The 57,671-nt window shown below is 70.6% G+C and carries 52 protein-coding genes (1 of these 52 running past the window's edge); 40 read left to right on the top strand and 12 right to left on the bottom strand.

The genetic code is table 11. The features are described from left to right. Positions 1-403, top strand: the 3' portion of a protein-coding gene (locus tag P2L57_RS26300) for a S1 family serine peptidase (protein WP_275818560.1). It extends 449 nt beyond the left edge of the window; the window shows 403 of its 852 coding nt (coding positions 450-852); its start codon lies off the left edge, out of view; the stop codon is at positions 401-403. Positions 404-655: 252 nt separating this feature from the next. Here P2L57_RS26300 and P2L57_RS26295 read toward each other — a convergent pair whose 3' ends face one another. Then, positions 656-880 carry a DUF7455 domain-containing protein gene (locus P2L57_RS26295; RefSeq protein WP_275818559.1) on the bottom strand — a complete coding sequence of 75 codons (225 nt, stop codon included), beginning with the start codon at positions 878-880 and terminating at the stop codon, positions 656-658. 430 nt (positions 881-1,310) lie between these two features. On the opposite strand from P2L57_RS26295, the gene P2L57_RS26290 reads away from it, so the two are divergent. From P2L57_RS26290 to P2L57_RS26260, 7 genes are all read left to right on the top strand, one after another. Further along, positions 1,311-3,431 carry a DNA gyrase/topoisomerase IV subunit B gene (locus tag P2L57_RS26290; protein WP_275818558.1) on the top strand — a complete coding sequence of 707 codons (2,121 nt, stop codon included), beginning with the start codon at positions 1,311-1,313 and terminating at the stop codon, positions 3,429-3,431. Between the two features lie 62 nt (positions 3,432-3,493). Then, complete coding sequence (locus tag P2L57_RS26285) at positions 3,494-4,474, top strand: GNAT family N-acetyltransferase (RefSeq protein ID WP_275818557.1); 981 nt, start codon at positions 3,494-3,496, stop codon at positions 4,472-4,474. Positions 4,475-4,647: 173 nt separating this feature from the next. Continuing rightward, entirely contained in the window at positions 4,648-5,139 is a 492-nt protein-coding gene (locus tag P2L57_RS26280) for a CcdC protein domain-containing protein (protein WP_275818556.1), read from the top strand. 26 nt (positions 5,140-5,165) lie between these two features. Beyond that, complete coding sequence (locus P2L57_RS26275; protein ID WP_275818555.1) at positions 5,166-6,341, top strand: sensor histidine kinase; 1,176 nt, start codon at positions 5,166-5,168, stop codon at positions 6,339-6,341. Next, complete coding sequence (locus P2L57_RS26270; protein WP_275818554.1) at positions 6,341-7,045, top strand: response regulator transcription factor; 705 nt, start codon at positions 6,341-6,343, stop codon at positions 7,043-7,045. The genes P2L57_RS26275 and P2L57_RS26270 overlap by 1 nt, the downstream gene beginning before the upstream one ends. 169 nt (positions 7,046-7,214) lie before the next feature. After that, the gene (locus P2L57_RS26265) at positions 7,215-7,787 is read left to right on the top strand and encodes a DUF485 domain-containing protein (RefSeq protein ID WP_275818553.1); all 573 of its coding nucleotides are present in this window, start codon (positions 7,215-7,217) and stop codon (positions 7,785-7,787) included. An 83-nt stretch (positions 7,788-7,870) separates the two neighbouring features. Further along, on the top strand, positions 7,871-9,472 hold the full coding sequence (locus P2L57_RS26260; RefSeq protein ID WP_275818628.1) for a monocarboxylic acid transporter: 1,602 nt from the start codon (positions 7,871-7,873) through the stop codon (positions 9,470-9,472). 22 nt (positions 9,473-9,494) lie between these two features. Here the strand turns inward: P2L57_RS26260 and P2L57_RS26255 are convergent, their stop codons facing one another. Together P2L57_RS26255 and P2L57_RS26250 are read right to left on the bottom strand one after the other, a co-directional pair. After that, positions 9,495-10,196 carry a response regulator gene (locus P2L57_RS26255; RefSeq protein WP_275818552.1) on the bottom strand — a complete coding sequence of 234 codons (702 nt, stop codon included), beginning with the start codon at positions 10,194-10,196 and terminating at the stop codon, positions 9,495-9,497. Continuing rightward, positions 10,193-11,869, bottom strand: a complete 1,677-nt coding sequence (locus P2L57_RS26250; RefSeq protein WP_275818551.1) for a sensor histidine kinase — start codon at positions 11,867-11,869, stop codon at positions 10,193-10,195. The genes P2L57_RS26255 and P2L57_RS26250 overlap by 4 nt, the downstream gene beginning before the upstream one ends. A gap of 296 nt (positions 11,870-12,165) precedes the next feature. Here P2L57_RS26250 and P2L57_RS26245 point away from each other — a divergent pair, with 296 nt between their 5' ends. The 3 genes from P2L57_RS26245 to P2L57_RS26235 are packed head-to-tail and all read left to right on the top strand — an operon-like array spanning position 12,166 to position 15,084. Next, positions 12,166-13,119: an ABC transporter ATP-binding protein gene (locus tag P2L57_RS26245; protein WP_275818550.1), complete on the top strand. Its 954-nt coding sequence runs from the start codon at positions 12,166-12,168 to the stop codon at positions 13,117-13,119. Further along, a complete protein-coding gene (locus P2L57_RS26240) occupies positions 13,116-13,994 on the top strand; it encodes an ABC transporter permease (RefSeq protein ID WP_275818549.1) in 879 nt (292 codons plus the stop codon). The genes P2L57_RS26245 and P2L57_RS26240 overlap by 4 nt, the downstream gene beginning before the upstream one ends. Before the next feature lie 37 nt (positions 13,995-14,031). Then, complete coding sequence (locus tag P2L57_RS26235; protein ID WP_275818548.1) at positions 14,032-15,084, top strand: ABC transporter substrate-binding protein; 1,053 nt, start codon at positions 14,032-14,034, stop codon at positions 15,082-15,084. Between the two features lie 34 nt (positions 15,085-15,118). On the opposite strand, the gene P2L57_RS26230 is transcribed toward P2L57_RS26235, so the two are convergent. Further along, a complete protein-coding gene (locus P2L57_RS26230; RefSeq protein WP_275818547.1) occupies positions 15,119-16,042 on the bottom strand; it encodes a ferredoxin family protein in 924 nt (307 codons plus the stop codon). Positions 16,043-16,467: 425 nt separating this feature from the next. Continuing rightward, complete coding sequence (locus tag P2L57_RS26225; RefSeq protein ID WP_275818546.1) at positions 16,468-18,918, bottom strand: DNA gyrase/topoisomerase IV subunit A; 2,451 nt, start codon at positions 18,916-18,918, stop codon at positions 16,468-16,470. A 216-nt stretch (positions 18,919-19,134) separates the two neighbouring features. Here P2L57_RS26225 and P2L57_RS26220 point away from each other — a divergent pair, with 216 nt between their 5' ends. From P2L57_RS26220 to P2L57_RS26210, 3 genes are all read left to right on the top strand, one after another. Further along, complete coding sequence (locus tag P2L57_RS26220) at positions 19,135-20,505, top strand: M16 family metallopeptidase (protein ID WP_275818545.1); 1,371 nt, start codon at positions 19,135-19,137, stop codon at positions 20,503-20,505. Continuing rightward, on the top strand, positions 20,502-21,893 hold the full coding sequence (locus P2L57_RS26215) for a M16 family metallopeptidase (protein ID WP_275818544.1): 1,392 nt from the start codon (positions 20,502-20,504) through the stop codon (positions 21,891-21,893). Before P2L57_RS26220 ends, P2L57_RS26215 begins: the two co-directional genes overlap by 4 nt. Before the next feature lie 148 nt (positions 21,894-22,041). Beyond that, positions 22,042-22,743 carry a GntR family transcriptional regulator gene (locus P2L57_RS26210; RefSeq protein ID WP_275818543.1) on the top strand — a complete coding sequence of 234 codons (702 nt, stop codon included), beginning with the start codon at positions 22,042-22,044 and terminating at the stop codon, positions 22,741-22,743. Positions 22,744-22,870: 127 nt separating this feature from the next. Here the strand turns inward: P2L57_RS26210 and P2L57_RS26205 are convergent, their stop codons facing one another. Next, positions 22,871-23,152 carry an HPr family phosphocarrier protein gene (locus tag P2L57_RS26205; protein ID WP_275818542.1) on the bottom strand — a complete coding sequence of 94 codons (282 nt, stop codon included), beginning with the start codon at positions 23,150-23,152 and terminating at the stop codon, positions 22,871-22,873. A gap of 142 nt (positions 23,153-23,294) precedes the next feature. Here P2L57_RS26205 and P2L57_RS26200 point away from each other — a divergent pair, with 142 nt between their 5' ends. From P2L57_RS26200 to P2L57_RS26185, 4 genes are all read left to right on the top strand, one after another. Beyond that, a complete protein-coding gene (locus P2L57_RS26200) occupies positions 23,295-26,084 on the top strand; it encodes a bifunctional acetate--CoA ligase family protein/GNAT family N-acetyltransferase (protein ID WP_275818541.1) in 2,790 nt (929 codons plus the stop codon). 28 nt (positions 26,085-26,112) lie between these two features. Then, on the top strand, positions 26,113-26,715 hold the full coding sequence (locus P2L57_RS26195; protein WP_275818540.1) for a DUF5998 family protein: 603 nt from the start codon (positions 26,113-26,115) through the stop codon (positions 26,713-26,715). Beyond that, positions 26,715-27,914, top strand: a complete 1,200-nt coding sequence (locus P2L57_RS26190; protein ID WP_275818539.1) for an alkaline phosphatase family protein — start codon at positions 26,715-26,717, stop codon at positions 27,912-27,914. The genes P2L57_RS26195 and P2L57_RS26190 overlap by 1 nt, the downstream gene beginning before the upstream one ends. A 174-nt stretch (positions 27,915-28,088) precedes the next feature. Then, positions 28,089-28,739, top strand: coding sequence for a thymidine kinase (locus P2L57_RS26185; protein WP_275818538.1), 651 nt, complete (start codon positions 28,089-28,091; stop codon positions 28,737-28,739). A gap of 2 nt (positions 28,740-28,741) precedes the next feature. Here the strand turns inward: P2L57_RS26185 and P2L57_RS26180 are convergent, their stop codons facing one another. Next, positions 28,742-29,521, bottom strand: coding sequence for a VOC family protein (locus P2L57_RS26180; RefSeq protein ID WP_275818537.1), 780 nt, complete (start codon positions 29,519-29,521; stop codon positions 28,742-28,744). A 263-nt stretch (positions 29,522-29,784) separates the two neighbouring features. On the opposite strand from P2L57_RS26180, the gene P2L57_RS26175 reads away from it, so the two are divergent. After that, positions 29,785-30,600, top strand: a complete 816-nt coding sequence (locus tag P2L57_RS26175; RefSeq protein ID WP_275818536.1) for a sulfurtransferase — start codon at positions 29,785-29,787, stop codon at positions 30,598-30,600. Positions 30,601-30,706: 106 nt separating this feature from the next. On the opposite strand, the gene sepH is transcribed toward P2L57_RS26175, so the two are convergent. Further along, positions 30,707-31,792, bottom strand: a complete 1,086-nt coding sequence (gene sepH / locus P2L57_RS26170; protein WP_275818535.1) for a septation protein SepH — start codon at positions 31,790-31,792, stop codon at positions 30,707-30,709. A gap of 474 nt (positions 31,793-32,266) precedes the next feature. Here sepH and P2L57_RS26165 point away from each other — a divergent pair, with 474 nt between their 5' ends. Continuing rightward, positions 32,267-33,172: a hypothetical protein gene (locus tag P2L57_RS26165; RefSeq protein WP_275818534.1), complete on the top strand. Its 906-nt coding sequence runs from the start codon at positions 32,267-32,269 to the stop codon at positions 33,170-33,172. Between the two features lie 19 nt (positions 33,173-33,191). Here P2L57_RS26165 and P2L57_RS26160 read toward each other — a convergent pair whose 3' ends face one another. Both P2L57_RS26160 and P2L57_RS26155 read right to left on the bottom strand, forming a co-directional pair. Beyond that, positions 33,192-34,487 (bottom strand): D-arabinono-1,4-lactone oxidase, encoded by a 1,296-nt coding sequence (locus P2L57_RS26160; RefSeq protein ID WP_275818533.1) that lies wholly within the window; start codon positions 34,485-34,487, stop codon positions 33,192-33,194. Next, positions 34,471-35,715 carry an MFS transporter gene (locus P2L57_RS26155; RefSeq protein ID WP_275818532.1) on the bottom strand — a complete coding sequence of 415 codons (1,245 nt, stop codon included), beginning with the start codon at positions 35,713-35,715 and terminating at the stop codon, positions 34,471-34,473. The genes P2L57_RS26160 and P2L57_RS26155 overlap by 17 nt, the downstream gene beginning before the upstream one ends. 157 nt (positions 35,716-35,872) lie before the next feature. Between P2L57_RS26155 and P2L57_RS26150 the strand changes: the two genes are divergently transcribed. Together P2L57_RS26150 and P2L57_RS26145 are read left to right on the top strand one after the other, a co-directional pair. Further along, positions 35,873-36,988: a ferrochelatase gene (locus P2L57_RS26150; RefSeq protein ID WP_275818531.1), complete on the top strand. Its 1,116-nt coding sequence runs from the start codon at positions 35,873-35,875 to the stop codon at positions 36,986-36,988. A gap of 35 nt (positions 36,989-37,023) precedes the next feature. Beyond that, on the top strand, positions 37,024-37,821 hold the full coding sequence (locus P2L57_RS26145) for an inositol monophosphatase family protein (protein WP_275818530.1): 798 nt from the start codon (positions 37,024-37,026) through the stop codon (positions 37,819-37,821). Positions 37,822-37,950: 129 nt separating this feature from the next. Here the strand turns inward: P2L57_RS26145 and P2L57_RS26140 are convergent, their stop codons facing one another. Then, positions 37,951-38,124, bottom strand: a complete 174-nt coding sequence (locus tag P2L57_RS26140; protein WP_275818529.1) for a hypothetical protein — start codon at positions 38,122-38,124, stop codon at positions 37,951-37,953. A gap of 295 nt (positions 38,125-38,419) precedes the next feature. Between P2L57_RS26140 and P2L57_RS26135 the strand changes: the two genes are divergently transcribed. The 4 genes from P2L57_RS26135 to P2L57_RS26120 all read left to right on the top strand — a co-directional run bounded on the left by P2L57_RS26135 (position 38,420) and on the right by P2L57_RS26120 (position 41,869). After that, a complete protein-coding gene (locus P2L57_RS26135) occupies positions 38,420-39,073 on the top strand; it encodes a response regulator transcription factor (RefSeq protein WP_275818528.1) in 654 nt (217 codons plus the stop codon). A gap of 6 nt (positions 39,074-39,079) precedes the next feature. Next, on the top strand, positions 39,080-40,360 hold the full coding sequence (locus tag P2L57_RS26130; protein WP_275818527.1) for a sensor histidine kinase: 1,281 nt from the start codon (positions 39,080-39,082) through the stop codon (positions 40,358-40,360). A gap of 430 nt (positions 40,361-40,790) precedes the next feature. Then, on the top strand, positions 40,791-41,090 hold the full coding sequence (locus P2L57_RS26125) for a DUF4193 domain-containing protein (RefSeq protein WP_255930806.1): 300 nt from the start codon (positions 40,791-40,793) through the stop codon (positions 41,088-41,090). Positions 41,091-41,104: 14 nt separating this feature from the next. Beyond that, entirely contained in the window at positions 41,105-41,869 is a 765-nt protein-coding gene (locus tag P2L57_RS26120) for a hypothetical protein (RefSeq protein ID WP_425574841.1), read from the top strand. Here the strand turns inward: P2L57_RS26120 and P2L57_RS26115 are convergent. Continuing rightward, positions 41,856-42,302: a DUF3093 domain-containing protein gene (locus P2L57_RS26115; protein WP_275818526.1), complete on the bottom strand. Its 447-nt coding sequence runs from the start codon at positions 42,300-42,302 to the stop codon at positions 41,856-41,858. The two genes, P2L57_RS26120 and P2L57_RS26115, sit on opposite strands and share 14 nt — an antisense overlap. 159 nt (positions 42,303-42,461) lie before the next feature. Between P2L57_RS26115 and P2L57_RS26110 the strand changes: the two genes are divergently transcribed. The 14 genes from P2L57_RS26110 (at position 42,462) to P2L57_RS26050 (ending at position 57,489) form a co-directional block, all read left to right on the top strand. Beyond that, positions 42,462-43,067, top strand: coding sequence for a PaaI family thioesterase (locus P2L57_RS26110; RefSeq protein WP_275818525.1), 606 nt, complete (start codon positions 42,462-42,464; stop codon positions 43,065-43,067). Beyond that, positions 43,064-43,639, top strand: a complete 576-nt coding sequence (dut, locus tag P2L57_RS26105; protein ID WP_275818524.1) for a dUTP diphosphatase — start codon at positions 43,064-43,066, stop codon at positions 43,637-43,639. The genes P2L57_RS26110 and dut overlap by 4 nt, the downstream gene beginning before the upstream one ends. 2 nt (positions 43,640-43,641) lie before the next feature. After that, on the top strand, positions 43,642-44,415 hold the full coding sequence (locus P2L57_RS26100; protein ID WP_275818523.1) for a DUF3710 domain-containing protein: 774 nt from the start codon (positions 43,642-43,644) through the stop codon (positions 44,413-44,415). A 410-nt stretch (positions 44,416-44,825) separates the two neighbouring features. Further along, positions 44,826-44,915, top strand: coding sequence for a K(+)-transporting ATPase subunit F (gene kdpF, locus P2L57_RS26095; protein ID WP_275818522.1), 90 nt, complete (start codon positions 44,826-44,828; stop codon positions 44,913-44,915). 8 nt (positions 44,916-44,923) lie between these two features. Then, the gene (kdpA, locus tag P2L57_RS26090) at positions 44,924-46,585 is read left to right on the top strand and encodes a potassium-transporting ATPase subunit KdpA (RefSeq protein ID WP_275818521.1); all 1,662 of its coding nucleotides are present in this window, start codon (positions 44,924-44,926) and stop codon (positions 46,583-46,585) included. 35 nt (positions 46,586-46,620) lie between these two features. Further along, the gene (gene kdpB, locus P2L57_RS26085; protein ID WP_275818520.1) at positions 46,621-48,720 is read left to right on the top strand and encodes a potassium-transporting ATPase subunit KdpB; all 2,100 of its coding nucleotides are present in this window, start codon (positions 46,621-46,623) and stop codon (positions 48,718-48,720) included. Between the two features lie 6 nt (positions 48,721-48,726). Then, complete coding sequence (kdpC, locus tag P2L57_RS26080) at positions 48,727-49,368, top strand: potassium-transporting ATPase subunit KdpC (protein WP_275818519.1); 642 nt, start codon at positions 48,727-48,729, stop codon at positions 49,366-49,368. 409 nt (positions 49,369-49,777) lie between these two features. Beyond that, positions 49,778-50,593, top strand: a complete 816-nt coding sequence (locus P2L57_RS26075) for an SDR family NAD(P)-dependent oxidoreductase (RefSeq protein ID WP_275818518.1) — start codon at positions 49,778-49,780, stop codon at positions 50,591-50,593. Between the two features lie 17 nt (positions 50,594-50,610). Next, the gene (locus tag P2L57_RS40890) at positions 50,611-50,688 is read left to right on the top strand and encodes a 50S ribosomal protein bL37 (RefSeq protein ID WP_372515938.1); all 78 of its coding nucleotides are present in this window, start codon (positions 50,611-50,613) and stop codon (positions 50,686-50,688) included. A 216-nt stretch (positions 50,689-50,904) separates the two neighbouring features. Next, positions 50,905-52,872 carry an APC family permease gene (locus P2L57_RS26070; RefSeq protein ID WP_275818626.1) on the top strand — a complete coding sequence of 656 codons (1,968 nt, stop codon included), beginning with the start codon at positions 50,905-50,907 and terminating at the stop codon, positions 52,870-52,872. A 144-nt stretch (positions 52,873-53,016) separates the two neighbouring features. Next, entirely contained in the window at positions 53,017-55,575 is a 2,559-nt protein-coding gene (locus P2L57_RS26065) for an ATP-binding protein (RefSeq protein WP_275818517.1), read from the top strand. Positions 55,576-55,592: 17 nt separating this feature from the next. Next, entirely contained in the window at positions 55,593-56,309 is a 717-nt protein-coding gene (locus tag P2L57_RS26060) for a response regulator (RefSeq protein ID WP_275818625.1), read from the top strand. Between the two features lie 34 nt (positions 56,310-56,343). Beyond that, a complete protein-coding gene (locus tag P2L57_RS26055; protein WP_275818516.1) occupies positions 56,344-56,742 on the top strand; it encodes an OB-fold nucleic acid binding domain-containing protein in 399 nt (132 codons plus the stop codon). A gap of 3 nt (positions 56,743-56,745) precedes the next feature. Further along, positions 56,746-57,489, top strand: coding sequence for a DUF3159 domain-containing protein (locus tag P2L57_RS26050; protein ID WP_275818515.1), 744 nt, complete (start codon positions 56,746-56,748; stop codon positions 57,487-57,489). Positions 57,490-57,671: the final 182 nt, after the last annotated feature.

Genomic DNA, 57,671 nt, shown 5'->3' with positions numbered 1-57,671 from the left:
GGACCGGGCGGTTCCCGGGCGGGCCATCCGCCTGGCGGGCTCGGGTGACATGGGCCTATACCACGAGGAGCGCGCAACGGTGTACGGCTGGGGCGACACCAGCGGGCATGGCAGCTACTCGCCGATACTGCGGGCCGCACGGGTGCGGCTGATATCGAGCGACCAGTGCGCGCACGCGTATCCGGGCAGCATCGCCGGTACGTACCTCCCCGCGTCCATGGTGTGCGCGGGAGAGTCACAGGGGGGACGGGACGCCTGTCAGGGCGACAGCGGGGGCCCACTCGTCGCCCACGGCCGCCTTGTCGGACTGGTCTCCTGGGGGACAGGCTGCGGTGAGGCAGCGCATCCGGGGGTGTACACCAGGGTTTCCGCTTTCGCTCGCCTTATCGGGCCCTTCCTGTAGCGAACGCTCCATCACGCGCAGGTCGTGCGCCGGCCGGTCGTGTCGAGCGCCCCAAAATGCGCCGTGGGTAATCGCCCGTTACTCGGCGTGCGTCAATCCGCCATGTCGTAACGCGGGGATAGTGGAACGTTTTGCGTTCGTATGCCTACGGACAGTGATCCGGAATAGCCCTGAGCGGCCACCCCGCGACGGGGTGGCCGCTCAACGCACCGGTTGTGCCGGTCCGAGCTCGTCGTATGCGATGTGCGGGGATCAGTCTTCGACGACCGCCGCGGGAGCGGCGTTGAGCCGTCCAGTCTCGTCCTGTATTTCCGCAGCGATCTTCTTCAGTTCCGGCTCGAACTTGCGCCCGTGATGCGCGCAGAACAGGAGCTCGCCACCGCTGATGAGAACGACGCGCAGGTAGGCCTGGGCGCCGCAGCGGTCGCAGCGGTCTGCGGCAGTCAGCGGGCTTGCGGGGGTCAGAACAGTAGTCACGTCGCCTCTTCTCTAGCTCGACGAGCTGTCGTACCAGGGTCAACATCCAACCAGGCCGAAAACGTTCCCGCTCGTGGCTTTTCCTCGAAAGTTGGGCCCGAGGCGGCCGGATGGTACCGGTTGGCGGCGAATAGGAATTAAAGAGTCAGTTGTGATATTTGGGGCATATGTCGGGTTTTCGCCTCCCGGCAGGGTTGCCGGTTGTTGGTGAGGACGTGCCCGGAGCCTAAATGGTTCATGCCTACTTGGGAACGTGATGTGCCTATCACTCGAACGAGGTATCGAACGTGCGATCGAGCTCGGGCTAGCATAAACGGCGAAGCCGGGTCGCGGCGAGGTCGCCCTGTCAGGCATCGGTACCCTCTCATCGGCGAACAACCACAACTGCCAACCCCGGAAACGGTTGCAAGAATTGCGAGGAGCTGCCCGCGTGACCGCCGACACATCAGCGCCGTCCACCGCCCTGCTGAGCGGCGCGGACCGCGACGGCTCGAACTACACCGCGCGGCACCTGCTCGTCCTGGAGGGCCTGGAGGCCGTCCGTAAGAGGCCGGGCATGTACATCGGATCGACCGACAGTCGCGGCCTGATGCACTGCCTGTGGGAGATCATCGACAACTCGGTCGACGAGGCGCTGGGCGGCTACTGCGACCACATCGAGGTGCTACTGCACGACGACGGCTCCGTGGAGGTCCGGGACAACGGCCGGGGCATCCCGGTGGACGTGGAGCCTAAGACGGGCCTGTCCGGCATCGAGGTCGTGATGACCAAGCTGCACGCCGGCGGCAAGTTCGGCGGCGGCTCCTACGCCGCCTCCGGCGGTCTGCACGGCGTCGGCGCCTCGGTGGTCAACGCGCTGAGTGCCCGCCTTGACGTCGAGGTCGACCGCAGCGGCCACACCCACGCCATCAGCTTCCGCCGCGGTGTGCCCGGAATCTTCACCGAGCCCGGACCGGACGCGCCGTTCGACCCGGCCAGCGGGCTGCGCAAGACGAAGAAGATCACGAAGGCCCGCACCGGCACCCGGGTTCGATACTGGGCCGACCGCCAGATCTTCCTCAAGGACGCCAAGCTCTCCCTGGAGCACCTCCACCAGCGCGCCCGCCAGACGGCGTTCCTGGTTCCGGGGCTGACCATCGTCGTCCGGGACGAACGCGGCCTGGACGAGGACACGCCGGCGGAGGAGGTCTTCCACTTCGACGGCGGCATCAGCGAGTTCTGCGAGTACCTGGCGCCCGACAAGGCCATCTGCGACGTGCTGCGGCTGCGCGGCGAGGGCACGTTCAAGGAGACCGTGCCGGTACTCGACGAGCGCGGCCACATGACGCCCACCGAGGTCACCCGCGATCTCGGGGTCGACATCGCGCTGCGTTGGGACGCGGGATACGACACCACCCTGCGCTCGTTCGTGAACATCATCGCCACGCCCAAGGGCGGCACCCATGTGTCGGGCTTCGAGCGGTCCATCACCAGGACCGTCAACGAGGTGCTGCGCTCGACCAAGCTGCTGCGGGTCGCCGAGGACGACGTCGTCAAGGACGACGCGATGGAGGGCCTGACAGCGGTGGTGACCGTACGGCTCGCCGAACCGCAGTTCGAGGGGCAGACCAAGGAGGTCCTGGGCACCTCCGCCGCCTCCCGGATCGTCGCGAACGTCGTGGCCAAGGAGCTCAAGGCCTTCCTGACCTCCACCAAGCGGGACGACAAGCAGCAGGCGCGCGCGGTGCTGGAGAAGGTCGTCGCCGCCGCGCGGACCAGGATCGCGGCCCGTCAGCACAAGGAGGCGCAGCGCAGGAAGACCGCGCTGGAGTCCTCGTCCCTCCCGGCGAAGCTCGCCGACTGCCGCAGTGACGACGTCGACCGCACCGAGCTGTTCATCGTCGAGGGGGACTCGGCGCTCGGCACGGCCAAGGTGGCACGGAACTCCGAGTTCCAGGCGCTCCTGCCGATCCGCGGCAAGATCCTCAACGTACAGAAGTCGTCCGTCTCGGACATGCTGAAGAACGCCGAGTGCGGGGCGATCATCCAGGTCATAGGTGCCGGATCGGGACGCACCTTCGACATCGACCAGGCCCGCTACGGGAAGGTCATCTTCCTGGCGGACGCCGATGTCGACGGCGCGCACATCCGCTGCCTGCTGCTCACCCTCTTCCAGCGGTACATGCGGCCGATGGTGGAGGAGGGGCGGGTCTTCTCCGCGGTGCCCCCGCTGCACCGCATCGAGTTGACCAACCCCAAGAAGGGCCAGGACAAGTACATCTACACGTACTCCGACAGCGAGCTGCGGCAGACGCTGCTGGACCTGCAGCGCAGGAACGTCCGGTTCAAGGAGGGCATCCAGCGGTACAAGGGTCTCGGTGAGATGGACGCCGACCAGCTCGCGGAGACCACGATGGACCCGCGGCACCGCACCCTGCGCCGGATCAACATCAGCGACCTGGAGGCCGCCGAGCAGGCCTTCGACCTCCTGATGGGCAACGAGGTCGCGCCGCGCAAGGAGTTCATCACCAACGCGGCCGCCACGCTGGATCGTTCCCGTATCGACGCGTAGCGGACACCGGGCAGCGGAAAACCGTATGCGGGTGCCCGGCTCAGGGCGTACCGTGCGCCGTCATGGAGCTGATCATCCGTCCCTTCCGGCCCGCTGACGCCGAGGCCGCCGCCGGTGTGCGCGATGTGGTGGCTCCCTACCTCGTCACGACGCCGCAGGTCATGGCGTGGCGCGCCGCTGAGGCTCCCGCCGCCCAGCGGTACCGGATGTTCGTCGCCGAGATCGCGGAGCGGCGAACAGCGGGCTCCTTCGGGCCGGTTGGCGATGCAGGACGATCCAGCCACCGGATCGTCGGGGTCGCCGCCACCGGGTTGATCTACGAAAGCAGCGCGCCCGGCCAGGCGTTCGCGAATCTTCAGGTGCTTCCCGATGTGCGTGGGCAGGGGGTGGGCACCGCGCTGCTCACGGCCGCCGAGGAGTACCTCGCGGGTCTGGGAGCCGTCACCGTGTTCGCCTGGGTGGTCGCAGAGGAGTCCTCGCTCGACTTCGCGCGGCGGCGTGGCTACCGTCCCGGCCGGTCGGCGAGTTTCCAGCGCCTCGACCTGGCGGGCGGCGCGCTGCCCGCGGTTCCCGAAGTGCCTTTCGGGTACGCGCTGCGCACCGGCGCCGACTTCGCGGCCGATCCCCGCCCGCTGTACCAGGCGGACGCGGAGGCGGCGGCGGACGAACCGGGTGACGCCTCCGCCGACGCCATGGGGTACGACGACTGGCTCGCCCAATACTGGGCCGCGCCGGACCTGGACCGGGAGTTGACCACGGCCGTGGTGGCGGACGGGACCGTGGTCGCCTTCAGCCTGGCGCACACCGACGGCCGCAGTCGCTACGCGTCGGGGATGACGGGAACGCGGCGCAGGTGGCGAGGCCGGGGGCTGGCGAAGTTGGCGAAGGCCAGTTCCCTGCACCGCGCCCGGGCGGCGGGATATACCGAGGCGTTCACTGCCAACGACACCGGCAATGGGCCGATGTTGGCCGTCAACGCGTGGTTCGGCTACCGGCAGTGCGCTACCGAGACGAGGTACGCGCTCTCCCTCACCGGTGAGTAGCCGCCGCGGCTGATCGTTTCTCCCCGGCCATCGGCAGGTCTCTCCACCCACGGGTGGAGAGGCGATCTCCACCCGGACTCAACCCTGGATCCGATCTGCGAGGCGCCTCGGCTCCGTACCGTCGTGAGCATCTGGTTTTCCTCGTACTTCCTCGCAGCTCGGAGGCGTTTTCCATGTCCGGTCTTGCCGATGTCGCGGTGATCATCGCGGTTGTCGTGCTGGTGCTGGTACGACAGCTCAAACCGCAGAAGGTGGCGGACGGCTCGCGCTGGTGGGTCCTTCCGGCGGTGCTGGTCTTCCTGTCGGTGCGGCACTCGGGCCTGCTCGACGCGCGCCATGAGGCGCTGTCGGTCGGCCTGCTCGCGGCCGAGATACTGGTGGGAGCCGGAATGGGCGCGGCCTGGGCGTTCACCACCCGGGTGTGGCGGGAGAACGACGGTGCGGTGTGGGCCAAGGGCACCAAGGCGACCGTGGCCGCCTGGACCGGCGGGGTGGTGCTGCGAATAGGTCTGGCGGGTCTGGGCGCGGTGCTGGGCGTGCACCAGGGCAGCGGAGCGACCATGCTGGCGTTGGCGGCGACCTTGCTGGTCCGCACCGGACTGGTCGTGTGGCGGGCCCGTGAACTGGAGCAGCCCGCGTACCGTGTGACCGCCGCCGCACCGTGACACCGAACACGGCGGAGGGAGCCTCCGTGCCGCTGAGCTTCTGGACAGCCTGGCCCTCCCAGGAAGCCCTGTCCTGGGAGAGCCGGACGACCGCGCACCGGGTCCTCGGCTGGGTGATGCGGCTGCTGATCCTGGCCGGAGTGCTGTGGGGGGCCTTCGCCCAGGGGCAGATCACCGGGTGGCGCCCGCTCTGGCTGGCGACCGCGATCGCGGCGGCAGCAGTCCTCATCGTGTGGGGCCTGATGCGGGTCACGCTGCAGCACCGGATCTGGCCCGCGCTGGGGTTGCTGGGTCTGTTGTTCGCGGGAGCGTTCGTCGCGCATGTCCAGCATGCGGGGTACGCCGCGACCGTGCTGTGGTGCGCCTGCGCCGTACTCGCGATGGAGCGGCTGCCGCTCGGGGTGGCGATTCCGTTGACCTGCGCCGCCCTTGGGGCCTATGCGCTGTTGGCGAGCAGGGACAACTGGCTGACCACGGTGTTCACCGCGGCGGGTCTCGGGTTGGTCGGCTATGTGGTGCGGTTGGACAAGGAGGCCCGGGGAAACACCCAGCGGTTGCTGGCCCAGGAACGGGCCGCACGGTCCGCCGAGGCGGAAACGGCGGCGCTGCGTGAACGGGGCAGGATCGCCCGGGAGATCCACGACGTGCTGGCACACAGCCTGTCGGCGCAGATGGTGCATCTGGAGGCGGCGCGGCTGCTGATCGAGCGCGGCGGCGGACAGGAGGAGGTGCTGGAGCGGGTGGTGTCGGCTCGCCGGATGGCCCGCCAGGGACTGGCCGAGACCCGGCAGGCGCTGTCGGCGCTGCGGGGCGAGATGACCCCGGCCGAGGACTTTCTGCGCGAGCTGGTGGAGTCCGAGGGGGCCCGGCTGAGGATCAACGGAGAGCGCAGGGATCTGCCGACGGAGGCGGGGCTCGCCGTGCGGCGGGTGGCTCAGGAGGCCGTGACCAACGCGCGGAAGCACGCGCCCGGGGCGAAGGTCGCGATCCGGCTCGAATATCTGCCGGGGGAGGTGGAGTTGGAGGTCCGCGACTTCGGCGGACGGCCTGTGGACAACCAGCCTGTGGATAACGCACTGGGTGCCTCGGGTGCGGGTTACGGTCTGCTGGGAATGCGTGAACGCGCCGAGTTGCTCGGCGGGACGCTGGAGGCGGGACCGGCCGAGGAGGGGTTCGTGGTGCGACTGCGGGTGCCGGCGTAATGGCAGGGCGAGTGACACGGGTGGTGGTCGCCGATGACCAGACCGTGGTCCGGGAGGGCATCGTGATGCTGCTGGGGCTGCTGCCCGGACTGGAAGTGGTGGGTGCGGCGGCCGATGGGGAGGAGGCGGTGCGACTGGTGGCGGAGAAGGCCCCGGACGTGGTGCTGATGGATCTGCGGATGCCCCGGTGCGATGGGGCTGAGGCCACTCGGAGGATCCGGCGCGACCATCCGGAGACCCAGGTGGTGGTGCTGACGACGTTCGCCGATGACGATTCGCTCTTCCCGGCGCTGGAGGCCGGGGCGCGCGGATATCTGACCAAGGACGCGGGCGGCGAGGAGATCCTGCGGGCCATCGAGGATGTGATGTCGGGCGAGGCGGGACTGTCGCCGAAGGTGCAGCGCCGCCTGCTGGAGCGGTTGGCCCAGGGGCAACCGGCGGTCGAGCGGGGCGGCGGACCCGGGCGCGAGGGCCGCGGGGAACCGGACGAACCCCCGGACGGGCTGACGGCGCGCGAGGCCGAGGTGCTGGTGCTGGTGGCGGAGGGTCTCTCCAATGCCGAGATTGCCGCGAAGCTCTACGTCAGCCCGGCGACGGTGAAGACCCATATCAACAACCTCTTCTCGAAGATCGGGGCACGGGACCGGGCGCAGGCGGTGCGCTATGCGTTCCGGCAGGGGATCGGGCGAGCCGCGCGGGAGTGAGCGGCGCTGGCGGGCGCCGGTGACACAGCGGTCGGAACCGCTCGCGGGGATGGGGCCGAGGCCTCATCACCTGATGGAGTGAACGTTTCGTCTTATCGGTGAGGGATCTTCCGGATCTGTCCATTCTTGGGCGCACGGCCAATTGGCCTGCGGCGCAAGGAGATTCACTGTGGACGAACACGACGGTGGCCGGGCGGTGCGACTCGGGGTCGAGGATCCCTGGACCGATGCCCTGGCCGTCGGCCCGTGGGAGGAGCCGGTGGCAGCTCCCGCTCCCACGCCTTCGCCCGGCCCGCGGCCGGGGCCGCAGCCCGCACCGCGGGCGTATCCGCCGCTGATGCCACCAGCGTTGGGCGGGGTGGAGCCCGGTGTGCGGGGCGGACCGTTGCCGCAGCCGGGAGCCGGTGCGGCGGGGCGGATGGAGCGCGACCGCTCGGCCGTGTACCGGGAGGTGCAGGCGGGGGAGGCGTTCCAGGAGGTGCGGCGGCGGTATCGGCGGTTCGCGTTTCCGGCGGCCGGGGCGTCTCTCGTCTGGTACCTGCTGTATGTGGTCGCCGCGATAACGGCGCCGGGGCTGATGGCCCGCCCGGTGGCGGGGGCGGTCAATGTCGCGATGGCGGCCGGACTTGCCCAGTTCGTCACCACGTTCCTGCTGACCTGGGCCTATGCGCGGCATGCGCGACTGCACCGGGATCGGGCGGCGCTGGATCTGCGCTGGGACACCCAGGAGCGGGTGCGGTGATGGTGGAGGCCGGGTCGGCGGTAGGGCATGTCCGGTTGGCCGTGCGGGAGTTGGCGCACGGCAGGGTGGGAAGCGGGCATTCGGTGACCGGGCACCAGGGGCTGGCACTCGCGCTGTTCACCGCCTTCGTCTCGATCACCTTGGCTATCACCGTGTGGGCGGGGCGCAGGCGTACCTCGTCGGAGGAGTTCTTCTCCGGCGGACGGCTGTTCTCTCCTCTGGAGAACGGTTTCGCCATCACCGGCGACTACTTGTCCGCCGGTTCGTTCCTCGGCGTCTCCGGACTGATCGCGCTCTACGGCTATGACGGGGTGCTGTACCTCGTCGGGTTCCTGGTGGCGTGGCTCGGTGTGCTGATGCTGGTGGCGGAACTGGTGCGCAACTGCGGCCGGTTCACCCTCGCCGATGTGCTGTCCGCCCGGATGAGTGCGCGGCCGGTCCGTATCGCCTCGGGCCTGTCGTCGATCACGGTGGCTGTGCTCTACCTGGTCGCGCAGATGGTCGGCGCGGGCAGCCTGGTGTCGCTGCTGCTCGATGGCGAGGCGGCGCGCGCCAGGACCTGGACGGTCGTCGGCGTGGGCGCCCTGATGGTGTTCTATGTGGTCTGCGGCGGAATGCGTGCCACCACCTGGATCCAGGTGGTCAAGGGCGCGCTGCTGCTGGGCGGTTCGATCGTGCTGACGGCGCTGGTGCTCACCCGCTTCCACGGGAACGTCAGCGATCTGCTGCGCGCCGCGGCGCAGGGCAGCGGGCGCGGCGGGGCGTATCTGCGGCCAGGACTGAGGTACGGCGGATCCGGGGTGGCGCGCCTGGACTTCGTCAGCCTGGGGCTCGCGCTGGTGCTCGGCACCGCGGGGCTGCCGCACATCCTGACCCGCTTCTACACGGTGCCCACCGCGCGCGCCGCACGCCGCTCGGTCGTCTGGGCGGTGGCGCTGATCGGCGCCTTCTACCTGATGACGATGGTGCTGGGACTCGGCGCGGCGGCGTTGGTGGGCTCCGGCGCGGTACGGGCGTCCAACGCGGCGGGAAACACGGCGGTTCCGCTGCTCGCCCTGGACCTTGGCGGGGGCGCGGGCTCCACCGGCGGCACCGTGCTGTTCGCCGTGGTCGGCTCGGTGGCCTTCGCCACGATCCTCGCGGTGGTCGCCGGTCTCACCCTCGCCTCCTCGGCCAGCGTCGCCCACGATCTGTACGGAAGTCTGCGGCGGCGGCGCAGCGGGCCTTCGGCCGCGCCGGACGCCCGGGAGGTGGCGGTGGCCCGGCTGGCCGCGGTGGCCGTCGGGGCGGTGGCGATCGTACTGACGCTGTACGCCCAGGCGTTGAACGTCGCGGTCGTGGTGGGCGTGGCCTTCGCCGTCGCCGCCTCGGCCAATCTGCCCGCCCTGCTGTTCACGCTCTTCTGGCGCCGCTTCACCACCCGGGGCACGGTGTGGTCGATCTACGGCGGCCTGGTGCCGTCCGTCGTCCTCGTGGTCTTCTCCCCGGTGGTCTCCGGCGGCTCCGACGCGATCTTCCCCCGCCTCGACTTCGCATGGTTCCCGTTGCAGAACCCGGGGATCGTCTCCATCCCGCTGGGCTTCCTGGCGGGCTGGCTGGGCACCGTGCTCTCCCGGGCACCGGCCGACCCCGGCCGCTACGCCGAGGTGGAGGTGCGGTCGCTGACCGGCGCGGGCGCGGCGTAGCCGGGCGCCGCGCCCGGCGGCTTCAGGTGCTCGCCCGGTAACGGTGCTCCGGCCGCCCCGTCGCCCCGTACCGCAGTTCCAGCCGCGCCAGCCCCTCCCGTACCAGATAGGACAGATACCGCTGGGCGGTTGCCCGGGAGACCCCCGTCGCCTCAGCGACCTCGGTCGCCGACAGGCCGCGGTGCGCGGACCGCACCGCGTCCCGTACCACGGCCAGGGTCGGCGCCGAGTGGCCCTTGGCCGGGACGGACGGCAGCGCGGTCGGCCGGGCGGCGCTGAACAGCGCGTCCACATCGGCCTGGTCGGTCTCGGCGGCCGGATCCAGTGCGTCCACCCGGTGCCGCAGCGCCCGGTACGCGGTCAACCGCTCGGCGAGCGCGGCGGAGCCGAACGGCTTGACCAGATAGCCGACCGCGCCGAACTTCATCGCCGCGCGGACCGAGCCCACGTCCCGAGCCGCCGTGGTCATGATCGCGTCCGGCCGCGCTCCGCCCGCGTCCTCTGTCAGCCGCCGCAGCACGTCGAGACCGCTGCCGTCCGGCAAGTAGACGTCCAGCAGCAGCAGTTCGGGCCGGGTCTCCCGAACGGCCGCGAGCGAGGCGGCGACGGTCGCCGGCTGCCCGACCACCTCGAAGCCGGCCACCCGCTGGACATACGCGGCGTGGATGCCGCTCACCCGGAAGTCGTCCTCCACCACCAGCGTCCTGATCGGGTTCTGGCTCACCAGCCCGCTCCCTTCGCCGCCACGGCGGGCGCCGGACGGGGCACCGGCAGCGTCACCGTGAACACCGCGCCCGGTCCCTCGCTCACCTCGATCGAACCGCCGTGCCGCTGCACGAGCCGGTGCACCAGGGCAAGTCCCAGACCGCGTCGGGCGGTGCCGCGGTCCGGCCGGGTCGACCAGCCGTCCTCGAAGATCCGCGACCGCGCCTCGGGTGGCACGCCAGAGCCGCTGTCGGCCACCCGCACCGTCACCGACGCCTCCTCCTCGACCAGTGACAGCTGGACCCGTGCGGGGGCCGTGCCACCGGACGCCGCCGCGTCCACCGCGTTGTCCAGCAGATTGCCGACGATGGTCAGCAGCCGGTCCAAGTGCGGTGGCTGCTCGCCGAGTTCGGAATCCTCGGTGAGCGTCAGCCGTACCCCGCGCTCCGCCGCCACCGTGGTCTTCGCCATCACCAGCCCGACCATCAGCGGATTGCCGATCCGGGACCGTATGGACTCGGCCAGTGCCGGTTCGGCGCCGGCCGACTCCACCGCGTACGCGAACGCCGTCTCGTGCTCGCCCAGTTCCAGCAGACCGGCCAGCGTGTGCATGCGGTTGGAGAACTCGTGCTGCTGTGAGCGCAGCGCGTCGGTGAGTCCGCGCACCGAGTCCAACTCCCTGAGCAGACCGACCAGTTCGGTGCGGTCCCGGACCGTGACCACGGCCCCCAGTTCCTGGCCGTGCAGCGTGACCGGCATCCGGTTGACGGCCAGGCAGTGACTGTCGGTGACCACCGTCAGATCGGTGCCGGTCAGCGTGCCGTCGAGGGCGCGCCGCAACCGCCCGTCGGGCAGCATGTCCGCCAAGCGCGAGCCGAGTGCCGTACCCAGGCCGAGCAGCCGCCGTGCCTCGTCGTTGACCACGGTGACGCGGTCCTGCCGGTCGAAGGCGATCACGCCTTCGCGGATCCCGTGCAGCATCGCCTCGCGGTCCTGGAGCAGCCCGGTGATCTCCTCGAGCTCCAGGCCGAAGGTCGACCGCTTCAAGCGGCGGGCCAGAACGTAGGAGGCGCCGACACCGACCGCCAGGGCCAAAGCAGCGAAAAGCCCGAAAACCGGCAGTTCCCGCCAGAGCTGACCCATCACATCCTTCTCTGGCATGCCCACCGACACCTCGCCGATCACATCGCCCGTGGGGCCGCGCAGCGGTGCCTTGCCGTTGGCGGAGCGGCCGGTGGCGCCCTGGTCGATGCCCACGTGGTCCTGCCCGTCGAGCGCCGCGAGCGGCCGCTCCTCCACCGGTGCGCCGACCAGGGCGGCCAGTGGATGCGAGTGCCGGATGCCGTTCCGGTCGATCACCACCACATAGCTGGCGTGCGAGGCGGTCTGGATGCGCTGGGCGATGCTCTGCACGATGTCGCCACCGGTTCCGTAGGCGATGGCATCCCGGATCTGCGGCTCGGCCGCGGTGGTGGAGGCGATGGCAAGCGCCCGCCGCTCGTACTCGCTGTCCAACTGGGCGCGCTGCGCCACGGCGAACAGCAGGAAGCCGATCGTGCTGGTCAGCCCGAGGATGGCCAGCTGGCTCAGGAGTATCCGGCCGGACAGCTTCCGGTTGCCTCGGCCCGGTGCGCCGGTGGATCGGCGCAGGCGGCTCGGCATGCGCGCGGACAGCCCGCTCAGCATGGACATAGGTGCGCCTTTCCACCCCCCCGGGTTGACTTCTCGCTCGGCACGGACACGCGCCCCGATGCCGTGCCCACGCCCGGGGGCGGTCCCTGCCCCGCTCCCGCGATGCGCAGATTGTGCCTGGCAGCGGCCGATCTGCCCACCCCCGGTGCGCTGAGCACAACGAGCAGAACCCCGTACAACGCGGTAAAGCCGCGCAACGCGCGCAAGGCTCGCGGGCGGCTCCCGCACGGCCCTACGGTCTCGGCACCCCAACCGGCCCGAGCGGCCCCGAGCCGCCCCAAGGTGGTGCAACAGCAGTGGCTGCACAAGCGAACCAGACAACGACCGGCACGGCTCCGGCGATCGAACTGCGCACGGTGACCAAACGTTTCCGTACGCCCTCAGGCGGGGTCTACACCGCCCTGCGGGACCTGGACCTGACCGTGGCACCGGGCGAGTTCTGCGCCGTCGTCGGTCCCACCGGCTGCGGCAAGTCGACCACCCTGTCCCTGGTCTCCGGCCTGGAGAGGGCGAGCCGCGGCGAGACGCTGATCCACGGCGAGCCGGTGACCGGCATCGACCGGCGGGTGGGCTTCATGTTCCAGACCGACGCGGTCTTCCCCTGGAAGCCGGTGCTCGACAATGTCGCCGCGGGTCCGCAGTTCCGCGGCGTCGGCAAGCGGGAGGCGATCGAGAAGGCACGCGACTGGCTGCGCCGCGTCGGTCTGTCCGGCTTCGAGGACCGGCTGCCGCACCAGCTCTCCGGCGGCATGCGCAAACGCGTCGCACTCGCCCAGACGTTGATCAACGAGCCGGAGATCCTGCTGATGGACGAGCCGTTCTCGGCGCTGGACGTCCAGACCCGGCAGATCGTCCAGGACGAACTGCTCAGCCTGTGGGAGCTGACCCGCCCCGCCGTCGTCTTCGTCACCCATGACCTGGAGGAGGCCATCGCGCTGGCCGACAAGGTCGTGGTGCTGACCGTCGGCCCCGGGACGGTCAAGGACACCTTCGCCATCGACCTGCCGCGCCCGCGCAAGGTGCAGGACATCCGCTTCCATCCGCGCTTCGTCGAGCTGTACGAGCAGATCTGGACCAGCCTGCGCGACGAGGTGCAGCTGGCGTATGCCCGTACGGCCGGGGAGTCGCCGCGCCCCGAGCAGGCCCCGGAGCCCGGCTCCGGCCCGGTACGTGATCACGAGCCCGCCGTGAACGAGCCCCGTACGAACGAGGCGACCCGTACGAACGACACGATCGGACAGCCGCGATGACCACCACCGACACCCTGATCCCGTCGCTGGACGACCAGGACGCCGCCGAGCTGATGCGGGCCGCCAGGTCGGGCAGGCGCCGCCGCAGGCTGCTGATCCTCAGCGCCCAGATCGCACTCGTCGTCCTCGTGATCGGCGGCTGGCAACTCGCCTCGGCGCAGGGAGTGCTGGACTCCTTCACCTACGGTTCGCCCTCCGGCGTGCTGGATCAGCTGAAGACCTGGTTCACCCAGGGCACCTCCACCGGATCCATCTGGCACAACATCGGCGTGACCATGGAGGAGACGGTCCTCGGCTTCCTCATCGGCACGCTGGCGGGCGTCGTCCTGGGCATCGCGCTGGGGCGGATCCACGCGCTGGCCGAGGTGATGGCGCCGTTCATCAAAGCCGGGAACTCCATCCCGCGGGTCGTGCTGGGCTCGATGTTCATCATCTGGTTCGGCCTCGGGCCGTCCGGCAAGGTGGCGCTCGCCGTGGTGCTGGTCTTCTTCTCCGTCTTCTTCAACGCCTTCCAGGGCACTCGCGAAGTCGACCGCAACCTGATCGCCAACGCCCGCATCCTGGGCGCCTCGGAATGGCGGGTGACCTCGCAGGTCGTGCTGCCCTCGGCGATGACCTGGATCGTCGCCTCCCTGCACGCGGCGTTCGGCTTCGCGCTGATCGGCGCCATCGTCGGCGAGGTGCTCGGCGCCCAGGCCGGGCTCGGGCAGCTCATCCAGCAGGCGCAGGGCAACTTCAACGCCAACGGCGTCTACGCGGGGATCATCATCATCGCCGTCCTCGCCCTGGCCGCCGAGTTTCTGATCACCCGGTTCGAGAAGCGCGTGCTGCGCTGGCGTCCGACCCAACTGTCCGGCGACACGGCCGGTCTGTGAATCCCCTTCCCCTCCCCGTTCCGTAAGGAGACCTGCGATGAAGCCGGTCAAGGTCAAGAACTCCGTACTCGCCGTGGCGAGTTGTACCGCCCTCGCCCTGTCCCTCTCCGCCTGCGGCGGCAACTCCGCGAAGACCGCGCCCAAGAACGCGGCGGGCGAGTCCACCGTACGGATCATGGTGGGTGGCCTGGACAAGCAGATCTACCTGCCGGTGATGCTGGCGCAGAAGCTGGGCTACTTCAAGGCGCAGGGCATCAACGCGGTGCTGTCCGACGAACCCGCGGGAGTGGACGCCGAGACCGACATGCTGGCGGGGCAGCAGGACGCGGTCGTCGGCTTCTACGACCACAACATCGACCTGCAGTCGAAGGGCAAGGCCACCCAGTCCGTGGTCCAGTTGCTGCAGGCGCCCGGTGAGGTGGAGATGGTCCGCACCGACGAGGCGGGTTCGGTGAAGTCGCCCGCCGACTTCAAGGGCAAGAAGCTGGGCGTCACCGGGCTCGGCAGCTCGACCAACTTCCTGACCCAGTACCTGGAGGCCAAGAACGGCCTGAAGACCAGCGACGCCACCTCGGTCGCGGTGGGCGCCGGGTCGACGTTCGTCGCCGCCATGCAGAACAAGCAGATCGACGCGGGGATGACCACCGAGCCGACCATCTCCATCCTCCAGCAGAAGGGCCTGGCCAAGCCGCTCGTCGACATGCGCACGGCGGCCGGTGCCAAGGCCGCGCTCGGCGGCACCTACCCGGCATCCTGCCTGTATCTGACCACCGGCTACATCCAGAAGAACCCCGAGGTCGTCCAGAAGCTGGTCGACGTCTTCGTCGGGACACTGAAGTGGATCAACACGCACAGCGCGGCGCAGATCGCCGACAAGATGCCCGCCGACTACTACGCGGGTGTCGGCAAGGACACTTACACCAAGGCGCTGGAGAACGAGAAGGGCATGTACTCACCGGACGGGTTGATGCCCGGCGACGGTCCGCAGACCGTACTGAACGTCCTGTCCTCCTGGGACCCCACGGTCAAGGGTCACCAGGTGGACCTGTCCAAGACCTACACCAACGACTACGTGAAGAAGGCCCGGTAACCACGACGGCGGTGCGACGGGTGGCTCCCCCTGGTCACGGGGGGAGCCACCCGTGCGGTTCCTCATGGAGCGAGCGGACCTCCATACGCGTCGGGGTACCCGGCTGTGCGCCGCAGCTCTCCGGGCGCGCCGGGGCCACCGCCACCTGTTCCACCAGCGCGCTCCAGGCCCGGCCGTCGGTGTGTGTGACGCGTACCGTCCAACGGCCCTCCGCGCCCTCGGCGGTGGCCACGGTGAGCACTTCGGCCCGGTCCTCGCCGATCAGCGAACGGACCGTCAACTCGGCGGCCTGCCCAGGGCGTTCGAAGGCGGAGCGGCCCCGGCAGTGCCGCGGCACCATGCGGCCGTCGCGGGCCGCCTCCACGATCCCCTTGGCGCTCGCCGCGTCCAGCCGGGCGTAGGCGTATCCGTACGGCAGCACGAGCATCGTCGGCCCGAAGCGATGGCCGCCGAGGTGGGTGACCTCCCAGACCTCGCCGGCTCCGGAGGCCGCCAGTTCGGCGACGAGCGGCCGCCCGAGCAGGGCGCAGCAGCGGTCCCGCTTGGCGTTGGTGCACACCAGAGCGAGCGGTTCGCCCTGGTGGGGCGTGCCGAAATCGCAGGTCTCACCGCGGCCGAGCCGTCCGAAGTCCAGTGCCAGCAACTCGGCAGGGTCCGCCACCTCGGCCGTGCGCAGCCAGCAGGCGCCGGGGACGGTGTGCGCGGCGAACACCCTTCTGCGCTGCGGCTGGTGGCGGTCGGCATGGCGTCCGGGCCTGCGGATCAGCGCGAGCCGTACGCCGGTTCCGGCGGCCGCCGCCTCCAGCGCTCGGCCGATCCGCGGGTCGAGATGGCTGGAGGTGAAGGCCTTGGCACCCCAGGGGCCCGGCTGTTCCAGCAGCAGCCAGGTACGGGCACTGGCCGCCGTCGCGGCCGACGGCTCGGCCAGATCCCTGGAGACGGTCGCGCATGTGGTCACACAGGCGAGCCTAATCTGCGGGTCCGGCGAGGCTCGCCTCGCCCGGCACGGGGACGGTCCGGTCGGCAGGGATCCGGTCCGGCGGGTCTTCGCAGGTGCGGTTCGCCTGGAGCTGCCGGTGCCGGTGCCGGTGCCGGTGCCGGTGCAGGGCGTTTGTGGTTGATCGACGTCGCGGCGGAAGCCGTGCGCCCGCCGCAACGACGAGATGGCCGAGGTCATCGCCCGGCGTTGCCCGGAACTGGCCGAAGCCCGACGAAGATCCGCCGGACAATACGGTTCACCCGGTTCACCGCACCCGCTGAGGACGCGCCGGACAATCCGGTTCACCGCACCCGCCAAGATGCGCCGGGGCGGCTGGGCTGACCCCGTCCGACGAAGATCCGCCGGCCGGGCCCGAGCGCTCGGGCCCGGCCGGTGCCGGACTGCTACGCCGGGCCCGCGGCCGCCGCGATGGGCTTGTTGAGCGGGGTGCCCGAGCCGTCGCGGCGCGGGTCCGGTTCCGGTAGCTCCACCGGGGATCCGTCCGCCGCGCAGGCGCGGACCGGTGCGGGGCCCGCCCAGGCCAGTGCGAGGCCGTCCTCACCTCGCAGGAACCGGTGACAGCGGACGCCGCCGGTGGCCCGGCCCTTGCGCGGGTACTGGTCGAACGCGGTCAGCTTGGCCGTCGTCTGGGCGGCGCCGTCCAGCGTGCCCTCGGCGCGGGCCACCGTGAGCACCGTCGCGTCCGACGCCGGATCCACCGCTGTGAACGAGATCACCTTGGCGCCCGCCGACAGCTTGATACCGGCCATACCGCCCGCCGGACGGCCCTGCGGCCGTACCTGCCCGGCCGGATAGCGCAGCAGCTGTGCGTCATCGGTGATGAAAACCAGATCCTCCTCACCGGTGCGCAGTTCGGCGGCGGCGACGACGCGGTCGCCCTCCTTCAGGGCGATGACCTCGAACTCGTCCTTGTTCGCGGGGAAGTCCGGCACGACCCGCTTGACGACGCCCTGCTCGGTGCCGAGCGCGAGCCCCGGCGAGGACTCGTCCAGCGTCGACAGGCACAGCACCCGTTCGTCCTCCGCCAGTGACACGAACTCGGAGACGGCCGCGCCGCCCGCGAGGTTGGGCGTCGTGGCGGTGTCCGGCAGCGTCGGCAGGTCGATCACGGACAGCCTCAGCAGCCGGCCGTCCGAGGTCACCACACCCACGTCGCCACGCGTGGTGGCCGGCACGGCGGAGACGATCACATCGTGCTTGGTGCGGTTGCCCTCCCCGGTGCCCAACGGCTCTCCGTTGGAGGTGCGGGCCAGCAGCCCGGTGGCGGAGAGCAGTACCCGGCACGGGTCGTCGGAGACCTCCAGCGGCACCGCGGACACCGGCGCCCCCGCCGCCTCCAGCAGCACCGTGCGCCGCTCGGACCCGTACTTCTTGGCGACCGCCGCCAGTTCGCTGGAGACCAGCTTGCGCAGCTCCGTGTCGGACTCCAGGATCCGGGTCAGCTCCGCGATCTCGGTGTTCAGCTTGTCGCGCTCCGCCTCCAGCTCCAGCCGGTCGAACTTGGTCAGGCGGCGCAGCGGGGTGTCCAGGATGTACTGCGTCTGCACCTCGGAGAGCGAGAAGCGCTCCATCAGGCGCTGCTTGGCCTCCGCCGAGTTCTCACTGGAGCGGATGAGCTGGATCACCTCGTCGATGTCGAGCAGCGCGACCAGCAGCCCCTCGACCAGGTGCAGCCGGTCCCTGCGCTTGCTCCGGCGGAACTCGCTGCGCCGCCGCACCACGTCGAAGCGGTGGTCGACATAGACCTCCAGCAGCTCCTTGAGGCCCAGGGTGAGCGGCTGGCCGTCGACCAGCGCCACGTTGTTGATGCCGAAGGACTCCTCCATCGGCGTCAACTTGTAGAGCTGCTCCAGTACCGCTTCCGGGTTGAATCCGTTCTTGACCTCGATGACCAGGCGCAGTCCGTGCTGGCGGCCGGTGAGGTCCTTGACGTCGGCGATGCCCTGCAGCTTCTTCGCGCCGACCAGGTCCTTGATCTTCGCGATCACCTTCTCCGGACCGACGGCGAAGGGCAGTTCGGTGACGACGATGCCCTTGCGGCGCGCCGTGACGTCCTCGATCGTGGCGGTCGAGCGGATCTTGAAGCTGCCGCGCCCGTTCTCGTACGCGTCGCGGATGCCGGACAGGCCAACGATCCGGCCACCGGTCGGCAGGTCGGGACCGGGGACGAACCGCATCAGCGTTTCCAGGTCCGCGTTGGGGTGCCTGATCAGATGGCGGGCGGCGGCGATCACCTCGCCGAGGTTGTGCGGCGGCATGTTGGTGGCCATGCCGACGGCGATCCCGGAGGACCCGTTGACCAGCAGGTTCGGGAACGCGGCGGGCAGCGCGACCGGCTCTTGCTCCTGCCCGTCGTAGTTGGGCGCGAAGTCGACCGTGTCCTCGTCGATGGACTCGGTCATCAGCATCGCGGCGGGGTCCATGCGCGACTCGGTGTACCGCATCGCGGCGGGCGGGTCGTCGTTGCCCAGCGAACCGAAGTTGCCGTGCCCGTCGACCATCGGCATCCGCATCGAGAAGTCTTGCGCCATGCGGACCAGCGCGTCGTAGATCGAGGCGTCACCGTGCGGGTGCAGCTTGCCCATCACCTCGCCGACGACCCGGGCGCACTTGACATACCCGCGGTCGGGGCGCAGGCCCATCTCGTTCATCTGGTAGATGATCCGGCGCTGCACGGGCTTGAGCCCGTCACGGGCGTCGGGCAGCGCACGTGAGTAGATGACCGAGTAGGCGTACTCCAGGTACGAGGCACGCATCTCGTCGACGACGTCGATGTCGAGGATGCGCTCCTCGAAATCGTCCGGAGGCGGGGTCTTCGTGCTGCGGCGGGCCATCGCGCGGCTGCTCCTTGGGCGGACCTGGTCGGGATCTGTCGGCTCCATTGTGGACCGCCCCACTGACAGCCCGGACCACGACCCGTCATGATCGCCCCGGCCCCCGGCCCCGGCCGTGCGACACCCCAGCCGGAATACCGGGAACTTCGCGACCTGTCCGTGCGCTTGCCTAGAGTGGGGCACGATCGACACCGCGACCGGAAGGACAGCTAGCCCATGGCTCACATGGCCTCGTCGGAGGCACAATCCGGCGGCCTGACAGCGACGGAGCACCGCTTGGCCAACGGGCTGCGGGTGGTGCTCTCCGAGGACCACCTCACGCCGGTCGCCGCGATCTGCCTCTGGTACGACGTCGGCTCGCGCCACGAGGTCGCGGGCCGCACCGGACTCGCCCACCTCTTCGAGCACTTGATGTTCCAGGGCTCCGCGCAGGTGAAGGGGAACGGCCACTTCGAGCTCATCCAGGGCGCGGGTGGCTCGCTCAACGGCACCACCAGCTTCGAGCGCACCAACTACTTCGAGACCATGCCCGCCCACCAGGTGGAGCTGGCGCTGTGGCTCGAAGCGGACCGGATGGGCAGCCTGCTCACCGCGCTCGACCTGGAGAGCCTGGACAACCAGCGCGACGTCGTCAAGAACGAGCGCCGCCAGCGGTACGACAACGTCCCGTACGGCACCGCGTTCGAGCGGCTGACCGGCATGGCCTACCCCGAGGGCCACCCGTACCACCACACGCCGATCGGCTCGATGGAGGACCTCGACGCGGCCTCGCTGGAGGACGCCCGGCAGTTCTTCCGCACGTACTACGCGCCGAACAACGCGGTCCTGGCAGTCGTCGGCGACATCGACCCGGAGCGGACGCTGCGCTGGATCGAGAAGTACTTCGGCTCCATCCCCGCGCACGACGGCAAGCCCACGCCGCGCGACGGTTCGCTGTCCGAGGTGATGGGCGGGGAGTTGCGCGAGGTCGTCGAGGAGGACGTGCCCTCCCGCGCCCTGATGGCCGCCTACCGGCTGCCGCCGGACGGCACCCGTGAGGCGGACGCCGCCGACCTCGCGCTGACCGTGCTCGGCGGCGGCGAGTCCTCCCGGCTGCACAACCGGCTGGTCCGGCACGACCGCACCGCGGTCGGCGCGGGCTTCGGTCTGCTGCGGCTGGCCGGTGCGCCCTCGCTGGGCTGGCTGGACGTGAAGGCCTCCAGCGGTGCCGAGGCGGCCGAGATCGAGGCCGCAGTGGACGACGAGCTGGCCCGGTTCGCCAAGGACGGGCCGACGCCGGAGGAGATGGAGCGGGCCCAGGCCCAGCTGGAGCGCGAGTGGCTGGACAGGCTGACCACCGTCGGCGGTCGCGCCGACGAACTGTGCCGGTACGCCGTGCTGTTCGGCGATCCGCAGCTGGCGCTGACCGCCGTCCAGCGGGCACTGGAGGTGACGCCCGAAGAGGTCAAGGCGGTGGCCGCGGCCCGGCTCCGGCCGGACAACCGGGCGGTACTGATCTACGAACCGACCGGGCGCGAGGGTGCCCCGGAAGGACCCGAGGGCCCGACCGTCGGCCCCGTCGAGGAAGACGGCGAGGACGCCCGATGACCAACACCGCGCAGAGCACGATGACGTTCCACCCGCAGCCGCAGGCGGGCCCCGCCAAGCCGTGGGCCTTCCCGGCCCCCGAGCGCGGCACCCTGCCCAACGGCCTGACCCTGCTGCGCTGCCACCGCCCCGGCCAGCAGGTCATCGCGGTGGAGGTGTTGTTGAACGCACCGCTGGACGCCGAGCCCGCCAGTCTCGAGGGCGTCGGCACCATCATGTCCAGAGCGTTCTCCGAGGGCACCGACACCCTGACCGCCGAGGAGTTCGCGGCCGAACTGGAGCGCTGCGGCGCCACGTTGGACGCGCACGCCGATCACCCCGGCGTACGGGTCCAGCTCGAAGTCCCCGCCTCCAGGCTGGAGAAGGCGCTCGGGCTGATGGCCGACGCGCTGCGCGCGCCCGCCTTCCCGGAGAGCGAGGTCAGCCGGCTGGTCAAGAACCGGCTGGACGAGATCCCGCACGAGATGGCCAATCCGGCCCGCCGCGCCGCGGTCGCGCTGTCCGACGAGCTGTTCCCGGCCGAGTCCCGGATGTCCCGGCCCCGGCAGGGCACCGAGGAGACGGTGGCCGACATCGACTCCGACGCGGTGCGCGCCTTCTACACCGAGCACGTACGTCCGTCCACCGCGACCGCCGTCATCGTCGGCGATCTGACCGGAATCGATCTTGACGCGGTGCTCGACCGTACCCTCGGCGCCTGGACCGGCAACACCGCGGCGCCGCGCCGGATGCCGCCGATCACCACGGACGACACCACCCGGGTGGTGATCGTGGACCGGCCGGGCGCGGTGCAGACCCAGTTGCTCATCGGGCGTACCGGACCCGACCGGCACGACATGGTCTGGCCCGCGCAGGTGCTCGGCACGTACTGCCTTGGTGGCACGCTGACTTCGCGGCTGGACCGGGTGCTGCGCGAGGAGAAGGGCTACACCTACGGGGTACGCGCTTTCGGCCAGGTGCTGCGCTCGGCGCCGGACGGCTCGGGGGCCTCGCTGCTGGCGATCAGCGGCTCGGTGGCCACCGATGTCACGGCTCCCGCGCTGGCCGACACCTGGCAGGTGCTGCGCACGCTCGCCGAGGGCGGTCTGACCGACGACGAGCGTGATGTCGCGGTGCAGAACCTGGTCGGTGTCGCACCGCTGAAGTACGAGACGGCCGCCGCGGTCGCCGACACCCTCGCGGACCAGGTCGAGCAGTTCCTTCCCGACGACTTCCAGGCGCGGCTGTACGAGCGGCTGGCCGCGACCGGCACCGTCGAGGCGACGGCGGCCGTGGTCAACGCCTTCGCGCCGGACCGTCTGGTCGTCGTCCTGGTGGGCGACGCCTCGGCTATCGAGCAGCCGGTCAGGGAACTGGGCATCGGCCCGGTCAGCGTGGTCCGCGGCTAGCCGCCCGCTCACCCGCGCACCGGGCCCCGGTACCCCGATGGGGAACCGGGGCCCGGGCACGTTACGGCGCTGCGACGGCCAGCCGCGAGAATGCGCCGAATTCTTCCCGGCCGACGGAACCGCCACCACTTTGGAATACAGTTTGGGAATGGTGACCGGCAAAACGCGATCGGAAGTGGACGGTACCGGCGGAGCGGTGCGGCGTATTTCCGCGCGCACGGTGTGCTCCGCGATCCGGGACGACATCGTCAGTGGATTCTTCGCTCCCGGCGGCCGGCTGACCGAGGAGTTGCTGGCCAAGCGGTACGGGGTGTCCCGGGTTCCGGTGCGGGAGGCCCTGCGCACCCTGGAGTCCGAGGGGTTCGTCCGTACCCGCAGGCACGCGGGCGCCACCGTCGCCGAGCCGACCGAGCAGGAGGCCGGCGACCTGCTGGAAATGCGGGCGCTGCTGGAGCCGTTGGGCGCCGCGCGGGCCGCTCAGCGCCGTACCCAGCAGCAGTTGCGGGTGCTGAGCGGGCTGGTACGGCTGGGTCAGGGGCGGTGCAGGGAAGGGCAGTTGTCGGATCTGCCCGCGCTGGACGGCTGGTTCCACGAGACGCTGGCCCAGGCGTCGGGGAGTCCTGGGCTCGCCTCGCTGCTCACGCAGTTGCGGCGGAAGATCTCGTGGATGTACGCGGTGGAACAGGTCGGCCGGGCCGCCGGGACCTGGGAGGAGCATGCGGCGATCACCGACGCGGTGGCCCGGCGCGACGCGCCGCGGGCACGTGAGATAGCCGCCGCGCATGTCGCCAGGGCGGCAGCGGCGCACCGGCTGAAACATGCTGTAAACACGAGACGCGACCGTATTTAACAACCATGCCGTATACAAACCCGTGGGAAATTATGCGGTCATTTTCCCTGGGGATATGCGAATGGCGGGCCGGGTATCTTCACGGATACCTGGCACCGCCATTCACCGCAATGGATGCGGAGAAGTCTCAGACGGTCTCCGGCAGCTCGTCCAGGCCCTCGGCGACCAGCTTGGACAGGCGGTCGAGCGCCTCTTCCGCGCCTTCGGCGCCGGAGGCCAGCACGATCTCCTCGCCGCCCTGTGCGCCCAGCCCGAGCACGGCGAGCATGGAGGCGGCGTTGACCGGGTTGCCGTCGGCCTTGGCGATCGTGATCGGCACGCCGGCGGCGGTCGCGGCGCGGACGAAGATCGACGCGGGCCGGGCGTGCAGGCCCTCGGCCCAACCGACGTTGACGCGGCGCTCAGCCATGGTTCAACCCTTCTGATGATTCCAGTTGTCTAGACCAGTTAACCATGGTCGTCGGGTGTGCCGGACGCCTCACCAGCGTGCCATGCGCCGATCGCCGCACGCGGCAGCGCCGATCCGTTGCGATCGGCCTACCCTTGCGCCCATGGAGACCTCGCGCACACCGGTGTACCCCGTCCACTGGGAGGCGGACGTGGTGCTGCGTGACGGGGGCATCGCGCATATCCGTCCCATCACAGCCGACGACGCGCGGCGGCTGGTCAGCTTCTACGAGCAGGTTTCCGACGAGTCGAAGTACTACCGCTTCTTCGCCCCGTACCCCCGCCTCTCCGACCGGGACGTGCGCCGCTTCACCCACCACGACTACGTTGACCGGGTGGGCCTGGCGGCCATGGTCGGCGGCGAGTTCATCGCCACCGTCCGCTACGACCGGCTCGACGACGGGGTTGCCGAGGTCGCGTTCCTCGTGCAGGACGCCCACCAGGGCCGGGGCGTCGCCTCCGCACTGCTGGAGCACATCGCCGCCGTCGCCCGCGAGAACGGCATCCGCCGCTTCGACGCCGAAGTGCTGCCCGCTAACCGGAAGATGATCAAAGTCTTCACGGACGTGGGCTACACCGCCCAGCGCAGCTTCACCGACGGCGTGGTGCGGCTCGAACTCGACCTGGAGCCCACCGAGGCCTCGGTCGCCGTGATGCGCGCCCGCGAGCAGCGCGCCGAGGCCCGCTCCGTCCAGCGGCTGCTGGCCCCCCGCTCGGTCGCGGTCATCGGCACCGGCCGCGCCGAGGGTGGAGTCGGCCGCACCATGCTGCGCAACCTGCTCGCCGGCGGATTCACCGGCCGCCTGTACGCGGTCAACCGCAACTTCCCGCAGGGCATGGACGTTCTGGAACCGGAAGGCGTCCCCGGCTACCGCTCGGTCGCGGGCATCGACGAGCCGGTCGACCTGGCGATCCTCGCGGTGCCCGCCGCGGCGGTACCGGACGCCGTCGCCGACTGCGGGGCACACGGCGTCCAGGGCCTGCTGGTGGTCGCCAACGGCTATGCCGAGTCCGGTCCGCAGGGACGCCAGCGCCAGCGCGCCCTGGTCCGCCAGGCCCGGTCCTACGGCATGCGCGTCATCGGGCCCAACGCCTTCGGCCTGCTCAACACGGCCCCGGCAGTGCGGCTGAACGCCTCGCTGTCACCGGAGACCCCGCCTCCGGGGCGGCTCGGACTGTTCACCCAGTCCGGAGCCATCGGCATAGCCCTGCTCTCCGGGCTGCACCGGCGCGGCGCGGGCCTCGGAGGCATCTCGACCTTCGTCTCGGCGGGCAACCGCGCCGATGTGTCCGGAAACGACCTCCTGCAGTACTGGCACGACGATCCCGACACCGACGTGGCGCTGATGTACCTGGAATCCATCGGCAACCCGCGCAAGTTCACCCGCCTGGCGCGGCGCACCGCCGCCGTCAAACCCGTCGTCGTGGTCAAGGGCGCCCGGCACACCGGCAGCCTGCCGCCGGGCCACACGGTTCCCGTCACCCGCATCCCCGACGCCACGGTCTCCGCGCTGCTCCGGCAGGCCGGGATCATCCGGGTCGACACGGTGACCGAACTCCTGGACACCGGCGCGCTGTTGGCGCACCAACCGCTCCCGGCGGGCGAGCGGGTCGCCATCCTCGGCAACTCCGAATCGCTGGGACTGCTCGCGTACGACGCGTGCCTGAGCGCGGGACTGCGCCCGGCGCCGCCGCGCGACCTCACGACGGGGGCGGCGCCCGGCGACTTCCACGACGCGCTGGCCGAGGCGCTGGCCGACGGCGCGGTGGACGCCGTGCTCGTCACCGCGATCCCACGGGTCGGCGCGGTCGACGCCCATGACCCCGACTCCGGCGACGACCCGTCGCTGGCGGCGGCTCTGCGCGCTGCGGCCGCGTCCGCCACCAAGCCGGTGGCCGTGGTCCAGCTCGCCCTGGACCGCCTCGCCGACCGCCTGGGCGGGGCCGACGAGGCGCCCAAGGACATGGCGGCGGCCCCCGCGGACACCGACGGCGCTACCGCCCGCCGGGCGTCCCGGATCCCCGCCTATCCCGCCGCCGAGCGGGCGGTGCGGGCACTGGCCGAGGCGGTGCGCTACGCCCGCTGGCGGCGGGAGGACGCGACGCCGGGACGGGTACCGGAACTGGACGGGATCGACGAGGCGGCGGCCCGGGCGGATGTGGAGCGGCTGCTCGACGCGACCGAGCCCGAGGGCGGGCGGGGCGTCACCCTGGACGACGCGGCGGGGCGGGCGCTGCTCGGACGGTACGGGATCGAGGTACGGGCCGCGCTGCCCGCACCCGGCGCCGAGAGCGCCATCGCGGCGGCCCGGCGACTCGGCTACCCGGTGGCGCTGAAGGCCACCGCCCCGCATCTGCGGCACCGCGCCGACCTCGGCGGCGTACGCCTCGACCTCGCCGGTGAGGGTGAACTTCGGCGCGCATACGAGGAGTTGACCCAGCGGCTCGGCAAGCCCACCGAAGTCCTCCCGGTCGTACAGTCGATGGCTCCGCGGGGTGTCGACACCGTGGTGCGGGCCGCAGTCGACCCGGCCGCGGGCTCCGTGCTCTCCTTCGGCCTGGCGGGCGCCGCCTCGGAGCTGCTCGGTGATCTGGCCCACCACCTGATCCCCGTCACCGACCGCGACGCCGCCCAGCTGGTCCGCACCATCAAGGCGGCGCCGATGCTGTTCGGCTGGCGCGGAGCGGAGCCCGCCGACACCGCCGCCCTCGAGGAGACGCTGCTGCGGGTCTCCCGCCTCGTCGACGACCTGCCCGAGGTGGTCTCCGTCCACCTGGAACCCGTGGTGGTCGCCCGCCGCGGGCTCGGGGTCACCGTGCTCGGCGCGACCGTGCGGCTGGCGCACCCTCCGGCCCGTACCGACCTGGGTCCGCGTGCACTGTCGTCTCTGTGACGGCGCGGCCGACACTAAGATGGTGGCCATGGCGAAGACCGGTACGACGACTCAGGGGCTGCGCGCGGCGATCGAGCGCAGCGGCTACTACCCGGCTCTCGTGGCGGAGGCCGTGGAGGCCTCGGTCGGTGGAGAGCCGGTGGTGGCGTACCTGGTCAACCAGGAGACCACGTTCGACGCCAACGAGGTGCGCCGACACGTCACGGTCCTCGTCCTCACCCCGACCCGTTTCCTGGTCAGCCACACCGACGAGCAGGGCGCGGACGACAGCTCGCCGACCCCGTACGCCACCACCTCGACCGAGTCCGTGAAGATAGGCCGGATCTCGTCGGTGGTCGTGAGCCGGGTCGTCGCCAACCCCGAGTCGTACACCCCGGGCACCCTGCCGCGCGAGGTCGTCCTCACCATAGGGTGGGGCGCCGTCAGCCGACTCGACCTGGAGCCGGCCGCCTGCGGCGACCCCAACTGCGACGCGGATCACGGCTTCACCGGGTCCTCCACCGCCGACGACCTCTCGCTGCGGGTGAGTGAGGCGGGCGACGGGCCGGAGGCGGTGCGCCAGACCCTGGCCTTCGCCCAGGCGCTCTCGGAGGCCACCGCGGGCACCGCCTCAGCTACGGCGCAGCGCTGATGGTGCAGCCGGCCGCGACCGGGCAGCACGGTTACCCCGCCCCGCTCGACATCCGTACCGCCCCCGCGCCTCGTTACGGCACGGCGGCGCTCGCCGACCTGCTGCCCGCGGTGGCGCGGGGCCTGTCGGTGCCGGGTGTGCCGGCCACCGGTCTTGAGCTTGCGCCCGCGGACCGCGTGTGCGTCTTCCTGGTGGACGGCATGGGCTGGGAGCTGCTGAAGGCCCACCCGGACGAGGCGCCCTTCCTCACCTCACTGCTCGGCACCTCGCTGGGCGGCTCGGGCACCGCGCTGACGGCGGGCTTCCCGTCGACCACCGCCACCTCGCTCGCCTCGGTGGGCACCGGACTGCCACCGGGCACGCACGGTCTTGCCGGGTACACGGTCGCGATTCCCGGACAGCACCAGCTGATGAACCAGCTGCGCTGGCAGCCGTGGACCGACCCGTACGTCTGGCAGCCCTACCCCACGGTCTTCCAGCTCACCGACGCGGCGGGGGTGGCCACCTGCCAGGTCTCCGCGCCGGCCTTCCAGCACACCCCGCTGACGCAGATCGCGCTGTCCGGCGGGACGTTCCACGGTCGGCTCACCGGTGAGGAGCGGATGGACCTGGCAGCGGACCGCCTCGCCGCCGCCGACCGCGCGCTGGTCTACACGTACTACAGCGAACTCGACGGCATGGGGCACCGGCACGGTGTCGACTCGGACGCCTGGCGCGGCCAGTTGATGATGGTCGACCGGCTGGCGCAGCGGCTCGCCGAGCAACTCCCGCCGCGCTCGGTGCTGTACATCACCGCCGACCACGGCATGATCGACATCCCGTTCGACCCCGAGTCGCGGATCGACTTCGACGAGGACTGGGAGCTCGGTGCCGGAGTCGAGCTGCTCGGCGGCGAGGCGCGCGCCCGCCATGTGTACGCGGTGCCGGGTGCCGCCGCCGATGTGCACGCGGTGTGGAGTGAGGTGCTGGGCGACCGGATGTGGGTGGCCACCCGCGAACAGGCCATCGCCGCCGGGTGGTTCGGCCCGCACGTCGACGAACGGGTGCACGGCCGGATCGGCGACGTGGTGGCGGTGGCCCAGGACGACATCGCGGTGATCGCGACCCGCAACGAGCCGGGGGAGTCGTCGATGGTCGGCCTCCACGGCTCGCTGGCGCCGGGGGAGCAGTTGGTACCGCTCCTGGAAGTCCGCAGCTGAGCGCCTCCCGCTGCGGGTATGGAGTGTTCCGGGGGCTTCGCCCCCCAGGCCCCTGATTTCGCAGCTGAGGCGCCTTCGGCTGTGGGCGCGGGGAGTTCGGGGGCTTCGCCCCCAGGCCCCCAGGGCCCCTGGCATTCTGTAAACCTCTCCTTCTGAAAGGCTCATGGCTGCTCCATGTCCGAACTGGTGTACTTCTGCGGAACCATGGACTGCGGCAAGAGCACGCTCGCCCTGCAGATCGAGCACAACCGCTCGGCACGCGGCCTGCAGGGGCTGATCTTCACCCGCAACGACCGCGCGGGCGCCGGAGTGCTGTCCTCTCGCCTCGGCCTGTCCACCAAGGCCGTCGAGGCGCCGGACGACTTCGACTTCTACGGCTACGTGGTGGGCCAGCTGTCCGGCGGCGGACGCGCCGACTATGTCATCGCCGACGAGGCGCAGTTCTTCGCCCCCGATCAGGTCGACCAACTCGCCCGGATCGTGGACGACTTGGAGCTGGACGTCTTCGCGTTCGGTATCGCCACCGACTTCCGCACCCGGCTCTTCCCCGGCTCCCAGCGCCTGGTGGAGCTCGCCGACCGCATCGAGGTGCTCCAGGTCGAGGCGCTGTGCTGGTGCGGCGCCCGGGCCACCCACAACGCGCGCACCGTGGACGGCCGGATGGTGGTGGAAGGCGCCCAGGTCGTCGTGGGCGACGTCAACCAGGCCCGGGGCGAGGTGGGTTACGAGGTGCTCTGCCGCCGCCACCACATCCGCCGGATGACCGCCGCCGCGGCCCGCGCGGCGGCGTTGTCACCGGATGTGTTGCCCGTCGAGCAGTCCTGAGACTACGACTCGATGGTCCTGATCACCGTGAACACCGCGCCCTCCGGGTCCTCCACGGTCGCCACCCGCCCGTACGCCGAGTCGTGCGGCCCGCGCAGCACCCGACCGCCCAACTCCACCACGCGGCGCGCCGCCTCGTCGGTGTCCCGCACCGCGAAGTACGTCATCCAGTGCGGTCCGCGATCGCGCGGCAGGGCTTGGCCGACGCCGTGGATCCCGGCCACCGGGCGGCCTTCCAGACGGAGCGTCAGGTGGTCGAAGTCGGCGGAGACCACGGCCTGCGTCTCGTAACCGAAGACCGCCGTGTAGAACTTGCCGACCGTTGACGACTCCCGGGTCACCAACTCGTTCCACACCAGGGTCCCCGGCTCGCCGACCACGCCGACACCCAGATGCGTGTTGGGCTGCCAGACCCCGAACACCGCACCGCTCGGGTCGGCCGCGATCGCCATCCGCCCCGCCTCGTCATCGGCGTCCAACGGCCCCACACCCACGGTCCCTCCGCAGTCGCGGATCAGTTCACAGGTGGCGTCCGCGTCCTGCGAGCACAGGTACGTGGTCCAGGCGACGGGAAGGTCCCGGCCCTTGGGGCCCTCGCCGATCCCGGCGACCAGGCGGCCTTCTCGCACCGCCCGTACGTACGGCCCGAAGTGCTTGGGGCCAGGTTGGAACTCCCAGCCGAACAGCCGGCCGTAGAACTCCTCGGTCACCGGCAGGCTGCGCACCAACAGGCTGACCCAGCAGGGCGTGCCCTGGGGACGCCGGGCCGATACCTCGGTCATCGGATTCTCTCCTCGCGCGACGGTTAGCGGGGGACGAGCCAGGGATGATGTTTTCACCACGGGGCGCGTCGCGCGCCCCGACCGCTCCGCTTCCGGGGCGTCCCGGCAGGAGAATGGCCGATTGCGCATTTCTTGTCCGTGTCACGACCGTTGCTGTCGTATGACGATCAGCCGGACAGCGGGTGTGCCCGCGGGAAACCCCAACGGCCGGACGGCAGCCGGTCAGGCCCGTACGCCGGGTCGCCCGGGGGACAATGGTCGCCATGGATGCCATCATCTCCGCAGCGGAGCTCCTCAGCGCCCCTCAGGACCGGACGATCCTCGATGTGCGCTACCAACTCGGCGGTCCACCCGGACGGCCGCAGTACGAGGCGGGACACATCCCGGGTGCCCGCTACGTCGACCTTGAGGCCGAACTCGCCGGGCCGCCCGGAGCGCACGGCCGCCATCCGCTGCCGGAACTGGACGTCTTCACCACGGCGATGCGCCGGGCCGGGGTGTCGCACGACCGGCCGGTCGTGGTCTACGACGGCGGGCAGGGCTGGGCGGCCGCCCGCGCCTGGTGGATGCTGCGCTGGGCCGGACACCAGGACGTCCGGGTGCTGGACGGAGGTCTCGCCAGCTGGACCGGTCCGCTGGAGACGGGAGCACCGGAGCCCGTCGAGGGCGACTTCACCGCCCGCCCGGGCGCGCTCCCGCTGCTGACCGCCGACGGCGCGGCGGCCCTCGCCCGCACCGGTCTGCTGCTCGACGCCCGGGCTGCGGAGCGCTACCGGGGCGAGGTCGAGCCGATCGACCCGGTGGCCGGACACATCCCCGGCGCCGTCAGCGCCCCCACCACCGAGAACGTCGGCCAGGACGGCCGATTCCACTCGCGCGAGGAGCTCGCCAAGCGCTTCAGTGCCCTCGGCGCGGACCAGGCCACCCAGGTCGGTGTCTATTGCGGCTCCGGTGTCTCGGCCGCCCACCAGGTGCTGGCCCTCGCGGTAGCGGGCATTCCGGCGGCGCTGTACGTCGGTTCCTGGAGCGAGTGGACGCACGACGGCGCCCGCCCGGTGGCCACGGGCGCGACGCCGTAGCGCGCTGGGCGCCCCCGGCGCATCGAGGCGCGTGAGGCGCGCAGAAGGGTTCGGGCGCACTCGGCAGCCGCCGGGCGCGCCCGAACCAACCAGCGCGCTTCGGGCGCTACTCCTGCTTCTTGCGGCGGCTGCCGAAGACGATCTCGTCCCAGCTGGGGACCGTGGCGCGGCGCCCCGGGCGCACCCCGTCGGCCTCCGCCTGGCGGTCGGTGGTGCCGACCAGCCGGTCCCGGTGACCGGCGACCGAACGCGGCATCAGGACGTCCGCGTAGGCGGAACCGGCGCCCGCGCTGGCCGCGGGGGCGGGCGCCTCCTCCTCGGCCGTGGCCTCGTCCTCCTGCCCGGCCGCGGGTGCGGTCTCGGAGCCCGTGGACGTGGCCGGTACGACCATGTCGCCGCGGAAGCTCGGCACCGCCTCCAGCAGGCTGGTCAGCGAGTCCTTGTCGTCCTCGGGGCGGTCGTCCGACTGCTCGGGCCGCTCGGTGCGCTCCGGCCGTTCGATGCGGGGCGTCGCACGGTCCAGCGGACGGTCCCTGGGCAGCCGTGCGATGCGCGGGACGAACGGGAAGCTCGGCTCCGGCTGTTCCGGCACCGTCTCGCCGATCAGCGCACGGGCCTCGTCGTCCACCGCCTGGACCAGCCGGCGGGGCGGGTCGTACGTCCAGGTGGCCGAGTGCGGCTCACCCGCCACCCGGTACACCAGCAGCACTTCCCAGGTGCCGTCGTCGCGCCGCCAGGAGTCCCACTGCGCGCTGTCCTTCTCCGCGCCGCGCAGCAGCAGCCGCTCGGCCACCGCCTCGCCCAGCTGCGGTCCGGTGCTCTCGCCCTGCCGACGTACCGGCGTCTTACGGGCCCGCTCGGCCATGAACGCCCGCTCCGCCAGCACCGGGCCCTCGAAGCGCCGCACCCGTTCGACGGGGATGCCGGCGAGCTGCGCGACCTCTTCCGCAGAGGCGCCCGCTCGTATGCGGGCCTGGATGTCACGGGGCCGCAGATGGCTCTCGACCTCGATCTCGATCTGCCCGAGACGTGCTCGGTCGTTGCGCACGGCGGCGCGCAGTCGCTCATCGATGGGAAGCGTGTACTCAGTGTTGTCCGCAGCTTTGAGCACCAGTCGTGTGCCGTCGTTGCTGACGGCCACGACACGCAGATCGGGCATGGGGACCTCCCGGGTGGTGCCTGCCGACGTCACGTGCGTCGCTGCTCCCGAAGAACGAGTGTGGCCTGCCCGACTCCGGCCTGCCACAACCTTGCCGACTTACCCGGCGTGTCGGGCACCTTCCCCAACGCGCCGTTATGGCACGGTTACCTATTCGCAACTGAAAGTGACGAGCTTCATCACTCCCTGTCACAAACTGTCGCGAATGCCAGTCCTGCTGGGCGGCGCCTGGTCGGCGGCACCTTCGGGACCCCTCCCGCAGGATCCGGGCAGCCGGACGGGAAACCGGTGCACGGGCTGGCAACAGTACTCCATTCGGGCCACTTCGGTGCAGCACCGCGCCGCCGATGTTCCGGGGGAGTGAGGGGAGTTGGGCTTGGGCTCCGGGCGGGTGCCCGGTTTTCCAGGTGGCGATGTTCACACAATCTTCAGAACCGGAACTGACGGCTTTGCCGAACTGTCTTTTCTCTGTGCAAGGTGGCAGAGACCGACAAGCAAGGGACGGGGATGGGTGCCAAGGCAGAAACCGATACGGAACCTGACAAGAAGCGCATCGAACTCAGCCTGACCCAGGTCGCCGGAAGCGGCGCGGCCGCCTTGCTGGCGGCCTATCTCGCGTCCTTTCTGGGCGTCTACGGGACGATCCTCGGCGCGGCCGTGGTCAGCGTGCTCGCCACCACCGGTGGCGCGATCCTCCAGCACATCTTCCGCCGTACCGGTGAACAACTGCGCGATGTGACCGTGCCGCTGGCCCGGCCCCAGGCGCGGCCGCAGGGCACGGAGGCCGACGCCACCAAGGCGCTCCCCGCCTTCGGTGCGACGCGGGCGGCGGACCCTCCGACCACCGTGGTGCCGAGGGCGGAGCCGGACACCGCGCTGCTCATGCCGCGGTTGCCGCGGGACGAGTCGTACAACGAGTCGACCCTGCACGGCACCCGCTGGCGCGGCTGGCGCCGGTCGCTACTGGCGGCCGGTGCGGTGTTCGCGCTGTCCATGGCGGTGTTCACCGGGATCGAACTGGCCGGCGGAAGCCCGCTGTCACACACCGCCATCGGCCAGGCGGTGAACCCTGGCGGCGCCAGGACCGCGCCGTCGAAGCCCGCCCATGACCAGCCGGGCGCGGTGCCCAGCGGCAGTGCGAGCGAGTCCGGTACGGACGGCGGCTCCACACCGTCGCAGGGCCCGGGGACCTCGGACGGCGGTTCCACACCGTCGGCGGGGTCGAGCGACACACCATCGCAGGGCGGCGGTTCGGCCAGCCCGAACACCACGCCGTCGCAGGCTCCCTCACCGGGCCCGTCGAACGGCACCGGCACGGGCTCCGGCGACAGCGGCAGCCAGGGCAGGGGCGGCAGCTCGGCCCGGCCGGGCGCCGTCCAGCAGGCGCCGTCCGCCGGTACGGGCGCCCAGTGAGCCCGTACCGGCCGGACGCTCATTCGCCCAGCACCCTGCGCAGGTAGTCATTGGCGAACAGGCGCTGCGGGTCCAACCGGTCCCGCAGCGCCGTGAACTCGCCGAACCGCGGGTACACCTGCGCGAGGTACTCCGCGTCGCGGGTGTGCAACTTGCCCCAGTGCGGGCGACCTTCGTGCGCGGTCATGATCCGTTCCACGGCCGTGAAGTACTCCCGGTATCGGCTGCCCCGGTACATGTGCACCGCCACATAGGCGGTGTCGCGACCGGAAGCGGTCGACAGCGCGATGTCGTCGGCGGGCGCCACCCGTACTTCCACCGGGAAACTGATCCGCAGCGCGGACCGCTCGACCATGGTCTTCACCTCGCGCAGCACAGTGGTCGCGGCATCTCGCGGAACCGCGTACTCCATTTCCACGAACCGCACCCGGCGCGCACTGGTGAACACCTTGTAGGCGGTGTCGGTGTACGTACGGGCGGACAGCGCGCGGCTGGACACCTTCGCGATGGCCGGAACGGTTGCCGGGACCGCCTTGCCGAGCGCGCAGACGGCCTGGAAGACACCGTTGGAGAGCAACTCGTCGTCCAGCCAGCCGCGCACCGGGTGCAGCGGCGCCGCGGGGCCCAGGCTGCGGTTGTTGCGTTTGGTGTTGCAGTTGTCGGTGTGCGGGAACCAGTAGAACTCGAAGTGCTCGTTCTCGGCCACGAGTTGGTCGAACCGGTCGATCACCGTGGCGAACGGCATGGGCTCCTCGCGCGCGGTGAGCAGGAACGACGGCTCCACGCCGAAGGTGATCGCGCTGACCACGCCGAGCGCGCCAAGGCCGATGCGGGCCGCCGCGAACACGTCCGCGTTCTCCTCGGCCGAGCAGTTCAGCACCGAGCCGTCCGCCAGGACCAGCTCAAGTCCCCTGACCTGGGCGGCGATCGAGCCCGAGTCGCGACCGGTGCCGTGGGTTCCGGTGCTGGTCGCACCGGCGACGGTCTGCTCCTGGATGTCTCCCATGTTGGTCAGTGACAGACCCGCGGAGTCCAGCAGGCGGTTCAGCCGGTGCAGCGGCAGGCCCGCCTCGACGGTGACCGTGCCCGCGTTGGCGTCCACCTCGCGCACCGCGGTCAGCCGTTCCGGGCGGATGAGCAGGCCGTCGGTGGCGGCGGCCGCGGTGAAGGAGTGCCCGGTGCCAACGGCTTTGGCGGTCAGCCCGTCCTGCGCGGCCTGGCGTACGGCGGCGGCCAGTTCGTCCACCGAGGAGGGGGAAACGATCCTGCGCGGTCGCGCGGTCACGTTCCCTGCCCAGTTACGCCACGTAGTCATCTCGCTGGTGGTGCTCGTCGTGCTCGTCACGCTGCGGCCCCTCCCGCTCCGGCGCCGGACGCAGCCGGCGGTGCCCGAGGAACGCCGCCGCCGCGGCGAGCGCCCCGGCGGCCGCCGGTACCGCGTATCCCGCCCCGGCGCCGGACGTGTCCACGACCGACCCCGCGGCGGAGGACCCCAGGGCCACCCCGACCGCGAGCCCGGTGCTCGTCCAGGTCATGCCCTCGGTCAGTTGCGCGCGCGGCACCAACTGCTCGACCAGGGCCATGGTGGTGACCATCGTCGGGGCTACCGACAGTCCGGCGACGAACAGTGCCACGGCCAGGGCGGGCAGGTTCCCGACCAGTTGGAGGGGGATCATACTCACGGCCATCGCACACACCCCCAGCAGAAAGCGCCGCGAAGCGCCGCCCTTCGGCCGCAGCAGTCCGAACACGGCACCGGCGACACAGGAGCCCAGTGCGTACACCGCCAGGACCACGCTGGCCGCGGGCTTGTCCCCGCGCTCCTGCGCGAACGCGACCGTGACCACGTCCACCGCGCCGAAGATCGCCCCGGTGGCGGTGAAGGTGGCCACCAGCACCCGCAGCCCGGCCGAGCCCAGCGCCGAGCCGCCGGTGTGGTGCGCGCGCGGCTGCGGCACCGGCTCGGTGGCCCGCTGTGCGGTGAGCCAGCAGACCCCGACCGCCAGGAAGACCGCGGCCAGCAGCGGCCCGGCCTCCGGGAACCACGCGGTGCTCAGGCCGATGGACAGGATCGGGCCGAGGATGAAGCAGACCTCGTCCACCACGGACTCGAACGAGTAGGCGGCGTGCAGTTGGGAGGAGTCGCTGTGGATGGCCGCCCAGCGCGCCCGCACCATCGAACCGAGGCTCGGAGTGGTGCCCGCCGCCGTCACACAGACGAACAGCGCCCAGTCCGGCGCCCCCAGCCGGACGCAGAGCAGCAGCCCGGCCACCGAGGCCACGGTCACCGCGGCGGTCGGCCGCAGCACCGTGCGCTGGCCGTAGCGGTCGACCAGCCGGGATATCTGCGGGCCGATCACCGCGGCGGCCAGCGCGAGCGTCGCCGTCAGTCCGCCGGCGAGCCCGTACCGGCCGCTGACCTGCGAAATCATCGTCACTATCCCGATGCCGAGCATGGACAACGGCATCCGGCCGAGCAGTCCGGCGGCCGAGAAGCCCTTGGTGCCGGGGGCGGTGAATATCGCGCGGTAGGGGGCGAGCACGGGCGCTCCAGGCAGCGGGACGAGACGAGGGGTAAGGCGCGTAGATGGCCTATACAGCTTACGGTTGGGGCGCAAGGGGTTTTCCGGCACGATCGCGGTCGGCCGTCGCGGCCAGGGGGCGTCGGGACGGTCAGTGACGAGTGGCAGGATCGGACGCATGGCCGATCAGCTGGATCCGACTCCCTACGACGCCCTGCTGCTGCTGTCCTTCGGCGGCCCCGAGGGGCCCGACGAGGTGGTGCCGTTCCTGGAGAACGTCACCGCCGGGCGCGGCATCCCGCGCGAGCGCCTGAGGGAGGTCGGGCAGCACTACTACCTCTTCGGCGGGGTCAGTCCGATCAACGCGCAGAACCGGGAACTCCTCGAAGCGCTGCGCAAGGACTTCGCGGAACACGGCCTCGACCTGCCGGTCTACTGGGGAAACCGCAACTGGGCGCCCTATCTGACCGACACCATGCGGGCGATGGTGGACGACGGACACCGCCGGATCCTGGTGCTGGCCACCAGCGCGTACGCGTCGTACTCGGGCTGCCGCCAGTACCGCGAGAACCTCGCCGACGCGCTCGCCGCGCTGGAGTCCGAGGGGCGTGCGGTGCCGCGGGTGGACAAGCTGCGGCACTACTTCAACCACCCGGGCTTCGTGCAGCCCATGGTCGACGCCGTGCTGACCGCGCTCGCCGAACTGCCCGCGGACGTGACGCGGACGGCACACCTCGCGTTCACCACGCACTCCATTCCGACCGCGGCCGCCGACACTTCCGGCCCGGTGGAGCAGCACGGCGACGGCGGCGCCTATGTCGCCGAGCACCTGGACACGGCGAAGGTGATCGCCGACGCGGTACGGGAGGCGACCGGAGTCGAGCGGCCCTGGAAGCTGGTCTACCAGTCACGCAGCGGAGCCCCGCACATCCCCTGGCTGGAACCGGACATCTGCCACCACCTGGAGGCCGAACAGGCCGCCGGGGCCCCCGCCGTGGTGATGGTGCCGATCGGGTTCGTCTCCGACCACATGGAGGTCAAGTACGACCTCGACACCGAAGCCGCCGCCAAGGCGGCCGAGCTGGGGCTGCCGGTCGCCCGCGCGGCGACCGTGGGCGCCGACCCGCGCTTCGCGGCCGCCGTCCGCGAACTGGTGCTGGAGCGGGCCGCCGTGGAACGCGGCCTGGCCGTCCAGCGCTGCGCGCTGGGCGAGTTGGGGCCGAGCCATGACGTCTGCCCGATCGGCTGCTGCCCCGCCAGGAGCCCGCGCCCGGCCGCCGCGGGCCTCGACTGAAGCCGCCGAGTTCGATCCCGTACGAGAGGACCGCTGTGACAGACCTGAACGGTGAACTTCTGCAGATCGCGCTGGACGCCGCCCAGCGTGCGGGCGCACTGCTGCGCGACGGCAGGCCCCGTGACCTCGACGTGGCCGCCACCAAGTCCAGCCCGATCGACGTCGTGACCGAGATGGATCTCGCGGCGGAGAAGCTGATCACCGGGTTCATCGCGGAACTGCGCCCGGACGACGGTCTGTTGGGGGAGGAGGGCGCGAGCGTCGAGGGCAGCAGCGGGGTGCGCTGGATCATCGACCCGTTGGACGGCACCGTCAACTACCTTTACGGGCTGCCCTGCTGGGCGGTGAGCATCGCGGCGCAGCGGGACGGGCAGACCGTCGTCGGCGTCGTGGAGGCGCCGATGCGCCGGGAGACGTACCAGGCGGTGCTGGGCGGAGGCGCGCGGGTCAACGGTGAGCCGGCCCGCTGCCGTCCGGCGCCCGCGTTCGAGCAGGCCCTGATCGGCACCGGGTTCGGCTATCTCACCGAGCGCCGGGCCGCCCAGGCCGAGGTGGTCCGCGCGCTGCTGCCGCGGGTCCGGGACATCCGCCGGGGCGGCTCCGCGGCCATCGACCTGTGCGATGTGGGCTGCGGCCGGCTGGACGGCTACTACGAGCGGGGGCTGAACCCCTGGGACTACGCGGCGGGTGATCTGTTCGCCCGCGAGGCCGGGGCGCTCACCGGGGGCAGGCCGGCAGATCCGGCGTCCCCCGAGCTGACGGTGGCCGCCCCGCCCGGACTCTTCGAGCCGCTGCAGGGGCTGCTGGACGAACTCGGCGCCTGGCACGACTGAGGCGCGCGCCTCCGGCCGGGCATGCGAACGCCCCGGTCACCTGGGTCAGGGTGTCCGGGGCGCCGGCCCACATCAGCGAATCCGTCCCAAAATGAAAAGGAGCGCCAAGCGCTCCGTCACCGGGCGGATTCAGGCGACCTGGCGCGAGACCACGACTCCGTGCTCGGCGGCGAGGCGGTGCAGGTCGTCCAACTCGGCCTGCTCCACCTCGGCCAGGAATTCGTCCCCCGTCTCCAGGGCACGGTTCAGGTCGGACTCGGCATTCCGTATGCGCTGCATGATTCCGGTGGTGAATGCGTCCATGAGGCGCCCCCTCGTCGTCGTCGGTGGCACAAGGTGGTCTGTCTGCTCTGGGCGATCACTGTGAGCGCGAACGGGTACGCGCGAGGTGTGGGTCGTGACCGCGGGGTTGCAGTCGTCTTCCCCTGCTCCAGCGGAACGGAAACCTCCCTATGCCGGAGAAGTTTGCCGACGGCCTCACCGGAGCCTCGGTCGCCGGGCGCCGCCCGAGGCTCCGCAGGGCCTCTTACCGGTGTTTTATGGGCATCCAAGGCAGGATGGAGGGACACCCAGTCTGTTTTCGTGGAAGGACCTGCCCGTGCGCGTACTCGTCGTCGAGGACGAGCAGCTGCTCGCCGATGCGGTGGCCACCGGCCTGCGCCGGGAGGCCATGGCCGTCGATGTCGTCTACGACGGCGGTGCCGCCCTGGAGCGCATCGGGGTCAACGACTATGACGTGGTGGTACTCGACCGCGACCTTCCGGTGGTGCACGGCGACGAGGTCTGCCGCAAGCTGGTCGGCCTGGGCCTGCCCACCCGCGTCCTGATGCTCACTGCCGCGGGCGACGTCAGCGACCGGGTCGAGGGCCTGGAGCTCGGCGCCGACGACTACCTGCCCAAGCCGTTCGCGTTCAGCGAGCTCACCGCCCGGGTGCGCGCCCTGGGCCGCCGTACCAGTGTGCCGCTGCCGCCGGTGCTGGAGCGGGCCGGGATCAAGCTCGACCCGAACCGGCGCGAGGTCTTCCGCGACGGCAAGGAGGTCCACCTCGCTCCCAAGGAGTTCGCGGTGCTGGAGGTGCTGCTGCGCAGCGAGGGCTCGGTGGTCTCCGCCGAGCAGCTGCTGGAGAAGGCCTGGGACGAGAACACCGACCCCTTCACCAATGTGGTCCGGGTGACCGTGATGACGCTGCGCCGCAAGCTCGGCGAGCCCGCTGTCATCGTGACGGTGCCCGGCTCCGGTTACCGGATCTGATCCGCGATGGCCGTCTCCTCCTCCCCCTCCTCGTCCTCCTCGTCCCCGGTGTCCGGGCCGCCCCCCAAGACCCCGCCCAAGCCGACGTGGGATCCGCGCCCGACCGAGTCCACCGGGCCCTGGCTGCGGCCGACGATCCGGATAAGGCTGACCGTGCTGTACGGCGGCATGTTCCTGATCGCCGGCGTACTGCTGCTGCTGATCATCTACCTGCTCGCGGCGCAGGCCATGCACTCCGGCGACGAGGCGCCGTTCCGGTTGTACAGCGGCAAGGTGCAGATCACCAGCAACGCCTGTCCCGGTCTGTCCGACCCCAACCTGACCACGTCGAACTTCAACGACGCCCTCGACCAGTGCATGAGGGCGCAGCGCGAACGGGCGCTCGGTGATCTGCTGCGCCGCTCGCTGCTGGCGCTGCTGGGTCTCACCGTGGTCGCGTTCGCCTTCGGCTACGTGATGGCCGGACGGGTGCTGGCGCCGCTGGGCCGGATCACCCGCACCGCCCGCGCGGTGGCCGGATCCGATCTGTCCCGGCGGATCGAGCTGGACGGCCCGGACGACGAGCTCAAGGAGCTGGCCGACACCTTCGACGACATGCTCGACCGCCTGGTGCGGTCCTTCGAGTCGCAGCGCCGCTTCGTCGCCAACGCCTCCCATGAGCTGAGAACACCGTTGGCGATCAACCGCACGCTGTTGGAGGTGCAGCTCGCCGACCCCCATGCCTCACCGGATCTGCAGCAGCTGGGCAAGACGCTGCTGGCCACCAATCTGCGCAGCGAGCAGCTGGTGGAGGGGCTGCTGCTGCTCGCCCGCAGCGACAACGAGGTCGTCGAGCGCAAGCCGGTCGACCTCGCCGAGGCGGCGTCCCAGGCGGTCGACCAGAGCCGCTCCGAGGCCACGGCCAAGGGCGTGGACCTGCGCAGCGAGGAACTGGCACCCGCGGTGGTGCGAGGCAGCGGGGTACTGCTGGAGCGGATCGCGCTGAACCTGGTGCAGAACGCGGTGCGCTACAACATGCCGGACGGTTGGGTGGAGGTCACCACGGGCACCGAGAGCGGCCATGCCGTGCTGACGGTTGCGAACACCGGGCCGGTGGTCCCGGCGTACGAGCTGGACAACATCTTTGAGCCGTTCCGCAGACTGCGCACCGAACGCACCAACAGCGACAAGGGCGTCGGCCTGGGCCTGTCGATCGTCCGCTCGGTCGCCCGGGCGCACGGTGGATCGATCACGGCGCAGCCCCGGGACGGCGGTGGCCTGGTGATGCGGGTGGCGATCCCGCTGTGACCTGGTCATTGACCAGCCGGGTAACCCGTTCGGGCGGTAGGTATCAACACGCCCGGGACGAGTTCGCTTCGCGCGGAATTTTCCGGTCTGTCCGGCCGTTTGGTCCCCTGTGACCGATCGCACATGCGATTTCGGCCATGGGTACGCTGAGTGATCAGTTCACTTGCGCAAAAAGCCGAAAAATCCATGTTTCCGCAGGTCATGATCACGGGAAGTACACGTGACGGCGTGAGTGAAGTGCGACATTCGGACCGTGTTCGGTCCAGATAGGCAGCCGACACGATCACCTCTTCGGGGGTGCGGTTGGGTGTCGATTGAGTAACAGGCCTTGATGTGAGGCAAAATCTCCGCCTCGGGTCGGGCACAAGACCGGCCTCCCACGCGTTACGTGCGCTGGAGATACCGCAAACACCCAGAGGGGGAGAGCGCCATGGCAACCGATTACGACACGCCACGTAAGACCGATGACGACGTCAACGAAGACAGCATCGAGGAACTGAAGGCCCGCCGGAACGACAAGTCGACGTCCACCGTGGACATCGACGAGTTCGAGCAGGCCGAGGGCCTTGAGCTGCCCGGCGCTGACCTCTCCAACGAGGAGCTCTCGGTACGGGTGCTGCCCCGCCAGGCGGACGAGTTCACCTGCATGAGCTGCTTCCTGGTGCACCACCGCAGCCAGCTGGCCGAGGAGAAGAACGGTCAGCCGATCTGCCGCGACTGCGCGGCCTGACGGCCGGGGTAGCCGTGGCGGGCCCCGTACCGTTTCGGAAGAAGGGCAAGGTCGGCGCTCCGGCGGCAAATGACGACGAGCGAGGCTCCGCTGACCAGCGGCGCGCAACGCCGCCCAGCGTGGCGGCGGTGAGCACCGGGCGGGCCTCGCTCGTGCGTCGCGTGGGCAGCGGCGCCAAGGCCGGTGCCACGGTGCTCGCCGAGCGGCTGGTCGACGCCGCGCCACGGATCCCGGTCCGCGACCTGGCCACGCTACGAGCGCAGTTTCCCGGCCTCGGCCCGGAGGAGATCGCCGATCGGCTCATCGCCGGGGCGGCCACCGGGACCGCGACCGTCGGCGCGGGCATCGGCGCCGCCGCGATGCTCCCGGTGCCGCCCGCCATGACCGCCGAGCTGGCGGCCGAGACGCTCGCCGTCGCGGCCCTGGAGTTCAAACTGATCGCCGAACTGCACGAGGTCTACGGCGTGCCCGCGACCGGCACGGTCAAGCAGCGCGCCTTCGCCTATCTCGGCGCGTGGACCGAGCAGCGCGGCATAGAGATCACCAAGCCGTCCTCGGTGAACATCGCGCTCAGCGCTCAGATGAAGCGGGAACTGCGCCAGCAGCTCGTCAAGCGCACCGCCCGCCATCTGCCGACGCTGGCGCCCTTCATGATCGGTGCGACCGTCGGCGCCGTGATGAACCGGCGCGACACCCAGCGGCTCGCCCATCGCGTCCGTGACGACCTGCGGCACCGGCAGATCGCCTGGGACGCACTGAACCCGCCTAGCTCGTCCTGACGGTCCGCAGCGCCGCGGCCAGCCGCTCCGGCGACCGCGTCGACAGATACAGGTACGGAGTCGGGTCGTCCGGGTCGGTGACCTCGACCTTCAGCGCGGTCGGCACATAGCTGCGCAGCAGCATGAACGCGCGCATGTCCGCCTTGTAGGAGCGCCACGCACGCGCCTCCTCCGGGTCCAGCGCCACCGCCTCCCCCAGCGCCGCCACCGGGATCTTGGCGTCTCCGGCCACCAGCGAACCGGCCACCACCCGGATCCGCGCGGAGCCGTAGGAGCTCACCAGCGCCAGGAACAGCGCCGTCGCCCCGACGAAGACGCCGAGCAGCGGCAACGTGCCGAACGGCAGCGCCACCAGCGCACAGCCGATTCCGCCGACCACGGCGAGGAACCACCAGGAGCGCGGCACGGTAAGGCGTTCGTCGTAAGGCTGCATGGCAACAGCTTGACATGTGTGACCAAGAGCCCGGTGCGCTGCTCCGCCCGGTGCGGGCGCAAGCACGGGGTCCGGTGGGGATTCGCGGCCGGGCGGGCGATTCGATCCCCTGTGCGCACCGTACGGATTCCGCACCCGCAGGAGGGTAGGGTTCGGGCCGTGAGTGCAGCTACAGGATCCGACAGCGGCGTTGGCGCCGCGCTGACGCCGCCGCCCGACGTGGCTTCGCCGGTGCGCCATCCCGACGCACCCGCGCCCGGCACGCTCCTCGGTGCGCACTACGACCAGTGCTTCGGCTGCGGTGAGGGCCAGCTGCACGGGCTGCACCTCGAGGCACGGGCCGGTGAAGGGGTCACCGTCACCGCCGAGTTCACCGTGCGACCCGCCCACCAGGGCGCACCGGGCCTCGCCCACGGCGGCGTACTGGCCCTGGCGCTGGACGAGACACTGGGCTCGCTGAACTGGCTGCTGCGCGTCATCGCGGTCACCGGCCGCCTGGAGACCGACTTCGTGCGTCCGGTCCCGGTCGGTGCCACGCTGCACCTCGAGGCGCGCTGCACGGGGGTCGCGGGCCGGAAGATCTACGGCTCCGCCGTCGGCCGGATCGGCGGCTCCGACGGCCCGGTGGCGGTGCGCGCCGACTCCGTCTTCATCGAGGTGAAGCTCGAACACTTCACCAAGAACGGGCGCCCACAGGAGATCAAGGCCGCCCTCGCCGACCCCGACCAGGTGAAGGTCGCCCGCGCCTTCGAGGTGAACCCGTGAGTGACCCGCGCAATCCCGTGGATGTGCTGATCCGCCGTATCGACCCCGAAGTGCCGATCCCGGCCTATGGCCACCCGGGCGACGCGGGCGTCGACCTGGTGACCACCGAGGCCGCCGAACTCGCCCCCGGCGAGCGCATGGTGCTGCCGACCGGGATCGCCATCGCGCTGCCCGACGGGTACGCCGCCTTCGTCCACCCGCGTTCCGGCCTGGCCGCCAGGTGTGGTGTCTCCATGGTGAATACGCCCGGGACGGTGGATGCCGGGTACCGTGGGGAGATCAAGGTGATTTTGGTCAACCTGGACCCGCGCGAGAGCGTGCGGTTCGAGCGGTTCGACCGGATCGCCCAGCTGGTCGTCCAGCAGGTCGAGAAGGTCCGCTTCCATGAGGTCGCGGAGCTGCCCGGCTCTGCGAGGGCCGCACGGGGCTTCGGCTCTACTGGGGGGCATGCCGGAGGGGGTGCCTCCGATGTCGTCCAGGCTATGGGGGCGGCTGGCCCGGCGGCTCGTACGACGGGTTCTACGATCGGTAAGGGCTACGCTTCGGTCGCCGCAGACCGGGAAGGACAGTGACCGTGTTCCGTCGTCGCCGCAAGGAGCGCGAAGACGCCCTCGACGAGCTCGCCGTAGACGCGGGCCCGGACGAGACGACAGAGGACGCCGACGCGTCAGAGGAGCCGGGGGAGACCCGGCGGTACAACCTGCCGCCCGCTCCGCGTCCGGACGGACCGTGGGACATCAGCGAGGTCAGGGACCCGAACGAGGGCCGGGTCGACCTCGGCGGGCTGTTTGTGCCCGGGGTGGACGGCATGGAGCTGCGGGTGGAGGTGGCGGGCGACTCGATCGTCGCCGCGACCGTCGTGCTGCAGGACAGCGCCATCCAGCTGCAGGCTTTCGCCGCGCCCAAGTCCGAGGGGATCTGGGGCGAGGTACGTGACGAGATCGCTTCTGGGATCACCCAGCAGGGCGGTGTCATCGATGAGGTCGAGGGGCCGCTGGGCTGGGAGTTGCGCGCGCAGGTCCCGGTGCAGCTGCCGGACGGCACCAATGGCGTGCAGCTGGTGCGCTTCGTCGGCTGTGACGGTCCGCGCTGGTTCCTGCGCGGCGTCATCTCCGGCCAGGGCGCGGTCCACCCGCAGGCCGCCGGTGTGCTGGAGCAGATCTTCCGGGACACCGTGGTCAACCGCGGCGACTCCCCGATGGCCCCGCGCGACCCCGTCGTCCTCAAGCTCCCGGACGACGCCCAGATGATGCCGGAGGGCCTGCAGCAGGACCAGTCCGCACCGGGCAAGTTCTCTGACGGCATCGACCCGATGCGTCGGGGGCCGGAGATCACCGAGGTGCGGTAGCGCCTGCGGCTGGGCTGGGGGTTCGGGGGTTAGCCCCCGGATGTGCGCGGTCTCTGACGGCATCGACCCGATGCGTCGGGGGCCGGAGATCACCGAGGTGCGGTAGCGCCTGCGGCTGGGCTGGGAGTTCGGGGGCAGTCCCCTGATGGCTTGAAACCGGTGGGCCGGACCTGTGGAAACAGGTCCGGCCCACCGGTTTTTCGTGCCCGTATGGAACCCGTCAAGGGCGCGACAAAGGCCGTATGGAGGGCGTCAACGGGAGGCGCGTCGGCTGGATCGGCGGTTTCACTCGACGTTGTCCGAAATCCGATCCTGAACTAGGAGCACGCGATGGCCGACTTGGCCTTCGTCCTCACCACTCTCGCGGTCTTCGCGCTGGTGGCTCTGGTCGCCAAGGGGGTTGCGAAGCTGTGAGCGCCGAGAACATCACCGGCCTCGTCGTGGCCGTCGCCCTGCTGGGTTACCTGGTCCTCGCCCTCATCTTCCCGGAGAGGTTCTGAGCGTCCACATGAGCCCGATATTTGCAGATGTGCTCCAGGTTTCCGCGCTCATCGTGGCGCTCGCCCTGGTGTATGTGCCCCTCGGCGACTACATGGCCGGGGTCTACAGCTCGAAGAAGCACCTGCGCGTGGAGCGCTGGATCTACCGCTCCATCGGCGCCAACCCCGACACCGAGATGCGCTGGCCCGCGTACCTGCGTGGGGTGCTCGCATTCTCAGTGATCAGCGTCCTGTTCCTCTACCTCCTGCAGCGGATCCAGAACCACCTGCCCGGCTCGCTCGGGTTCGCCGCCGTCACCCCGCAGCAGGCGTTCAACACCGCCGCATCCTTCGTCACCAACACCAACTGGCAGTCCTACTCGGGCGAGACCACGATGGGCCACGTCGTGCAGACCGGCGGCCTGGCGGTGCAGAACTTCGTCTCCGCGGCCGTCGGCATCGCGGTGGCGATCGCGCTGGTCCGCGGCTTCGCCCGGTCTCGCACCGGGGACCTCGGCAACTTCTGGTCCGACCTGGTGCGCACCACGGTGCGCATCCTGCTGCCGCTCTCCTTCATCGCGGCGATCGTGCTGGTCGCCTGCGGCGCCATCGAGAACTTCGGCAACTGGCACGACCTCACCACCCTCGGCGGTGGTAGCCAGGGCATGCCGGTCGGCAGCGTCGCCTCGCAGGAGGCGATCAAGGAGCTCGGCACCAACGGCGGTGGCTTCTTCAACGCCAACTCGGCGCATCCGTTCGAGAATCCGAACGCCTTCACCAACCTCTTCGAGATCTTCCTGATCCTGGCCATCCCGTTCGCGCTGACCCGCACGTTCGGCAAGATGGTCGGCAGCGTGAAGCAGGGCTACGCGATCCTCGCCGCGATGTTCGTCATCTGGATCGGCTTCGTCGTCCTGATGACCTGGTCCGAGATGGCCCACCCGGGCGCCGCACTGCAGGCGGCGGGCGGCGCGATGGAGGGCAAGGAGCAGCGTTTCGGCGTCGGCGGTTCCTCGCTCTTCGCGGTCAGCACCACGCTGACCTCGACCGGCGCGGTGGACGCCGCCCACTCGTCGCTCACCGGTCTCGGCGGCGGCATCGCGATGCTCAGCATGATGCTGGGCGAGCTCGCGCCGGGCGGTACCGGCTCCGGCCTGTACGGCATGCTGATCATGGCGATCATCGCGGTGTTCATCGCCGGTCTGATGGTCGGCCGTACGCCCGAGTACCTGGGCAAGAAGATCGGTGGCCGCGAGATCAAGTTCGCCGCGTGCTACATCCTGATCACCCCCGCGGTGGCGCTGATCTTCACCGCCGCCTCGATGGCACTGCCGACTCCGATCCACTCCGCGGCCAACCCGGGGGCGCACGGCTTCTCCGAGGTCCTGTACGCCTTCACCTCGGCTGCCAACAACAACGGTTCGGCCTTCGCGGGCCTGAACGCCAACACCGACTGGTACAACACCATGATCGGGCTCGCGGTCATCCTGGGCCGCTTCCTGCCGATGGTGTTCGTCCTGGCGCTGGCCGGTTCGCTCGCCGAGCAGCGGCCGGTACCGGAGACCGCGGGCACCCTGCGCACCGAGAAGCCGCTGTTCGCGGGGCTGTTGGTGGGCACGGTGCTGATCGTCACCGGTCTGACGTACTTCCCGGCCCTGGCGCTCGGCCCGATCGCTGAGGGGCTGTCATGACCAGCGGCGACACAAAGACTTCTGTCGAGGAACCCATGTCCACTGAAACCCCCGTACGGGCTCCGGAACCGGAAGTCCCAGCAAACGCCCAGCCCGAAGCGGGCCGGGTCGGCGCCGGTGCGTTCGAGCCGAGGCAACTGCTGAAGTCGCTGCCGGACGCCATGCGCAAGCTCGACCCGAGGGTGATGGTCAAGTCGCCCGTGATGTTCGTGGTCGAGATCGGCTCCGTCCTGACCACGATCCTGTCCATAGCCCACCCCGGAGACTGGTTCGGTTGGGCGATCGCCGTGTGGCTCTGGCTGACGGTGATCTTCGCCAACCTCGCCGAGGCCGTCGCGGAGGGCCGCGGCAAGGCGCAGGCCGACACGCTGCGCAAGGCCAAGACCGACACCATCGCCCGCCGTCTGAACGGCGATGCCGAGGAGAGCGTTCCCGGCACCGAACTGCGCGTCGGCGACCTCGTGGTCTGCGAAGCGGGCGACATCATCCCCGGCGACGGTGATGTGGTCGAGGGCGTCGCGAGCGTCGACGAGTCGGCGATCACGGGTGAGTCGGCGCCGGTCATCCGCGAGTCGGGCGGCGACCGCTGTGCGGTCACCGGCGGTACGAAGGTGCTCTCCGACCGCATCGTCATCAAGATCACGACGAAGCCCGGCGAGACCTTCATCGACCGCATGATCAGCCTGGTCGAGGGCGCGGCCCGGCAGAAGACGCCGAACGAGATCGCGCTCAACATCCTGCTGGCGTCGCTGACCATCGTCTTCCTGCTGGCGGTCGTCACCCTGCAGCCCTTCGCGATCTACGCGAAGGCCGAGCAGTCGATGATCGTGCTGGTGGCACTGCTGGTCTGCCTCATCCCGACCACCATCGGCGCGCTGCTGTCCGCAATCGGCATCGCGGGCATGGACCGGCTGGTGCAGCGCAACGTACTGGCCATGTCCGGCAGGGCGGTCGAGGCCGCCGGCGACGTGTCCACGCTGCTGCTGGACAAGACCGGCACCATCACCTACGGCAACCGGCAGGCTTCCGAGTTCGTGCCGGTGCGCGGCACCACCGCCGCCGAGGTGGCGGACGCCGCCCAGCTCTCGTCGCTCGCCGACGAGACGCCGGAGGGCCGCTCGATCGTCGTGCTCGCCAAGGAGAAGTTCGGCCTGCGCGAGCGCCACGAGGGCGAGTTGGTGGACGCCGAGTGGATACCCTTCACCGCCCAGACCCGGATGTCGGGTGTGGACGTGGACGGCCGCAAGGTCCGCAAGGGCGCGACCGGTTCGGTGATCGCATGGGTCAAGGAGCGCGGCGGCACGGTCGCCGAGGACGCCCAGTCGCTCACCGACACCATCTCCCAGGCGGGCGGAACGCCGCTGCTGGTCGCCGTCGAGGACACTGACGGCGCCCGGGTGCTGGGTGTCATCCACCTCAAGGACGTGGTCAAGCACGGCATGCGGGAGCGGTTCGACGAGCTGCGCCGGATGGGCATCAAGACCGTCATGATCACCGGTGACAACCCGCTCACCGCCGCCGCGATCGCGCAGGAGGCGGGCGTGGACGACTTCCTCGCGGAGGCCACTCCCGAGGACAAGATGGCGCTGATCAAGCGGGAGCAGTCGGGCGGCAAGCTGGTCGCGATGACCGGTGACGGCACCAACGACGCGCCCGCGCTGGCCCAGGCGGACGTGGGCGTGGCCATGAACACCGGTACCTCGGCCGCCAAGGAGGCCGGGAACATGGTGGACCTGGACTCCAACCCCACCAAGCTGATCGAGATCGTCGAGATCGGCAAGCAACTGCTGATCACCCGTGGTGCGTTGACCACCTTCTCCATCGCCAACGACGTCGCGAAGTACTTCGCGATCATCCCCGCGATGTTCGCGATCGCGTACCCGGGCCTGGACAAGCTCAACATCATGGCGCTGCACAGCCCGCAGTCGGCGATCCTGTCGGCGATCATCTTCAACGCGCTGATCATCGTCGCCCTGGTGCCGCTCGCCCTGCGCGGTGTGCAGTACCGGCCGATGAGCGCCGACAAGATGCTGCGGCGGAACCTCGCCATCTACGGTGTCGGCGGCCTGATCGCCCCGTTCATCGGCATCAAGATCATCGACATGCTCATAACTCTGATCCCCGGGATCGGGTGACCCACCATGAACAACTCCTTCCGTAACAGTGCCCGGTTGGCCTGGGCCGCGCTGCGCGCGCTGCTCGTACTGACCGTGGTGACCGGTGTGATCTACCCGCTCGCCGTGTGGGGCGTCGCCCAGGCCGCGTTCAACGACAAGGCCAACGGCTCCCAGGTGAAGGTCGACGGCAAGGCGGTCGGCTCCAGCCTGCTCGGCCAGAACTTCAACCTGCCGAAGAAGAATCCCAACGACCCCAAGGAGACCGCTCAGCCGGACCCCAAGTGGTTCCAGCCGCGGCCTTCGGCGGCCGGTACCGACGGCTACGACACCACCGCCTCCGGTGCCTCCAACCTCGGCCCGACCAACCCGCAGTTGGTGCAGACGGTCAACGACCGGCGCAAGCAGGTCGCCGAGTTCAACGGGGTGTCGCCGTCCGCCGTACCGGTGGACGCGGTGACCGCGAGCGGTTCGGGTCTGGACCCGGACATCTCTCCGGAGTACGCCAAGATCCAGGCCAACCGGGTCGCCAAGGCCCGCCACCTGGACCCGGCGAAGGTGGCCCAGCTGGTCGCGGACCACACCGACGGACGCCAGCTCGGTTTCCTCGGGCAGCCGACGGTCAACGTGCTGCAACTGAACATCGCCCTGCAGCAGCTCGCGGGCTGACCACCCGCCCACCCGGACCACCCGGTGTGCCGAACTCCCCTTCGGCCGCCGGGTGGTTCGCATTTGCGCGACGAACTTCCATTCGCTGAAAGCGAGTTCGTTAAGGGGGTGTCAGTGGCCCGTCATCACCGTGTATGGGACATGCGGCGTTGCTTGTGGACGACGAGCCCGGCCGGTTGGATGAATGACGTGAACAGCGGAATGCGCCACGATGATCGACCCCCCAATACCGGGGCGGTCGGCCGCGCACCGCTGCGCCTGACGCGCTGACGCGTCGTCGAGACGCCCTGACGCGTCGTCTTCCCTTTCTGCCGCCGCCCGCGACGCGGGCGGCCTTTTCCGTACGCAGGCCCTCGTAGCGCGCGCACCCCGCGCGTCGCGACGGCCTGCCCTGCCCATGGATTGGACCATGTCCGAAACCACAAGCAAGAAGTCCGACGGCCGCACGGCCCTGGTCACCGGAGCGACCTCCGGCATCGGCTGGGAGACCGCGCGGCTGCTCGCAGAACAGGGCTGCACGGTCATCGTGCACGCGCCCACCGCCGAGTCGGGCGGCGAGGCCATCGACCGGCTGGTCGCGGCGGGCGCCGACCCGGCCCGGCTCTGCCCGGCCGTCGCCGACTTCACCCGGCTCGACGAGGTCGAGGCGATGGCCCGGCGGATCCGCGAAACCCACCCGCGGCTCGACGTGCTGGTGAACAACGCGGCCGTCGCCGCGCCCGAGCGGCACACCGTGACCGCCGACGGCAACGAGATCTCCTTCCAGGTCAACTTCCTCGCCGCGTACCTACTCACCCGGCAGCTCGAAGGCCCGCTGAACGCGTCCCCCGACGGCCGGGTCGTCAACGTCTCCTCGTCGCTGCACCGCACCGCTTCCATTTCCTGGAGCGACCCCAACCGGGCCCGCCGCTACTCCCGGCTCGCCGCCTACGCGCAGTCGCAGCTCGCGCTCACCGTCTTCGCCGCCGACTCGGCCGTGCGGGCGGTCAGCGTCCACCCCGGCACCTGCGAGACCGCGCTGCTTGCGCTGTACGCGCATGAGGGCGCCCCCGCTGCCGAGGGCGCGGCGCACGTGGTGCGGCTGTGCGACCCGCAGACCGAGATCGTCAACGGCGCCTACTACGACCGCTCCGAGCGCACCGCCCCCGCCCCGTCGGCCACCGAGGACCGCACCGTCAAGCGGCTCAACAAGCTCGCCGACCAACTGGTCGGCGCCCACACCTGAAGAGGAGCACACCGAGCATGTCCAAGCGCGCCCGTAAGAAGAGGGCCCGCCGCAAGAAGGCGGCCAACCACGGCAAGAAGGCCGGTCAGAGCTGACGCGCAGGCGTCAGGCAAGGGCCCCGGATCCGCTGGAGAAAGCGCATCCGGGGCCCTTGTCGTTCATGGCTTGGTACGTCATTGAGACTTCGCTCACAAGAGGTTTGACGTAACGGATACGCATATCAAAGAACTCTTTACGCATTCCTAACGCCCGAAGACCCCTTCTGGGTGACTGAATGGCCGAAATCGTGCCTAGGATCCCCTGCCGTGACCATGCTCCCCAAGCAGTTCCTCCTGGGCCGCCCACTGCGCACCGCGCAGATGGGAGAAACGCTTCTGCCGAAGCGGCTGGCCCTTCCGGTCTTCTGCAGTGACCCGCTGTCCTCCGTCGCGTACGCCACGGAGGAAATCCTCATGGTGCTGGCGCTCGGTGGCGCCGCACTGCTCACGCTCACCTGGTGGGTCGCCGCGGCGATCGTGCTGCTGCTCGTGGTGGTCATCGCCTCGTACCGGCAGACGTGCTACGCGTATCCCAACGGCGGTGGCGCGTACATCGTCAGCGCCGAGAACCTGGGGCGCAACGCGGCACTGACCGCGGCCAGCGCGCTCCTGGTGGACTACGTGCTGACGGTCGCGGTCTCGGTGGTCGCCGGCGTTGCCGCCATCACCTCGGCCGCGCCCTCGCTGGCGCCGCATGCGGTGGCACTGTCGGTCGCGTTCACCGTCCTGCTGACGGTGATGAATCTGCGCGGGGTGAAGGAATCAGGCCGGGCCTTCGCCATCCCCACCTACGGCTTCATCCTCGGCATCTACGTGATGTTCGCCTTCGCCGCCGTCCGCATGGCGACCGGGGTGCACATCCGCGCCGAGTCCGCGCACCTGTCGATCCACCAGACCGGCACCTACGCGGGAATCGGCCTGGTCCTGCTGGCGCTGCGCGCCTTCGCCTCCGGCTGCACGGCGTTGACCGGTGTGGAGGCGATCAGCAACGGTGTGCCCGCCTTCCTCAAGCCCAAGAGCCGCAACGCGGCGATGTCGCTGGTCATCATGGGGCTGTTCTCGGTGACCATGTTCATCGGGATCACCATCCTCGCCCTGGTCTACAAGGTCCATGTGGCCGAGGACCCGACCCAGTTGGGGCTGCCCGCGGGCACGTCCACGCCGACCGCCCTGGCCCAGATAGCCAAGGCCTCCTTCGGCAGTGCGACGTTCCTGTTCTACTACGTGCAGGCGTTCACCGCCGGAATCCTGATCCTGGCCGCCAACACCGCCTTCAACGGGTTCCCGCTGCTGACCTCGATCCTCGCCCAGGACCGCTTCCTGCCCCGCCAACTGCACAACCGCGGCGACCGGTTGGTGTTCTCCAACGGCGTCATCCTGCTGGCGCTGGCCGCGATCGGGCTGATCATCGCCTTCAACGCGGACGTCTCGTCGATCATCCAGCTCTACATCATCGGCGTCTTCGTCTCCTTCACCCTCTCCCAGGCGGGCATGGTCCGGCACTGGGTGAGGGAGCGCCGCCAGACCGACGACCCCGCCGCACGCCGGCGCATGCTCGGATCCCAGGTGATCAACGCGACCGGGGCCGTCTTCACCGGCATCGTGTTGGTGATCGTCCTGATCAGCAAGTTCGCGAACGGCGCCTGGATCGTCTGCATCGCCATGCCCGCCCTCTTCCTGGCGATGAAGGCGGTGCGCAAGCACTACCAGCGGGTCGCCGAGGAGCTCAAGGTGACGCCCGACGCCCGCCCCGAGCGGCCGTCCCGCAACCACGCGGTCGTCCTGGTCTCCACCATCCACGCCCCCACGCTGCGGGCGGTGGGATACGCCCAGTCGATGCGCCCCGACACCCTGGAGGCGGTCACCGTGGCCGTCGACCCGGCGGCGGCGGAGGAACTGCACAGCGAGTGGGCGGCCCACGAGATGGGCGTGCCGCTGAAGGTCCTGGACTCCCCGTACCGTGAGATCACCCGTCCGGTGCTGGAGTACGTGCGCGGCCTGCGCCGGGAAAGCCCCCGCGACGTGGTCACCGTGCTCATCCCGGAGTACGTGCTGGGCCGCTGGTGGGAGCAGATCCTGCACAACCAGAGCGCGCTGCGGCTCAAGGCCAGGCTGCTGTTCACCTCCGGCGTGATGGTGATCAGCGTGCCGTACCTGCTGGACTCGGCCATGCGGCGGGAGGAACGGTTCGGCCGTACCGCTGGTGACGACACCCCGGAGGAGTCGCTGACCAGCGTCTGAGCCCGTACGGGCAGGGGGCGGCCGGCCGGAGTCGTCAGAATCGCGTCAATACCGAGGCGGACGCCCCCACCTGCCCGATATGCCGCGAAGCCGCACCGTAAGGTCGTTGTGCCAGACCAGCCCACCCCATACGAAGATGGAGCCATGGCACGCGGCAAACTGCGCATCTACCTCGGGGCGGCCCCCGGCGTGGGCAAGACCTACGCCATGCTCTCCGAGGCGCACCGGCGCCTGGAGCGGGGTACGGACATCGTGGTCGGCTTCGTCGAGCACCACAACCGCCCCCGTACCGAGGTCATGCTGCACGGTCTGGAGACGGTGCCGCGTCGCACGATCGAGTACCGCGGCACCAGCTTCACCGAGATGGACGTGGACGCGGTGCTCGCCCGGCGGCCGAAGGTCGCCCTCGTGGACGAGATGGCCCACACCAACATCCCGGGCAGCCGCAACGCCAAGCGGTGGCAGGACATCGACGAGCTGCTCGAAGCGGGCATCGACGTCGTCTCCAGCGTCAACATCCAGCACCTGGAGTCACTCGGCGATGTCGTCGAGTCCATAACCGGGGTACGCCAGCAGGAGACCCTTCCCGACGAGGTGGTCCGCCGGGCCGACCAGATCGAGCTGGTCGACATGTCGCCCCAGGCGCTGCGCCGCCGCATGGCGCACGGCAACATCTACAAGCCGGACAAGGTCGACGCTGCCCTGTCGAACTACTTCCGGCCCGGCAACCTCACCGCGCTGCGCGAACTGGCGCTGCTGTGGGTCGCCGACCGGGTCGACGAGTACCTCCAGCAGTACCGCGCCGAGCACCGCATCTCCTCCACCTGGCAGGCCCGTGAGCGCATCGTCGTCGGCCTGACCGGCGGCCCCGAAGGCAGGACCCTGATACGCCGGGCCGCCCGGATCGCCGCCAAGGGCTCCGGCAGCGAGATCCTCGCGGTGTACGTGGCCCGCAGCGACGGACTCGCCTCCGGTTCGCCCAAGGAACTGGCGGTCCAGCGCACCCTCGTCGAGGACCTCGGTGGATCGTTTCATCACGTCATAGGCGACGACATCCCCACCGCGCTGCTGGACTTCGCCCGCGGCGTCAACGCCACCCAGATCGTGCTCGGCTCCAGCCGCCGCAAGAGCTGGCAGTACGTCTTCGGGCCCGGCGTCGGCGCCACCGTCGCCCGCGAGTCCGGTCTCGACCTCGATGTGCACATCGTCACCCACGAGGAGGCCGCCAAGGGCCGCGGCCTGCCGATGGCCCGCGGCGCCCGGCTGGGCAAGGGCCGCAAGGCGCTGGGCTGGCTGGTGGGCTGCGGCGGCGCCGTGCTGCTGACGCTGCTGCTGACCCAGGTCCATCCCGGGCTCGGACTCGCCAACGACATGCTGCTGTACCTGTCGCTGACCGTGGCGGCGGCGCTGATCGGCGGCATGTTCCCGGCGCTGGCCTCGGCGGCGGCCGGGTCCCTGCTGCTGAACTACTACTTCACGCCGCCGGTACACACCCTGACGATCAACGACCCGCACAACATCGTCGCCGAGGTGGTCTTCGTCGCGGTGGCGATATCGGTCGCCTCGGTGGTCGACCTGGCCGCCCGCCGCACCCATCAGGCGGCCCGGCTGCGTGCCGAGGCGGAGATACTCTCCCTGCTCGCGGGCAGCGTGCTGCGCGGGGAGTCCTCACTCGACGCCCTGCTGGAGCGGGTCAGGGAGATCTTCGCGATGGAGTCGGTCGTCCTGCTGGAGCGGGCCGACGACTACGGGCCGTGGACCTGCGCGGGCAGTGTCGGGCCGTCCCCGTGCGCGCGGCCGGACGACGCCGATGTGGAGGTGCCGGTCGGCGACCGTATGTCGCTGGCGCTCAGCGGCCGGGTGCTGCCCGCCGAGGACCGCCGTCTGCTGTCCGCGTTCGCCGCGCAGGCGGCCGTCCTGCTGGACCGGCAGCGGCTGCTCGGCGAGGCGGAGCAGGCCAGGGAACTCGCCGAGGGCAACCGGATCCGTACCGCGCTGCTCGCCGCCGTCTCGCATGATCTGCGCACCCCGCTGGCCGCCATCAAGGCCGCCGTCTCCTCGCTGCGCTCCGACGACGTGGCGTGGTCGCCCGAGGACGAGTCGGAGCTCCTCGAAGGCATCGAGGACGGCGCCGACAAGCTGGACCACCTGGTCGGCAACCTGCTGGACATGTCCCGCCTGCAGACCGGCACCGTCACCCCGCTGATGCAGGAGGTCGACCTCGACGAGGTGGTCCCGATGGCGCTCGGCGGCGTGCCGCCGGACTCGGTCGCCCTCGACATCCCCGAGACGCTCCCGATGATCTTCGCCGACCCCGGCCTGCTGGAGCGGGTGGTCGCCAACGTGGTGGAGAACGCGGTCAAGTACAGCCCGCACGGCGAGCGTGTCCTGGTCGCGGCGAGTGCCCTCGGCGGCCGGGTCGAACTGCGCATCGCGGACCGCGGCCCCGGCGTGCCGGAGCAGGCCAAGGACCGCATCTTCGAACCCTTCCAGCGGTACGGTGACGCTCCGCGCGGCGCCGGAGTCGGCCTCGGCCTCGCGGTGGCCCGCGGTTTCGCCGAGGCGATGGGCGGCACACTCGTCGCCGACGAAACTCCCGGTGGCGGCCTGACCATGGTCCTCACCCTCCCGGCGGCGGGCGCCGCACTGCCGACCGAGCCCCAGCTTCCGGCGCAGGCCACCTCAGGACCGGCCACCTCATGACCCGAAAGGCAGGTTCCATGCCGCAGCCCTCCGGCGGGCACACCCGGCCCCCCGTCAGGGTGCTCGTGGTTGACGACGAGCCGCAGATCGTCCGCGCACTCGTGATCAACCTGCGGGCCCGCAAGTACGAAGTGGACGCCGCACCCGACGGTGCGACCGCGCTGCAGCTCGCGGCCGCCCGCCACCCCGACGTGATCGTGCTCGACCTCGGTCTGCCGGACATGGACGGCGCCGAGGTCATCAAGGGTCTGCGTGGCTGGACCCGGGTCCCGATCATCGTGCTGTCCGCGCGGCAGGCCTCCGACGAGAAGGTCGAGGCGCTGGACGCCGGGGCCGACGACTACGTCACCAAGCCCTTCGGCATGGACGAGCTGCTGGCCCGGCTGCGGGCGGCGGTACGCCGTTCCCAGCCCACCGGCGACGGGGAGGAGGCGGTACTGGTCGAGACCGACTCGTTCACCGTCGACCTGGCCGCCAAGAAGGTCAACCGGGACGGTGTCGATGTCCGGCTGACTCCGACCGAGTGGCATCTGCTGGAGGTCCTGGTGCGCAGCACCGGTCGGCTGGTCAGCCAGAAGCAGCTGCTGCAGGAGGTGTGGGGACCGGCGTACGGCACCGAGACCAACTACCTGCGGGTCTACATGGCGCAGCTGCGCCGCAAGCTGGAGGCCGACCCGGCGCACCCCAAGCACTTCATCACCGAGCCCGGCATGGGATACCGGTTCGAGCCATGACCGGTATCCGGGTGGTGACCGGTACCCTGCCTGTATGAGTGGAGCCTCCCGTTCGGGCCGGCCGGCCGGACGCCTGCGCCGGATCCTCGACCGCCTCTCCTCCTCCCAGGAGGACGTGCACGCAGAGGACCTGCGGAAAGACTCACCGGTGGTCGACTGCACCCGGATAAGGGACTGCCACGACCGGCAGATCGTGACCGTTACCGGTACGCTACGCACGGTCACACTGCGACCGCGGGCCGGTGTGCCCGCGTTGGAGGCGGAGCTCTTCGACGGCACCGCCCCGCTCGACGTGGTGTGGCTGGGGCGCCGCAGCATCGCCGGGATAGAACCGGGACGCAAGATCATCGCATCCGGTCGGATCGCGGAGAACCGCGGCCGCCTGGTGCTGTTCAACCCCAAGTACGAGCTGCGTCCCGTCGGACAGGAGTAGCCGGTGGCGTTCACCAACAAGCGGACCGACCAGCAGGTAGACCACGGCCAGCGTCCGCAGGACGATGCCGCCGCGTCCAAGGCCGCCGCGGACGCGGCGCTCCTTGAGGCGTTCGGCGGGGTCTGGGGCATGGTGGACACCACCGTCCCCGGTCTGGTCTTCGTGGCGGTCTTCACCATCCGGCACGACCTCACCGCCTCCGCGGTGGCCGCGCTCGGCCTGACCCTGCTGCTGGCCATCGCCCGGCTGGTGCGCAAGCAGACCCTCAAGCACGCCCTGAGCGGCGTGTTCGGTGTCGCCTTCGGCGCGTTCTTCGCGATGCTCTCCGGAGACGCCAAGAACTTCTATCTACCGGGCATGCTCTACACGCTGGGCCTCGCCGTGGCGTACGTGGTCTCGGCGCTCGTCCGCTTCCCGTTGATCGGGGTGCTGCTCGGCCCGATCCTGCGGGAGAACCTGTCCTGGCGGACCCGCAACCCGGGCCGCTTCCGCGCGTACACCAAGGCCACCTGGGCGTGGGGCCTGATCCTGCTGGCCAAGTCCGCGATCCTCTTCCCGCTGTACTGGTGGGGCAACGCCACCCAGCTCGGCTGGGTCAAGGTCGCGCTCGGCATCCCGCCGTTCCTGCTCGCGGTCTATCTGACCTGGATCTTCCTGGCCAAGGCGCCGCCGCCGATCGATGTGATCGCCGAGCTGGAGGCCGAGGAGGCCGCCGAGCGCGCCAAGCGCGAGAGCGAGACCGCCTGAACGCGTAACGGCGTGGGGGCCCGAAACCAAGAGGTTGCCGGCCCCCCCCCCGACACGCGGTCAGAAAAACCAACCGTGTCCAACCGGGCCAACCACACCACCCGCCACCCCATCTACCCCCCGGCCACCGCCGCCCCCACACACACCACCAGACCCCCCCCCCCCCCCGCGGGCCTGGGGGG

It is taken from the genome of Streptantibioticus ferralitis, assembly GCF_029223525.1.
GTDB classification, from domain to species: domain Bacteria; phylum Actinomycetota; class Actinomycetes; order Streptomycetales; family Streptomycetaceae; genus Streptantibioticus_A; species Streptantibioticus_A ferralitis.
This window is presented reverse-complemented; position numbering and strand designations above follow the sequence as displayed.

Coding starts and splice junctions, on each gene's coding strand:
- kdpB (WP_275818520.1), top strand. CDS start 46,621: ATGTCCACTGAAACCCCCGTACGGGCTCCGGAACCGGAAGTCCCAGCA.
- P2L57_RS26185 (WP_275818538.1), top strand. CDS start 28,089: ATGTCCGAACTGGTGTACTTCTGCGGAACCATGGACTGCGGCAAGAGC.
- P2L57_RS26160 (WP_275818533.1), bottom strand. CDS start 34,487: ATGACTACGTGGCGTAACTGGGCAGGGAACGTGACCGCGCGACCGCGC.
- P2L57_RS26285 (WP_275818557.1), top strand. CDS start 3,494: ATGGAGCTGATCATCCGTCCCTTCCGGCCCGCTGACGCCGAGGCCGCC.
- P2L57_RS26215 (WP_275818544.1), top strand. CDS start 20,502: ATGACCAACACCGCGCAGAGCACGATGACGTTCCACCCGCAGCCGCAG.
- P2L57_RS26150 (WP_275818531.1), top strand. CDS start 35,873: ATGGCCGATCAGCTGGATCCGACTCCCTACGACGCCCTGCTGCTGCTG.
- kdpA (WP_275818521.1), top strand. CDS start 44,924: ATGAGCCCGATATTTGCAGATGTGCTCCAGGTTTCCGCGCTCATCGTG.
- P2L57_RS26065 (WP_275818517.1), top strand. CDS start 53,017: ATGGCACGCGGCAAACTGCGCATCTACCTCGGGGCGGCCCCCGGCGTG.
- P2L57_RS26115 (WP_275818526.1), bottom strand. CDS start 42,302: ATGCAGCCTTACGACGAACGCCTTACCGTGCCGCGCTCCTGGTGGTTC.
- P2L57_RS26075 (WP_275818518.1), top strand. CDS start 49,778: ATGTCCGAAACCACAAGCAAGAAGTCCGACGGCCGCACGGCCCTGGTC.
- kdpC (WP_275818519.1), top strand. CDS start 48,727: ATGAACAACTCCTTCCGTAACAGTGCCCGGTTGGCCTGGGCCGCGCTG.
- P2L57_RS26250 (WP_275818551.1), bottom strand. CDS start 11,869: ATGTCCATGCTGAGCGGGCTGTCCGCGCGCATGCCGAGCCGCCTGCGC.
- P2L57_RS26210 (WP_275818543.1), top strand. CDS start 22,042: ATGGTGACCGGCAAAACGCGATCGGAAGTGGACGGTACCGGCGGAGCG.
- P2L57_RS26225 (WP_275818546.1), bottom strand. CDS start 18,918: ATGGCCCGCCGCAGCACGAAGACCCCGCCTCCGGACGATTTCGAGGAG.
- P2L57_RS26140 (WP_275818529.1), bottom strand. CDS start 38,124: ATGGACGCATTCACCACCGGAATCATGCAGCGCATACGGAATGCCGAG.
- P2L57_RS26280 (WP_275818556.1), top strand. CDS start 4,648: ATGTCCGGTCTTGCCGATGTCGCGGTGATCATCGCGGTTGTCGTGCTG.
- P2L57_RS26070 (WP_275818626.1), top strand. CDS start 50,905: ATGCTCCCCAAGCAGTTCCTCCTGGGCCGCCCACTGCGCACCGCGCAG.
- P2L57_RS26175 (WP_275818536.1), top strand. CDS start 29,785: ATGGATGCCATCATCTCCGCAGCGGAGCTCCTCAGCGCCCCTCAGGAC.
- P2L57_RS40890 (WP_372515938.1), top strand. CDS start 50,611: ATGTCCAAGCGCGCCCGTAAGAAGAGGGCCCGCCGCAAGAAGGCGGCC.
- P2L57_RS26060 (WP_275818625.1), top strand. CDS start 55,593: ATGCCGCAGCCCTCCGGCGGGCACACCCGGCCCCCCGTCAGGGTGCTC.
- P2L57_RS26190 (WP_275818539.1), top strand. CDS start 26,715: ATGGTGCAGCCGGCCGCGACCGGGCAGCACGGTTACCCCGCCCCGCTC.
- P2L57_RS26220 (WP_275818545.1), top strand. CDS start 19,135: ATGGCTCACATGGCCTCGTCGGAGGCACAATCCGGCGGCCTGACAGCG.
- P2L57_RS26195 (WP_275818540.1), top strand. CDS start 26,113: ATGGCGAAGACCGGTACGACGACTCAGGGGCTGCGCGCGGCGATCGAG.
- P2L57_RS26205 (WP_275818542.1), bottom strand. CDS start 23,152: ATGGCTGAGCGCCGCGTCAACGTCGGTTGGGCCGAGGGCCTGCACGCC.
- P2L57_RS26165 (WP_275818534.1), top strand. CDS start 32,267: ATGGGTGCCAAGGCAGAAACCGATACGGAACCTGACAAGAAGCGCATC.
- P2L57_RS26125 (WP_255930806.1), top strand. CDS start 40,791: ATGGCAACCGATTACGACACGCCACGTAAGACCGATGACGACGTCAAC.
- P2L57_RS26180 (WP_275818537.1), bottom strand. CDS start 29,521: ATGACCGAGGTATCGGCCCGGCGTCCCCAGGGCACGCCCTGCTGGGTC.
- P2L57_RS26235 (WP_275818548.1), top strand. CDS start 14,032: ATGAAGCCGGTCAAGGTCAAGAACTCCGTACTCGCCGTGGCGAGTTGT.
- P2L57_RS26055 (WP_275818516.1), top strand. CDS start 56,344: ATGAGTGGAGCCTCCCGTTCGGGCCGGCCGGCCGGACGCCTGCGCCGG.
- P2L57_RS26240 (WP_275818549.1), top strand. CDS start 13,116: ATGACCACCACCGACACCCTGATCCCGTCGCTGGACGACCAGGACGCC.
- P2L57_RS26270 (WP_275818554.1), top strand. CDS start 6,341: ATGGCAGGGCGAGTGACACGGGTGGTGGTCGCCGATGACCAGACCGTG.
- P2L57_RS26200 (WP_275818541.1), top strand. CDS start 23,295: ATGGAGACCTCGCGCACACCGGTGTACCCCGTCCACTGGGAGGCGGAC.
- P2L57_RS26130 (WP_275818527.1), top strand. CDS start 39,080: ATGGCCGTCTCCTCCTCCCCCTCCTCGTCCTCCTCGTCCCCGGTGTCC.